This window comes from Streptomyces sp. SP18CS02, assembly GCF_036322365.1.
Taxonomy (GTDB): Bacteria; Actinomycetota; Actinomycetes; order Streptomycetales; family Streptomycetaceae; genus Streptomyces.
The window spans coordinates 224452-282122 of record NZ_JAQYXC010000276.1 but is presented as its reverse complement, the minus strand read 5'-3'; the positions used below and the strand labels follow the sequence as shown (position 1 = coordinate 282122).

Here is a 57671-nt window from a genome sequence, read left to right as displayed (position 1 = left end):
CACCGCGACGCTGGAGTCGGACCGTGACCCCGTCTCGGACCTCGATGTCATCGAGGAGGAGCTGAAGCAGTACGGCGGCCTCGACGACCGCCCGCGCATCGTCGTCCTCAACAAGATCGACATCCCGGACGGCAAGGACCTCGCGGACATGATCCGCGCGGATCTGGAGAAGCGCGGCTACCGCGTCTTCGAGGTGTCCGCCGTGGCCCACATGGGTCTGAAGGAGCTGTCCTTCGCGCTGGCCGAGATCGTCGCCCAGGCGCGCGCGGCCAAGCCGAAGGAGGAGGCGACCCGTATCGTCATCCGCCCGAAGGCGGTCGACGACGCGGGCTTCACGGTCACCCTGGAGGAAGAGGAAGGCATCTACCGGGTGCGCGGCGAGAAGCCGGAGCGCTGGGTGCGTCAGACGGACTTCAGCAACGACGAGGCCGTCGGCTACCTGGCGGACCGCCTCAACCGCCTCGGTGTCGAGGACGCGCTGATGAAGGCCGGAGCCCGCGCGGGCGACGGTGTGGCCATCGGCCCCGAGGAAGACGCGGTCGTCTTCGACTGGGAGCCCACCATGATGGCGGGTGCCGAGATGCTGGGCCGCCGTGGCGAGGACCACCGTATGGAGGCCCCCCGTCCGGCCGCGCAGCGTCGCCGGGACCGCGAGGCGGAGCGCGACGAGGCGCAGCAGGAGTTCGACGACTTCAACCCGTTCTAGGTCGTGCCCGAACTCCCGTTCCGGAACGGGGGTCGCGGACCCGGGCCCGTTCCGGGGCGGACCACTGAGGTGGACCCGCCCCGGGGCGGGCCCGCGGCCGTCACCTCCCGGGCGGCCCGCCCCTGGACGCGGGCCCCGTCGGCATGATCGCCGCGCCGGACCCGTGGTACCGGGTCCGGCGCGGTCGTCGTTCCCCGGCCCGCCGCGCACGGCACCCGCGGACCCGGCGCCCCGTGGATCCGGAGGTGTGCCGGGGCCGGGACTGGTGACCCGGTACGGGAGACAGTGACCCGGTACGGGAGGCGGTGGCCGAGGCGGTCTTGACAAAAGTGCGATCGACCGGAATTGCAGCCGCCCGGCGCACAACCAAAGGGGTCGAACAGCCGTCTTGTTACCAGGGGTCGAGCAGGAGCGCCCCCGGCACACTGAACGGAGCGTTGATGAAGATCTCCTTCCTCATCCACACGATTTACGGCATCGGCGGCACCATCCGCACCACGCTCAACCTCGCGGAAGAGCTCGTCGGCCGGCATGAGGTGGAGATCGTCTCCGTGTTCCGGCACCGGGACATCCCGCTGTTCGACATCGACCCGCGCATCACGGTCGTCCCCCTCATCGACACCCGCCCCACCTCGCCGGCCAACGAGAAGGAGCACCCGCTCCAGCTCCAGGCCGCCGAGTTCTTCCCCCGGCACGAGGCGCGCTACAAGGAGTACAGCAAGCTCACCGACGAGCGCGTCCAGGCGCTCTACGCCGGCTCCGACGCCGATGTCGTCATCGGCACCCGGCCCGGACTCTCCGCGTACGCCGCGCAGTTCGCGCCGTCCGGGGCCGTGCGCATCGGCCAGGAGCACATGACGCACAACCACCACAAGGCCGCCCTGCGCAAGGAGATGTACGAGCACCTCGACGCGCTCGACGCCTATGTGACGGTCTCCGAGGGCGACGCCAAGGTGTACCGGGAGAAGATGCCGCTGCCCGCGACCCGGGTGCTGGCCATCCCCAACAGCGTTCCGGAGCCGCCGGTCACGCCCTCCGACGCCACCGGCAGGACGGTCGTCGCGGCCGGCCGGCTGGCCGCCGAGAAGCAGTACCACGTGCTCATCGACGCCTTCGCCAAGGTCGTCGCGGCCCGCCCCGAGTGGGACCTGCGCATCTACGGATGGGGCCCCGAGAAGGACAAGCTCCGGGCCCGCATCGACCGGCTCGGCCTCTACAACAGCGTCCGGCTGATGGGCCCGCACTCGCCGATCGAGCCCGAGTGGGCCAAGGGCGCCATCGCCGCGTCGACCTCCCGCCACGAATCGTTCGGCATGACGCTCGTCGAGGCGATGCGCTGCGGACTGCCGGTGGTCTCCACCGACTGCGACTACGGGCCGCGCGAGATACTCAAGGACGGCGAGGACGGCATCCTCGTCCCCGTCGGTGACGTCGACGCGGTGGCCGGCGCCCTGCTCAGGCTCATCGACGACGAGGAGCTGCGCCGCACCATGGGCGCCGCCGCCGTCCGCAACGCCCGCCGCTTCGACCCGGGCCAGGTGGCCAAGCAGTACGAGGAGCTGATCGGCGAGCTGCGCACGGCAGCCGCCCAGCGCGCCGAGGCCGGGGCGTTCGCCCCGGTCGCCGACTGCGTGGCCGAGGCCGACGGCGCGGTGACCGTCACGCTGGTCTCCCCGCAGGCCGCCGCCGTCACCCACGAGGGAATCCAGCTGGTCTGCGTGCGCGCCGACGTGCGGACCGACGAGCACCGCTTCCCGTTCGGTACGGACGGCCGGGCCGTCATCCCGGCGGACGTCCGCTTCGCCGAGGGCGTCTGGGAGTGCTCGGTCCAACTGCCCGGATCCGGGCGCCGGGTGCGGATCGCGGCCCGCTCGATCGACCAGCGCGGCGCGATGCGCGCCCGGGACCGGGTCGAGCGGACGGGCGCCGAGGACGGCGTACGCACTCTCGTCCCGTATCCGGGCAAGCCGAAGAAGCAGCTCCAGCTGCGCTCCTGGGTGCGGCCGGTGCACGCGGAGGCGGGTGAGGTGCGGGTCGCCGACCGGAGGATCACCGTGAGCGGTGAACTGATGGGCCCCGCGCGGTTCTCGGGCGATCCGGTGCTGGTCCTGCGCCGCAGGGGGCGGGAGTCCGTCGAGTTCACGTACCCCGGCAGCCGCCTGGGCGAGCGCGGCTTCCGCTTCACCTTCCCGGCGACCGCGCCGGCCGCCCGGCAGACCGTCGCCGACCAGTGGTGGGACCTGCTGGTGCGCTACGCCCCCGACGCCGAGCCGGCCCGCATCGGCCGGGTGCTCGACGACGTCGTGGAGAAGGGGCCGGTCTTCGCGTACCCGGAGACCCGGCTGCGCAAGAAGCGGCCGTACGCCCTGCTGCGCCTCCTGGCGCGCAGACTGCGCGGCCGCCCCCAGCAGTTCGTCCGCGTCCGCATCGCCTACACCAACACCAACGACCTCCTGGTCAACGTCGTCGATGTGCCGGTCAAGTAACGCGCGGGGGGCCCTCATGACCACTCTGTCACGGCACCGCACGGGCCGTGTGTCGTCCGTCACCGGGCGCCCTGCCGGACAGGGCGACAACTGCCCTGGCCACAGGGTGAACACTTGGTGTCGGGACGGTGTGGGGCACCCTATGTCCGCCTTGCGAGACGGTCACGGAGAGTGCGACCATCAGCCCGTCCCCCAGTCGTCGCAAGGTAGGTCGTTCTGTGTCTGTGCCGCATGAAGCCAAGACCCGCACCACTGCAGTCGTGCTCGCCGGCGGTACCGGTCAGCGCGTGGGTCTCGCGATCCCGAAGCAGCTGCTGAAGATCGCGGGCAAGGCGGTCATCGAGCACACGCTGACCATCTTCGAGCAGGCGGACTGCGTCGACGACGTGATCGTGCTGATGGCGCCGGGTTTCGTGCCCGACGTCGAGAAGATCATCACCAAGGCCGGACTGACCAAGGTCACCCAGGTCATCGAGGGCGGTGCGACGCGCAACGAGACCACCGAGCGCGCCATCCGGGCCCTCGGCGAGGGGCTCGGGGAGGGGGAGGACCGCAACGTCCTCTTCCATGACGCTGTGCGGCCCCTTCTGTCACAGCGCGTGATCAAGGACTGCATCGACGCCCTCGACCGCTACCAGGCCGTCGACGTCGCCATCCCCTCCGCGGACACGATCATCGTGACCCGCACGCACGGGGAGGACGGCGAGTTCATCACCGACGTGCCGGACCGCTCCCGGCTGCGGCGCGGCCAGACGCCGCAGGCGTTCAAGCTCTCCACGATCCGCAAGGCGTACGAGATCGCGGCCGGCGACCCCAACTTCCAGGCCACCGACGACTGTTCGGTGGTCCTGCGGTACCTGCCGGACGTGCCGATCCACGTCGTCGCGGGCGACGAGTACAACATGAAGGTGACGCAGCCGGTCGACGTGTTCATCGCCGACAAGCTCTTCCAGCTGGCCTCCACCGCCGCCCCGCGCCAGGCCGACGAGGCCGCCTACCGCGAGCTGCTGTCCGGCAGGACCCTCGTCGTCTTCGGCGGTTCGTACGGCATCGGAGCCGACATCGCCCGGCTCGCCGAGCGCTACGGCGCCAAGGTGTACGCCCTGGGCCGCTCCACCACCGGTACGCACGTGGAGAACCCCGAGCACATCGACGACGCCCTCTCCACGGCGTACGCGGAGAGCGGCCGGGTCGACTACGTCATCAACACGGCCGGCGTGCTGCGCATCGGCAAGCTCGCCGAAACGGACAATGCGACTATTCAGGAAGCATTGAACGTCAATTATCTCGCACCCGTGCAGATCGCTCGGGCATCGTACAAATACCTGGTGGAGACCAAGGGGCAGCTGCTGCTCTACACCTCCTCCAGTTATACCCGGGGGCGTGCCGAGTACAGCCTTTACTCGTCCACCAAGGCCGCCATGGTCAACCTCACCCAGGCCCTCGCCGACGAATGGGCCGGCGACGGGATCCGGGTGAATTGCGTCAATCCCGAGCGCACCGCGACGCCGATGCGCACCAAGGCGTTCGGTCAGGAGCCGTCCGGATCGCTGCTGTCCTCCGAGGCCGTGGCCCGGACCTCGCTGGACGTGCTGCTCTCCGAACTGACCGGCCATGTCATCGACGTACGGCAGCAGGATCCCACCCGGGAGGCGAGTGAGGCGTCCGGCTTCGAGCAGGCGCTGGCCTCGGTCCTGAACCGCCAGGAAGATGTGTAATACTCGCAAGATGCGTAATGTTCGCTAGATGTGTTATTCGGGCCTTTGTGTCGCTTTGTGGCGATTACAGAGGCCCGAGTTCGTGAAGCCGCACCCTTCACGAGACTTCCCCTGATGTGAATAAACCGGCACCCCCCTCTGGAGCAGGTTCTTCGTGATTTCGACCGCCATTCGCCTGGCACGCGTGGGCAGTGGGTCAGAGCTGGCCGCGGCAGTCCTGATGGGACTGGGCTACCCGTGTGTCATGCTCGCCGCGCTGATCCCGAACCTCTGGTTCTTCGCGGCCGCCGGTGCCGTGACCTATGTCGCCGACTGGTATCTGCACCAGAGGAACAGTTACCTGATCAACCGGCTCAGCAAGGTCCGCGCCGGTCTGCCGATCCGCTTCCTGCTGCGCCAGCTGCTGCTGATCCTGCTGCTCGCCCGCGAGAACCTGGCCGAGCAGCCGCTCTTCTACGCGGCGGTCGCCTGCTTCCTGGTCTTCTACGGCCTCCAGGCCCCGCAGGGGGCCCTGGCCACCCTCATCCGGCTGCGCCGGACCATGCCGGTCGTCACCCGCAACATCGACCTGCACGCCGTACGGATCCCGGACGCCCCGCCGAAGGCGCTGCTGAACCGATCCGCCGAGAAGATGCTCCACCTCGACATCCCCGCCATGGCGGGCGTGATCGTCGCGGCCGGCACCGGACGTACCGTCTTCGCGTACGCGGGTGTGGCCGCGACCATCGTCCTCGGCCTGCTCTACACCGCCGTCCTCGTGCCCTACCTGCGCCGCAAGCGCCGCGTGCCCGCCGCGCCCGCCGTCCTCAAGGCCGTGGGCGCCTGGCTGCGCGAGTACCAGCCGACCGTGGCGCTGTACTTCTCGGGCTCCGACGACTCCGCGTACCAGGTCAACATGTGGCTGGAGACGATGGAGCAGGTCGAGGGGCGCCCGCTGATCATCATGCGGGAGCGCACCCTGGTCGACCGGCTCAACCCGACCTCGGTACCGATCCTCTGCGTGCCGGGCGGCCAGCACCTGATGGCCATGGACCTGTCCACGATCCGCGTCACGCTGTACGCCGCCAACGTCGGCAAGAACATCCACATGCTGCGCGAACCGACCATGAAGCACGTCTTCATCGGGCACGGTGACAGCGACAAGCTCGCCAGCGTCAACCCGTTCTCCAAGGTCTACGACGAGGTGTGGACCGCCGGGCAGGCCGGCCGCGACCGCTACGCGCTCGCCGACGTCGGCGTCCGTGACGACGACATCGTCGAGGTGGGCCGCCCGCAGCTCGCCCCCATCACCGCGTGGTCCGGGACGCCGAAGAACGCGATCCCCACGATCCTCTACGCCCCCACCTGGGAGGGCTGGGACGGCAACCCGGGCAACACCTCGCTCCTGCTGGCCGGCGAGAACATCGTGAAGCGGCTGCTGAACGCCCCCCAGCCGGTCCGGGTCATCTACAAGCCGCACCCCTTCACCGGGCTCGTCAACAAGAAGGCCAAGGCCGTCGACGAGCGTATCCAGAAGCTGGTCACCACCGCCGCCGCCCAGCGTGCCACCGATCCCCGCTGGGCCGGGGAAGCGGCCGCCGCGCAGGCCGGCCAGACGGCCGCCCGCGCCGAACTGTCGCGCATCGAGGCGCGGCTCGCCGCCCTCACCAGCCCCGGCCGCAAGGGCGGGGACGAGGCCGAGGAGTCGCGCGTCTCGCTGGCCGACCCGGAGCGGCTCGCCGAGATCAAGCGGCTGCGGTCCGAGTGGAACGACGCCTACTGGGGCTCCTTCGGCTGGTGGGAGCACAAGGTCGTCACCGGCGCCGAGCCGAAGCTGTACGACTGCTTCAACGAGGCCGACGGCATGGTCTCCGACATCTCCAGCGTCGTCTCGGACTTCATCGCGAGCGGCAAGCCGTACGCGGTGACCGACTCCGCGGAGCTGGGCGTCGAGGAGTTCAAGCGGCAGAACACCGCCGTCCGGGCCGCTGTCATCCTCTCCAACAGCGCCGCCGAGCTCGACGAACTGCTGGCCGCCGTGGCCGACCCGGCCGCCGACCTGCTCGCACCGGAACGGCGGGTCCTGAAGCGATACCTGCTCGGCCCCGACGAGCCCACCTCCATCGAGCAGTTCAACGCGGCCGTGCGGGCCCTGGCCGGCAAGGCGGAGGCGCGCAACAGCGGCGTCGCGCAGCGGCTGGCCGGACAGCGGATCGGCGAGCTGGACCGGGAGGCCGAGTCCCCCGGCGCCGAGCCGGCCGCCGCGCCCGACACGGTGGAGGAGAAGGGCGCCGAGGCGACGGCGGCGCGCTGAGCCCCCGGTGGCCGGCTCCCCGGCCACCCCCTCCACGCCGAACCCGGTGGCCGGCCCCCTCACTACCGTCCACGGCCCGTAGGTCCCTCGTCCGAGGCGCACTTACGGGCCGTTGTGCGTGCCGCCACAGCACGGACACACGGCCCGGGCACCATGGCGGACGACTTCCGTCCGCTTACTGCCGCAGTGGGTGCCGATGATGGTGATGGCCGACAGCACCCCCGATGTCACTGTGATCATCGGGGCCTATGAAGCAATGCCGTACCTGAAGGAGTGCCTCGCGTCGGTCGAGGCCCAGACGCTGGGCCGGGGCCGCGTCGAGATCGTCGCCGTCGACGACGGCTCGACCGACGGCACGGGGGAGTACCTGGAGCGGTTCGCGGCCGCCTCCACGGTCCCGACGCGGGTGGTGCGCCAGGCCAACTCGGGCGGTCCGAGCGGCCCGCGCAACCTCGGCCTCTCCCTGGCCCGCGGACGCTTCGTCTTCTTCCTCGACGCCGACGACCATCTCGGTGAGGAGGCGCTGGAACGACTGGTCGCCATGGCCGACCGGGCCGGTACGGATGTCGTGCTGGGCAAGACCGTGGGCGTCAACCGCAACGCCGCGAAGTCGATGTGGAAGCAGACCGTCGAACGCGCCGACATCTACCGCTCCAACGTCAAGTACACGCTCAGCGCGCAGAAGCTGTTCCGGCGGGAGCTCCTGGTCCGCCACGGCATGCGGTTCGACGAGTCGCTGCGGACCGGTGAGGACGCGCTGTTCACGATGGAGGCCTACCTGCGCGGCGGCGGCGTCTCGGTGGTCGCCGACCACGTCTGCTACTACCTGGTGGGCCGCGCGGACGGCAAGCACTTGACCAGGAGCGGGAGCTGGACGCTGCGCTTCGACTCGGCGAAGGCGCTGATGGAGCTGATCGCGGCGCACGTGCCGCCGGGCGAGCGGCGCGACCTGCTGATGATCAGGCCGTTCACCATCACGCTGGGACCCCAGTTCGGGCCTGTCCTGCTGCGGCAGTCCGAGGAGGTCCTGCGCCGGAAGATGGAGCTGGCCGCGCCCCTGATGGCGGCCTACTGGACACCGGGCGTGGCCCGCCGGCTCACGACCGAGGACCGGCTGCGGCTCACCTGCGTGGCGTCGGGCAGACGGGCCGAGCTGCTGGACGTGGTGGCGTTCCTGGAGGAGGGCACGCCACCCGGGCGCGTGCGCCGCCGGGGCCGTGAATACCTGGCGTATCCGCACTTCCGCGGTGCGGCGGGCATCCCGGACGCCGCGTACGAGGTGCGCGGGGCGCCGGGCGCCCTGGCGAGGGCACGCCGCCGGTTGCGGCGGCTGGCGGGGCGGACGGTACGCGCGCTGCGGGCACCGTGTCCGACGGCGGGCGGCACGTGAGGAGGTGAGGGCGGTGAGGTCGGCGAGGGCGGTGCGGGGGTGCTGCGGCGGTGCGGCCCGGGGAAGGGCCGCAGCGACGGGGCTACGGCCTGGCGAGGACGTCGCTCCGCCGGCGTCGCGGACACCACCGACGCCCGCTGACGTCGTTCGTGCCGGGGCCAGCCGGGGAGGCGCCCCTCCCTGGGCCCTCGCGAGGGCCCAGGGGCCTCGGCGGCCGAGGCACGCACGGACGACGCGGCCACCGGCACCCCTGTGCTCCCGGGGCGTCCCGTCCCGGTGCTCCTGGTGCTCCCGGTGCTCCCGGCGCCCCCGGGAGCACGGGGCGGGAGCCCCCGGTGCGCCGTCCGGAACGCCGGGCGGCGCACCGGGCAGAGTGTCCAGCGCGCTGTCCAACGGCTGGAATACGCGAGCGTCGATCGGTGCCCCTGGCATAGATTCGCCCACGTGACAGTGGCAAGGCAGTACGTAACCGAAGCTCGCAGGATCGTCGTCAAGGTCGGATCCTCGTCCCTGACCACCGCCTCCGGCGGACTCGACGCCGACCGCGTCGACGCGCTCGTCGACGTACTGGCCAAGGTCCGCAGCGGCGGCGAGAAGGAGATCGTCCTGGTGTCCTCCGGCGCCATCGCCGCCGGACTCGCCCCGCTCGGGCTCACCCGCCGCCCCAAGGACCTGGCCCGCCAGCAGGCCGCCGCCAGCGTCGGCCAGGGGCTGCTCGTCGCCCGTTACACCGCCTCCTTCGCGCGCTACGGCGTACGCGTCGGCCAGGTACTCCTCACCACCGCCGACACCAGTCGCCGCGCCCACTACCGCAACGCCTACCGCACCCTCGACCAGCTGCTCGCCATGGGCGCCCTGCCGGTCGTCAACGAGAACGACACGGTCGCCACCGACGAGATCAGGTTCGGCGACAACGACCGCCTCGCCGCGCTCGTCGCCCACCTCGTCCGGGCCGACCTGCTGGTGTTGCTCTCCGACGTGGACGGTCTGTACGACGGGAACCCCAGCAGGCCCGGGACCTCCCGCATCGCCGAGGTGCGCGGATCGGCCGACCTGGAGGGCGTGGAGATCGGGTCCGCGGGCAAGGCGGGCGTCGGTACCGGCGGCATGGTCACCAAGGTCGAGGCGGCGGGGATCGCCGCCGCCGCCGGCATCCCGGTCGTCCTGACCTCGGCCAGTCGGGTCGCGGACGCCCTCGCGGGCCGCGACACCGGCACGTACTTCCGCCGCACCGGCCGGCGCTCCGCCGACCGGCTGCTGTGGCTCGCCCATGCCTCCACCCCGAAGGGTGCGCTGGTCCTGGACGACGGTGCCGTACGAGCCGTCGTCGAGGGCAGGAAGTCCCTGCTCCCCGCCGGGATCGCGGCGCTGGAAGGCGAGTTCAGCGCCGGCGAGCCGGTCGAGCTGCGCGACACCGCGGGCCGCGCCGTCGCGCGGGGCCTGGTCAACTTCGACTCGAAGGAGATCCCCCAGCTGCTGGGACGTTCCACCCGAGAGCTGGCGAAGGAACTGGGTCCGGCATACGAGAGAGAAGTCGTACACAGGGACGATCTGGTCGTGGTCCAGCGTCAGAACGGCTGAAACTCCAGCCTTCCGTCAGACACCTTCACCAAAACAGCCCCATGTCCCGCCCGGGACTGGTCAACTTTGTCTCGGGGACACGTCGGGGTGAAAGCACGACAAGCAGCAACAGGAGGCCGCCGGTGAGACGAGCCCGCCCAGGGGCACAGCCTCGAGGGACGACCGAACGCGCCCTGACGAGCGTCGAGGCCGGGGCCGACTTCGACGACACCGCGTTCGACGACGGAGGAGACAACGGTCAGGCGGGCCGGGAGAAGGACCGGCACATTCCGGACCGCCCGGTCTCGAAGCTCTGGCACATCACGCTCAGCGTCTCGGGCGCGGAGGCACCGCTGAAGGAGGTCAGACGAGCGCTGGAGCAGCTCGCCCACGACCACCCCTTCCTGCTCACCAGCAGATACGCGAACGATCACGCCGAGATCCGGTACTGGGAAGAGGCCCGCGACCTGCACGACGCCGCAGCGGTGGCGCTCCGGCTGTGGGGCGAGCACCGGCAGAGCGCCAAGCTCCCGCCGTGGGAGATCGTCGGCCTGGAGGTCATCGACCGGGAGACGTACCACCAGCGGATCGCCGAGGGGTACGGGCCGCCCCCGGCGGCGCCGGTCGGTGTGCATCCGTACTGATCCGCGCGCATCCGGACCGGCCCGCGCGCATCCGGACCGACGGGTGCCGGCCGGCCGCGACCGACGGGTGTGCCTGCCGCGACCGGTGAAGGGGCGCATGCGGGGTCCGGGGGGCGCCGTGGTGAGCTGGCTGTCTCGCAGTGCGGGATATGTGGGGGATTCAGCCGGCCGGCGCATTACGCTGCGGGCATGACCTCGCACTCCGCCGTCCCGTCCGTCACGCCGTACGACGACATGTCTCCCGTCACCCAGGCGGCCTACCGGGCCCGCGCGGCCGCCGCCGACATCGCGCCACTCCCGCGCGCGGCGAAGGACGACGCGCTGCTGGCGATCGCGGACGCGCTGGAGGTCCGGACGAACGAGATCGTCACGGCCAACGCGGAGGACGTCGCCCGTGCCCGGGAGGCCGGCACCAGCGAGTCGATCATCGACCGGCTGACGCTCACGCCCGAACGGGTGCGGGCCATCGCCGCGGACGTCCGGGACGTGGCCGCGCTCCCCGACCCCGTCGGCGAGGTGGTACGCGGCTCGACCCTCCCCAACGGCATCGACCTGCGCCAGGTCCGTGTCCCGCTCGGCGTGGTCGGCATCATCTACGAGGCACGCCCCAACGTGACGGTCGACGCCGCCGCGCTGTGCCTGAAGTCCGGGAACGCGGTGCTCCTGCGCGGTTCCTCCTCCGCCTACTCGTCGAACAGCGCCCTGGTGAGGGTCCTGCGGGACGCGGTGGGCGGCGCGGGGCTGCCCGCCGACAGCGTGCAGCTGGTGCCGGGCGAGTCCCGTGACTCGGTACGCGAGCTCATGCGCGCCCGCGGTCTCGTCGACGTCCTCATCCCGCGCGGCGGTGCCTCCCTCATCCGTACCGTCGTGGAGGAGTCCACCGTCCCGGTCATCGAGACCGGCACCGGGAACTGCCACGTGTACGTCGATGCCCAGGCCGACCTCGACATGGCCGTCGAGATCCTGATCAACTCCAAGGCGCAGCGGCCGAGCGTCTGCAACGCGGCGGAGACCCTTCTCGTCCACCAGGACATCGCGCCCGCCTTCCTGCCCCGTGCCCTGGAGGCGCTCGCCGAGGCGGGCGTCACCGTCCACGGCGACGAGCGGGTCCTGGCCTGTGCCGGGGACACCAAGGCCACCGTGGTGCCGGCGACCACGGAGGACTGGGAGACCGAGTACCTCTCGTACGACATCGCCGCGGCGGTCGTCGACTCCCTGGACGCCGCTGTCGGGCACATCAGGCTCTGGACCTCGGGCCACACGGAGGCCATCGTCACCACCTCCCAGGCGGCCGCCCGCCGGTTCACCCAGCTGGTGGACTCCACCACCGTCGCGGTGAACGCCTCGACGCGTTTCACGGACGGCGGCCAGTTCGGCTTCGGCGCAGAGATCGGCATCTCGACGCAGAAGCTGCACGCCCGCGGACCGATGGGCCTGCCGGAGCTGACGTCGACGAAGTACATCGTCACCGGCGACGGCCACATCCGATAGGCCCGGACCGGCCGGGCGGGCCACTCCCCGCCCGGCCGCCCGCCGGCTCGGCACCGGACCCGGCCACTCGTCCGGGCGTACCGGGCCCGGGGTGTGCGGCCCGCGGTGGCCGGCCAGCCGGTGCCACGGGAATCCGCCGTCGGACGGTGGCGGCGAAGGCCTCCGGCGGTCCGACGGGGCCGGCCGCCGGACCGGTGCAGTTCTCGCTCTCCCTGCCCAAAACCACCTACCGGGTCTACTCTGATTGCGTGCCGGACGACGTGGGGGGCAAGCCGTTCCCGGACGGTTGGGAGCCCGACGACGACCGCGGAGGAGCGGACGAGGACTTCGCCTCCGTGGTGTTCGACGAGGACTTCGTACGGGCCGCCGAGGTCCATGAACCGACCGCGGTGGAAAGGCTGTTGGCCGCCGCCCAGGCGCGGGCCGACGCCGAGGCCGCCCGGGCCGGGCCTCGCGGGGCCCCGGCCGACGACGAGCTGTACGACGACGGGTACGGGCCCGGTGGACACGGCCGTGAGCGCCGGTACGGCGAGGACGACCCTGCCGTCCACGGCGACAGCCCGTACGGCCCCCACGGCGGCTCCCTGTGGCCCTACCGTCCCGCCGGCCGCTGGCACCGTCCCGTGGCATGGCTCCTGGCCCTGGTGATGGGCGTCGGCATGGTCGCCCTCGCCTTCGCGGCCGTCTACCGGGGCTCCTCCGGGAACCGTCAGGACCAGGTGCCGCCCCCGGCCACCACCGGTATCGACAAGCCCACCGCCACCAGCCCCTCGGCCTCCGCCCAGTACTCCGCCCCTGCGGTGCCGGCGGTGCCGCGCACCCCCTGACACCGCACCCCCGGCCCGCACGCCCCGACGAGCCCGGACCGCGGTGAAGCCGCATCGCGGTCCGGCGTTTACCCCGGCTCCCTGCGACCTACCCTGAAGGTATGGCAGGGCGTGGCGACCCGCCTGAGGGGACCCCCGAGGGGCTCCCCGGCGGTGGTGAGGACGAGTACCGATCCGTCGTCTTCGACGAGGCGTTCGTCCGGGCTGCCCGCCTCCAGGAGTTCTCCGCCACCGAGCGCATGGGGGAGCACGCCCTCGCCGTGCGCAGCCGCCGTCCCGCGAGATCACGCAGAGGACCGCGCAACGGGGCGCTCCTGCTGGCGCTCATGATCGCGATGGCCTTCGCCGCCGCGGTCGTCCTGGGTATCCGCAACCCCTACCGGGCGCCGCCCGGCCAGCGTGCCGAACCACTTCGCAGCACCGTCGTCCCGCTGGCGCCGCGCGACGTCGTGCCGGGCGGAGCGCCCGAGGACCTGTACGAGCACAGTCCCGCCGCCCGGTTCCGCTCCGGAGCCGCGGGCATCACCCTTCCGGCCGCACGGAGCACCGCGCATTTCACGGAGGGCCAGGTGATGACCGCGCTGAGCGTCGTCAAGGACTACCTGGTGCGGTCCTCGCTGGACCCGGACGTGCTGACCGGGAGAGAGGTGCGGTCGGTGCGGCTGCTGCTGGATCCGGACCAGCAGTCACAGTTCGACCGGAGCGTCGCCGCACCCGTGGACGACGGACGGCACGCGGCGACCGGCTGGCTGGTGCGCTTCGACACCGCCCGGGTGGTGCCGGCGGACAGCCCCGTGCGGGTAAGGGGCACGATCCGCGTCGCCGAGGACGATCCCGATGTCCTGGACGTGACCTCCGACCACACCTTCGTCTACGCGCTGCGCCCCGCGGGGAAGGCCGCCACCGACGGCGAGGAGACGGGCGCCTCGCTCTTCACCGTCCGCCGGCAGCTGCACTTCCGCTTCGACCGCGACGACCTGAGGATGGGCCGGGCGGAGGTGCTGAGCAGCCAGGTGCAGGCGGGTCCCCAGTCCTGCTCGGCCGACCCGTCGGGCTCCCTGCGGCCGCTGCTGGCCGGGCAGCGGGCCACGACGACCGGCCCGGCCGTCACCGACCCGTACGCGGAGAAATGGGTTCCCGCATCGGTCTGCGGCATCCTGTCACCGAACGCCCGGCCCTCGCCCTGAGCCCGGCCCGCCGGCCCCGACCGCGGTGTCGCGGGCCCACTCCGTCCCGTACGGCCCCCGGCCTGAGACCGGGCCCGCCGGCCCGGGCCCCGGCACGGCCCCGGACCCCGCCGGCCCCGACCGCGGTGTCGGGGGCCCACTCCGTCCCGTACGGCCCCCGGCCTGAGACCGGGCCCGCCGGCCCGGGCCCCGGCACGGCCCCGGAGTCCCAGTTCCGGGACTTGTCCGGAGCCGTGCCCTGCCCGCCACGCGGCCGGGACCGTGCCCGCCGCCGCGGGCAGGCGCCTTCGACGTGGACGCGGGTCCGGACTCAGCCGGTGCTCTCCGCGGAGCCCTGGCCCTCGCCTCCCGCCCTGCCGGATCCGCCGCTGAACTTGTCGCGCAGCTTCCCGCCCAGGTCGCCGGCGCCTCCGGCTATGTCCCCGACCAGCTTCATCAACGGATCCTTGCTGGTGCGCACGGTGTCGGCGTAGTGCGCCGCCGACTCGCGGAACGAGTCGGTGACCGAGGTGTCCTTGTCCTGCGAGCGGCGCGGGTAGTGACCGTCCATGATCCGCTGGTGGTCGCGGCTCTCGGCCCACTTCTTCAGCTCGGCGGCGCGCACGGTGGTGAACGGGTGCGAGCGCGGGAGCACGTTGAGGATCTTCAGCACGGAGTCACGCAGGTCGCCCCCCGCCTCGTACTCCTCGGCCTGCTCAAGGAACGCGTCCACGTTCATCTCGTGCAGGTGGTTGCCACCGGCGATCTTCATCAGGCCGCGCATGGACGCCTGGAGGTCCTGGCCGACGAGCAGTCCCGCGCGGTCGGCGGACAGCTCCGACTTGCGGAACCACTCCCGCAGCGCGGTCACGATGGCCATGATCGCGACATTGCCGAGCGGGATCCAGGCGACCTTCAGCGCCAGGCTGGTGAGGAAGAGCAGAACCGTGCGGTAGACGGCGTGACCCGAGAGGGCGTGGCCCACCTCGTGGCCGACCACCGCCCGCATCTCCTCCTCGTCCAGGAGCTCCACCAGTCCGGTGGTGACCACGATGATCGGCTCGTCCAGGCCGATGCACATGGCGTTGGGCTTCGGGTCCTGCGTGACGTACATCGAAGGGACCTTCTCCAGGTCCAGGATGTAGCAGGCGTCGCGCAGCATGGTGTGGAGGTGGGCGAACTGGGCGTCGCTCACCCGCACGGAGTCGGAGAGGAAGAGAAGACGCAGACTGCGCTCGGGCAGCAGTCCGCTCAGTGCCTTGAAGACGGTGTCGAAGCCGCTGAGCCTGCGCAGAGCGACCAGCGCGGAACGGTCCGCGGGATGTTCGTACGCCTGTGAGGAGATGCCGGGGAACCGCTTGCGCTGTCGGCTCGGCACGTTCTCATGGCTGTTTTCGGTCATGGATGCCCCCTGTTCGAACGAGATTCTCCTCGTCCCCCTGACGAACCCCAGAGTAGGTGCTGGGGCTACCGTGGGGCGGGGGCCTGTGGACAACCGAGGAGTAGTACACCGTCATGCCCGTCACCGCCACGCTGCTCGCCGCCGCATCCGAACAGCAAGGACCCGGCAACACGCTCCGGATCGTGCTCCTCGTCTCGATCGTCGGAGCCGCCCTGCTCGCCTGGTTCCTGCTGCGCGGATACCGCAACTCCGATGACAACGACTGAGTCGGCGTGAGCGTGCCCGGGGCGCCCGCATACGATGTGGGCGAAGTCTCCGCTCCGACTCCCATGGATTGGTCCTGCCGAAGATGAGCCTCCACAGCACCGCCGCCAACCTTGTCACGCTCGCCGAGGGTTCCGAGCACGGTGGCAACCACAGCAGCCTCAGCCCGTATGTCACCGGCGTCGGCGCCTTCATCGCGCTGCTCCTGCTGCTGTGGATCACCACCCGCTTCAACCGCGACCGCTGAGCCGACGACCGCCGGGACCGGCCGCTCCGCCGTGCCAGTAGGCTCTGCACGCATGGGAGACCAGGAAGTGCCTACCAGTCCCGGCAAACGCCGACTCGGCGTGATGGGTGGGACATTCGACCCGATCCACCACGGACACCTGGTGGCCGCCAGCGAGGTGGCCGCCCTCTTCCACCTGGACGAGGTGGTGTTCGTACCGACCGGGCAGCCGTGGCAGAAGACCCACAAGGCGGTCTCCCCCGCCGAGGACCGGTACCTGATGACGGTCATCGCCACGGCCTCCAACCCGCAGTTCTCGGTCAGCCGGATCGACATCGACCGCGACGGGCCGACGTACACCATCGACACGCTGCGGGAGCTGAGCTCCCTCAACAGCGACACCGACCTCTTCTTCATCACCGGGGCCGACGCGCTCTCCCAGATCATGCCGGGCTGGCGCAACGCCGAGGAGCTCTTCTCGCTCGCACACTTCATCGGGGTCACCCGCCCCGGCCATGAACTGTCGGACGACGGACTGCCCGAGGGAGGGGTCTCCCTGGTGGAGGTGCCCGCCCTGGCCATCTCGTCGTCGGACTGCCGTGCGCGGGTCGCGCAGGGCGACCCCGTCTGGTATCTGGTGCCGGACGGTGTGGTGCGCTACATCGACAAGCGCCAGTTGTACCGCGGCGAATGAGCCACGGAGAGGGGCACCGGTGAACGACCAGCAGAACCCGTACGACCCGTACTACACGCCGCAGCCGCAGATCATCGGCTACGACGAGTACGGGCAACCGGTGTACTCACAGGCTCAGCAGTCCCAGCAGCACCAGCAGTACGACCCGTACGCCGCGCCGCAGGCGCAGCAACAGGGGTACGGCTACGACCCCTACGGCCAGCAGCAGGCCCAGCAGCACCAGCAGCCCCAGCAGTACGACCCGTACGCACAGCAGTCCCAGGCCCAGGGGTACGCCCCCGGCCAGGAGCAGACCGGGGCCGGGGACCCGGCACAGGGCTACGGCTACGACGCCTACACCGGGTACGACACCTCGCAGCAGTGGGCGCCCGCACCGCAGCACCACCAGGAACCGGAGCCCCGGCAGGCCCCGCCCGTCACGCGGGTCGCGCCCGCCGTGCCCGGGCAGCGCCGTCCCGCGCCCGATGCGCCGTCAGGCGCCCCTTCGGAGGCATCGCCCGAGAAGGCGGACGACCAGGAGTACCGCACCGAGCAGTTCTCCTTCATCGAGGAGCCCGACGAGGACTCCGAAGACGTCATCGACTGGCTGAAGTTCACCGAGAGCCGCTCCGAGCGGCGCGAGGAGGCCAAGCGCCGCGGCCGGGCCCGCGTGGTCGCCCTGACCGTCGTGCTGGCCCTGGCACTCGTCGGTGGCGTCGGCTACCTGTGGAGCGCCGGGCTGCTGCCCGGACTGTCCGACGGGGAGACCCGGCAGGGCGCGGTCGCGAGCGGCCCGCAGAAGCGGGATGTGATCGTCCTGCACCTGCACAACACCAAGAACAAGGACACCTCCACCGCGCTCCTGGTGAACAACGCCACCACCAAGCAGGGCACCACCGTCCTGCTGCCCGGTTCCCTCTCCGTCGCCAACGACGACGGCACCACCACCACGCTCGCCAAGTCCGTCGACGACGACGGCTCCACGGGGACGCGGGAAGCCATCGGCACCCTGCTCGGCACCAGGATCAGCGGCACCTGGCGGCTCGACACCCCCTACCTGGAGAACCTCGTCGAGCTGGTGGGCGGCATCGACCTCACCACCGACACCGAGGTGCCCGGCGCCAAGAAGGGCGAAGCGCCCCTGGTCCAGAAGGGCGAGAACCAGACACTGAACGGGCGCATGGCCGTCGCGTACGCCACCTACCGCGGGTCCGGTGAGGCCGATGCCAAGCAGCTCCAGCGGTTCGGCCAGGTCATGAACGGCGTGCTCCGCAAGATCTCCGACGACCCGGGGGCGGCCACCGTGACGGTCGAGACGCTCGCGCAGATCCTCGACCCGTCGCTGCCCGAGAAGGACCTGGGTGCCTCGCTCGCGAACCTCGCCGGGCACGCCAAGCTCGGCGACTACAAGACGGCCCTCCTGCCCGTGCGGGAGGACGGCACGCTGAGCGACGAGGCGGCGAGCAGCGTGGTCAAGGACGTCCTGGGCGGCTCGGTCAGTCCGCCGGAGCAGGGCGCGGCGGTGCGTGTGGGGGTCAAGAACGCCTCCGGCGACGAGGACGCCGGCGGCGCCGCGCGGATCGTCCTGATCAACGGCGGCTACTCGTTCATCGACGGCGGCAAGGCGGAATCCGAACCGTCCTCGCAGGTCATCTACGGTGACGAGGGTCAGAAGGGGAAGGCCGAGGAGGTCGCGAAGACCCTGGGCCTGCCGGCCGGCTCGGTCGAGAAGGGCACCGTCCCGGCGAACGCCGATGTCGCGGTCGTCCTGGGGCAGGACTACAAGGCCAAGTAATGGTTTGCCGGGCTGTCGGCGGTACGTGAGACCCTTGGGGTGTTCTGGACCGCCGACGAAAGCTTGCATGTGACCGCCACCGACCGCTCCATCGAGCTCGTGACCGCTGCCGCCCAGGCAGCCGCCGACCGGCTCGCGCACGACATCATCGCGTACGACGTCAGCGACGTGCTGTCGATCACCGACGCCTTCCTGCTCGCCTCCGCGCCCAACGACCGCCAGGTCAAGTCGATCGTCGACGAGATCGAGGAGCGGCTGAACAAGGACCTGGGGGCCAAGCCGGTACGCCGCGAGGGCGACCGGGACGCCCGCTGGATCCTGCTGGACTACGTCGACATCGTCGTCCACGTCCAGCACAGCGAGGAGCGGGTCTTCTACGCCCTGGAGCGGCTGTGGAAGGACTGCCCCGAGCTGCCCCTGCCCGAGGACGCCCTGAAGACCCGCGGCAAGGCCGAGGAGCACGCCAGGCTGACCGGCGCCGACGAGTCGGCCGGCTCGGACGGTGAGCTGAGCTGAGCGGCACCGCGGGCGGCACGGGCCGCCGGATCGTTCTCTGGCGTCACGGCCAGACCTCGTGGAACCTGGAGCGCCGTTTCCAGGGGTCCACGGACATCGACCTGACCGAGACCGGCGTCGCCCAGGCGCGCCGGGCCGCCCGGCTGCTGGCCGCTCTGAAGCCGGACGCGATCATCGCGTCCGACCTCAAGCGGGCAGCGGCCACCGCCGCGGAGCTGGCCGCCATCACCGGCCACGCGGTCAGCCACGACTCCGCGCTCCGCGAGACCTACGCGGGCGCCTGGCAGGGACTGACCCACGAGGAGATCGTCGGGCGGTACGGCGACCAGTACGCCGCGTGGAAGCGCGGCGAGCCGGTGCGCCGCGGCGGTGGCGAGCTGGAGACCGAGGTCGCCGACCGGGCCGCCCCCGTGGTGCTGGCACACGCCGACAAGCTGCCGGACGGCGGCACCCTCGTCGTCGTCAGCCACGGCGGCACCATCCGCACCACCATCGGACGGCTGCTGGGCCTGGAGGCCCACCACTGGGAGGGGCTGGGCGGCCTCACCAACTGCTGCTGGTCGGTCCTGGGCGAGGGCGCGCGGGGCTGGCGCCTGCTGGAGCACAACGCCGGCACCCTGCCCGAGCCGGTCCTCGGCGACGACGCCTGAACCGGATTTCACTTTCTGGCAGGTCGCAGGCTAAAGTTCTTCTTGTTCGCAGCGCGGAGCGCAAAGAACACGAGGGGCTATAGCTCAGTTGGTAGAGCGCCTGCATGGCATGCAGGAGGTCAGGAGTTCAATTCTCCTTAGCTCCACAATCACCGGATCCCGTCCCCATCAGGGGGCGGGATTTCGCGTTGTCCGCCCTTGTCCTCCGCCCGCCCTCCCTCCCGGGCGCTCCCGACCCCCGGCCCGGCGGTGTCCGGGTCCGGGGGCCGCCCTGCCCGGCCGTCCGCGCGCCCGTGTCCGTACTCCTCAGCCCCCCGTCACGCCCCGGCTCTCCGGTCCGTCCGAGGCGCGCAGCTTCTCCAGCGCCAGCCGGCTCTCCTCGTCGCTCGGGGTGTAGACCACGATCCGGCACTCCGGCATTCCGTTGATCGACAGGGACACCGACGTCATCCGGACCTCGCCCACGGCGTCATGCCGGAAGGCCTTCACATGGGGGCCGGGCGGCAGGACGTCCCCGCTCTCCCACAGGGCGGCGAAGTGCGGACTGCGCTCCCGGAGCCGGGCTATGAACGATTCCCACGACGGCTCGCCGACATGGCGTCCGTACGCCCCGCGCAGCTGCGCGACCATCCGGGGCAGCTCGGTCTCCTTGTCGACCAGTGGACAGGCCGGGTCGGGAAGGGTGAAGAGGGTCCACAGCGCGTTGCGCATCGGGAGCTCCGCGCGGCCGGGGCGCTCGAACAGCAGGCGGTACGGGCGGTTGGCGGCGAGGATGTCGTACCGGGTGTTGTAGACCACGGCCGGGCGGGGGTCCAGGGCGTCGATGATGCCCTGGACCTCCGGGCTGACGGCGTCGACGTCCGCCGCCCGGGCGGGGGCGTACGGCACCTCGGCCAGATGGTAGAGATGCTCCCGCTCGGACCGGTCGAGCCGGAGGGTGCGCGCCACGGCGTCCAGGACCTGCGCGGAGGCGTTGATCGGACGGCCCTGCTCCAGCCAGGTGTACCAGGTGATGCCGACCCCGGAGAGCTGGGCGACCTCTTCGCGCCGCAGCCCGGGCGTACGGCGGCGCAGGCCCGGCGCCATGCCGACATCGGCCGGGGTCACACGGGCCCGCCGGCTCCGCAGGAAGGCGGCCAGCTCCGGTCGTCGACGCCGCTGTGCCCGGGGCACCGGTGCGACGTCCCGTACCGGCGACCCGCCCCCGGCCGGTGCCGGTACGGAGCCCGGCGCCGGTGACGCGCTCCGGGCCGACCGGGCAGGTCGGGCAGGTCGCATGGATCCGCTCGGCTGTGTCGCCTCTGTCGGTGCTGCCATCGTCGTCACACCCCCATGGTCGACGGCCCCGCCCGCCGTTGACAGGTACTGCCAGTACCAGCATCGGCGGGCTCTCGTTACCCGTACCCGGTCGTCGGCAGGCTCGATGCCATGACGACGACCACGACAAGTCCCGCACCCAGTAAAGACCCCGGCACCGGCAAGCGGTCCCCGCTGCTCCTCGGCGTGGTGCTGGCCGCCCAGTTCATGGCCTTGCTCGACACCTTCATCGTCAATGTCGCCGCCCCGACGATCCGCAGCGAACTCGACGCCTCCGGCTCCGCGTTGCAGCTGGTGATCGCCGGGTACACGATCGCCTACGCGGTCCTGCTGATCACCGGGGCCCGTCTCGGCGACCTCCTCGGGCACCGGCGGATGTACCTCGCCGGCCTCCTGGTCTTCACCGTCTCCTCGCTCGGCTGCGGCCTGGCCACCGGCACCGGCCCGCTGATCGCCTTCCGGCTGGCGCAGGGAGCCGGAGCGGCACTGCTGATTCCGCAGGTCCTCAGCCTCATCCAGCGCAATTTCGCCGGCGACGCCCGGGCGCGGGCCCTTGGCGCGTACTCCGCGGTGCTCGCCACCGGAGCCGCGGCCGGCCAGGTGGCCGGCGGCGTACTCGTCAGCGCCGACCTGTTCGGCGCGAGCTGGCGCCCGGTCTTCCTGGTGAACGTGCCCATCGGGCTCGTCCTGCTGGTGGTGGGCGCGAGAGTGCTCCCGCGCGACCGTCGCGGCACCACGCAGCGCGGCCGGGGACCCGACCTGCCGGGACTGGTGCTGCTGGCCGCCGCGGTCTCGCTCCTCACCCTGCCGCTGGTCCTGGGCCAGGAGCAGGACTGGCCCCTGTGGACCTGGTTCTCCCTGGCCGCGGCGGTGGTGTTCTTCGCGGGCTTCCGCTCGTACGAGTCGCGGCTCGCCCGTCGCGGCGGAGCACCGCTCGTCGCGCCCCATGTCCTCGGCATCCCCGGCATGGGCCGGGCGGTGGCGCGGATCGCTCTCGTCATGGCGGTCAACGCGGGCTTCCTGTTCGTCATGACCCTGCACGTCCAGGGCGGCCTCGGGTACTCCGCGCTGCGCGCCGGGCTGTCGTTCGCCCCGGTCGCCGTGGTCTTCGGCGTCGTGGGCCTCACCTGGCGGCGCTGGCCGGGGCAGAACCTCCTCGTGACGGGCGGGTTCCTGCTGAGCGCCCTCTCGGCCGTCGCGGTCGGCGGCCTGCTGCGCGACGGCGGTGACCTCGGCCCGTGGGCGTACCTGTCCTTCGCCGTGTTCGGGGCGGGCCTCGCGCTCGGATTCAGCCCCGCGCTGACCGGCGCCCTGGCCACGGTGCGCAAGGAGGACGCCGCCGATGCCAGTGGCCTGCTGGCGACCGTCAGCCAACTCGGTCAGCTGATCGGCGTCGCGACCTTCGGCACACTCTTCCTGAGCCGTCCGATCGCGCTGGGGGCGCGGGCATCCGGTGACGCGCTGTGGGTATGCGCCCTCACGCTGGCTGCCGCATCGGTCCTGGGCGCGTCGGTGGGGCTGCTGCGCCGACGGCGCTGACCGCGCTGCCCGGCCCATGGCAGAATCGGACAGCCGGAGGGGGACGACGGCCCGGACGGGAGGGAACGCGCGATGGCCGCTAGCAGCACCGAGGAGGCCACCGCCCGGCTCGCGGCGGAGCGGATGCGCACCGGCCTCGACTGCCCCTCGTGCGGTTCGTCCCATGTCGCCCAAGTGCTGGGAGACAACGGCGGAGTGTCCTACGTGTGCACTTCCTGCGGCCACAGCTGGAGCTGATCGATGGGTGCACACAGGCGGAAATGCGACTGGTGCGGCAGCGGTACGCCGATCGTCCGCGATATGGATCCGGTCAACCCCGAGTACCAGTACTGGTGCGAGGAATGCGCGCGGGCGCTGATCATAAAGGGCGACCCCATCGAGACGTACCGCGAACTCGAAGGGGAGCCCATCTACGGGCGCCTGCTCGACGAACACTGCACCCTCAAGCGGTTCTACTCGTTCGCCACCGCGTGACGCGTCCGCCACTGCCGTACCGCCGGGACGGCGAATACCGCCAACAGGACCAGTCCCGCGAGCGTGTAGAGCCCTGACAGCAGCATCTGCCCGGCGTTCTGGTGGAGTTCGAGGCGGACCGGTGCGGGGGCGTGCGGCACCCACCACAGCGAGAACGAGGCGAAGACGAGTCCCGCCGCCACCGTCCAGACGGGCCGCGCCCGGGTCGCCAGCAGGATCAGTACGGGTACGCACCACACCCAGTGGTGCGACCACGAGATCGGGCTCACCAGCAGAGCCGTCGTGGCGCACACCACCACCGCCACCGGCCGGTCACCGCGCAGCGCGGCGAGCACCGCCACGGCGAGTCCCGCCGCCCCGACCAGGCCGGCCACGAGCAGCCACCAGATCCCCGGGTCGGTGGTGTGCAGCATCCGGGCCAGCACCCCGCTCAGCGACTGGTTGGCCGTCTCCTCCTTGCGGCCCACCCGACTGGTCTGGAAGATCATCTCAGTCCAGAAGCGGCGCGAGTCGTACGGCAGTACCACGGCGGAGGCCACGGTCACGCCGATGAACACCCCGGTGGCCGTCGCCGCCTGGCGCAGCCACGGGTTCCAGCCCAGCTCACGCGCGCGTGCCACCCCCACGACCAGCAGCAGGACGACGAAGAGTCCGGGCGTCAGCTTCACCGCGGTGGCCAGACCGATGCCCACCCCCGCCCACCGGTTGCCGTCCCGACGTGTCAGATCCCACAGAACCGCCACCGCGATGAGCAGGTTGATCTGCCCGTACCGCAGGGTCGTCCACACCGGCTCGCACCAGACGAGGAGCGCGGCCGCGTAGAGCGCCGCCGCCGGCCGGTCGCGGCCCACCAGGCGCAACGAGAGATGCACCAGCGCGAGCAGGAGGAGCAGATTTCCCGCCGTCGCGAGGGTGCGCATCTCCGGAACACCGAGCAGCGTCAGTGGCGTGAACAGCAGCGCGGCGAAGGGCGGGTACGTCGTGGGCAGGTTGGCGGATGTGGCGCGCATCGCGTACAGGTCGCCACCGGCCAGCACGGTCTCGCCCTCGGCCCGGTAGACGGAGAGGTCCAGCATCGTGACATGGGCGGCGCGCTGCGCCACCCAGAACGCCACAAAGGACAGCAAACAGGCCGCCATGGCGGCGAGGGGCAGACTGCGGAGGCGGGTCTGCACGTTCATGGTCACGGTCACGAGGGGCGACGCTACCGGCCAGAGCCTTGCGGACCGTAAACGATTTGGTGAATCACCGGGGGGACCGTGTAATGTTCTCTGTGTCGCCGCGAGGGAAACCCGAGAGGGAAACCGGACGGGGCGGCACACCGCAAGGGGCTATAGCTCAGTTGGTAGAGCGCCTGCATGGCATGCAGGAGGTCAGGAGTTCAATTCTCCTTAGCTCCACAGAATGCGGAAAGCGGGCCATCCGATCGGATGGCCCGCTTTCCCGTTTCCGGTCAACTCCGGCCGCTGCCCAGGGCCTTGCGGTTGGCGCTCGGCAGGGCGGGGCGCTCCTGGGGAGCCCGCTCCAGGCGCAGGGCCAGTTCGGGGCAGCGGCGGATGGCCAGCTGCGCGCGGTCCCTCAAGTGCGTGGGCACGGAAGCGTCCGCCAGAACGGGGTAACCGTCCCGGCCCATCCGGATCAGCTCGGGCACGATGTCGGCGCACAGCCCGTGGCCCTTGCAGAGCGTCCAGTCCACGGCCAGCTTCTCGCCGGTCGGGATCGATTCCTCGGCGTCCTGGTACCCGGGGGCGGGCAACGGCAGCACCCCGGTCGTAGGACGGCCGCAGCCGCCGTGCAGGACGTGTGCCGCCAGATCGTCGGTGAACGCGGACAGCGTCGAATTGAAGAAGCGGACGGATCCGTCCGGGTGCTTGCACACACCTCGGCCCTTGACGGCCTGGGTGACCTCCCGCAGCGCCTCCAGCGCGGCCGGCCCCCCGCCGTTCAGCACGTCGGACAGACCGCCCGCGGCGGCGGGCAGGCCCAGCCTGCAGGGACCGCACTGCCCGGCCGTCTCGGCGGCCAGCCAGTTCGCCACCCGCTGGGCCTCGCCCAGCGGGCAGGTCTCCGGGCCGATCGGCAGGATGGCCCCCGCCCCCAGGGCGCCACCGACGGCCTTCAGGGACGCCTGCGAGATGACGGCGTTGTCCACGGCCACCGAGTCGATCCACTCGCCGTGGTACCCGCCGGTCAGCACGCCCTGCGGCTGTGACGGGGCCCCGGCCAGCTGGAGGACGTAGCGCAGGGGGACGCCCGTCGGCACCTCCACCACCATGGGCCGGGCGACCGCCCCGGAGATCGTCAGCATCACCGTGCCGGGCTCGCTGTCCAGGCCGCTGTTGGCGTAGCGGCGGGCACCGACACGGGCGGCGACGGCGAGCTGTGCGTACGTCTCGGCGTTCGAGAGCAGCGTCGGCGCGCCGCCCACTCCGGACTCCGCGGCCCGCTCGCGCTTGCCCGGGGGGATCGAGGGGCCACCGTTCGCCGCGCGGATCACCGATGACGCCTCACCGGAGACCATGCGCTCGGGTGTGCGGACCACACGCGCGCGCAGTTGCTGTCCGCGCCGGTCCGACAGGCCCCGCTCGGCGAGGGCGGCCCGGATGGAGATCTCCGTGGAGTTGCGGGTCACGGCCACGATCAGGGTGCGGGCGCCGAGTGCCTCGGCGGCCAGCAGGGCGCCGTCCAGGATGAGGTGCGGCGCACGGTTGAGCAGGACGGTGTCCTTGCGGCAGGGGGGCTCGCCCTCGCTGCCGTTGACGACGACCACCGGCCGCACCCCGCGCCGGATGGCCGCGTTGGCGACCGCGCGCAGCTTCCTGCCGAAGGGGAAGCCGGCGCCGCCCCGGCCCCGCAGCGATATGTCGTCGGCGAGCTTGGCCAGCCGCTCGCCGCCCATGGGTTCGAGCGGCCCGTGCACCTTGAGGTGCATGGGCAGGTCCAGCCGCTCGACGAGGTCGAACCCCTGGGTGAGCTGGGGGAGGCCGACGACACGTACTTCGGGGACGTCGGGGAGCGGGGCGTTCACGGGCGGTCTCCTGCGGGTGCGGTCCAGGGCTCGCCGGCCGGTGGGTAGGCGAAGGTGCCTGCGGGCGGCTCGGCGGCGGGATCGGCGGGGTTGTAGGCGGGATCGGTGGGGCTGTAGCCGTCGCGACCGAAGGCGTCGGACCCGTACGAGGAGGGCGCGGGGGACTGGGCGGGCGGCGGCGGTGAGGGAGTGGGCCAGTATCCGGGCCTCGTCGTCGGCTCGTCCTGGATGACGGGCAGCTCCTCCGTCATGGGCACGCGCTCGGCGAACGGTATGTCACCGGGCGGGTTGCCGGTGGTGCCCCGGGAGACGGCACGATACCCGGCCGAGATGCCCGCGCCCGCCGTCGCGGCCGGGCCGGCGGGCTCGTACCGGGCCGGATCGGGTGGCTCGTACGAGACCGGAGCGGCCGGTTCGAACGAGGGCTCGTCCGCCGGTTCGTAGAACGGGGAGGGCGCGGACAGCGTACGGGGCTGGTCGCGCGGCAGGCCGGGCGGAAGGTCCGGGAATTCACGCGGGGCGGCAGCGGCACCGGGCTCACGACGGAGCTCCTGGTCGAAGGGGCGCGGGGCGGGCTCGCGCCGGAGCTCCTCGAAGGGAAGCCGGCCGGGTGCGTCCGCCGCGCCGGGGAGCGGCGAGACCGACATGTCCCGCCGGGAGCGCGCGGGCTCCGGGACCTCGGCGCCCGGGCCGATCAGCGTCAGCACGCGGTCGGCGAGGCGGCGCTGGACCGGGCGCGGCAGCATCCGTGCGGCCAGGACCGCGGCGACCCCGGTGAGCGAGAGGCAGTACATGGTGGTCACCCACGTCGCCGCGGGACGTCCGGCGTAGAGCCCGTGCACCAGCGCCGAGCACCAGGCCGGGTAGGCCAGCATGTGCAGCGCCCGCCAGCGGCCGGCGATGCTGCCGCGGCCGGCCAGGGAGCTGCGCAGTACGCCGGTGGAGGCAGCGACCACCATCAGCAAGCCCGCCAGTGCTCCGAAGCCGATCAGACCGGACGTACCGGTGACGCCGAGACCGAACGGGATCAGCGCGCCGATCAGCTCCACATGCCCGAGCGACACCTTGACGGTCGCGTGCAGGAGGAGGAAGCCGAGGGAGGAGACGGCGGTCGTCCGGTGGATGGCCTGGGCGAGCAGGCGGTGGCGGGCGGAGAGCAGCAAGCGGTCGGTGGCTATCAGCCCCCAGGCGACGGAAGCGGTGAGCGACACGAGGGACAGGACGCCGGAGGCGAAGTCGAGGGCGGCCCGGAAACTGTCGCTTCCGAATACCGCGAGCAGGGGTATGAGCAACAGAGCGGCCACGAACAGCCCGCCCTGGGCCGGCCGGCTCATGGCGGCCCCCAGCGCGGGCGATGAGCGGATCTTGCGATGAGGGTTCATGGGGGGCGACTCCAGTGGTGCGGAAAAGAGGTCCCGTTGCCGCATGCTAAGTCGAGGCATACCAACCGGTACGAGGTTTGAGCGTTTCCTACTCGGAACCGTCCACAACTGACTTTGGGGTTGCCCCGGATAAGGGTGATACGCGGAGTAACCCTTGGGCCTGAGCCTGTCATCGGAGGCTCGCCCGCTGTGACGGAGTCGCCTCCCGGTTCGGCGGGACGAGGGGCCGGCCCCGGGGTGCCTCGTTGCCGGAGGGCCGGATCCCGGGGCCGCGGACGGTCCGGCCGGTGGTACGGCGATGCGGCCCGCGCGGGCCCTGCGGTACCCTGACGCCATGCGTGCCGTACGCCTTCTGCTTAGCGAGCCGCGCTGATCAGTCCCGACGGATGGAAGATCCGGTCGGATTCGGCGCGGCGTCCCCTCCTGTGCGAGGGGATTTTTCATTTCGCCACACCCGGCAGCCGGCGGCTGGCAGAGACGATCGATGGAGCTTCAAGGATCATGAGCGAGACGAATTCCGCTGCCGAGGCAGCGGCCCCGCATCGTTACACGGCGGCCATGGCGGCCGACATCGAGGCACGCTGGCAGGACTTCTGGGACGCCGAGGGCACCTACGAGGCGCCCAACCCGAGCGGGGACCTGGCCGGTGACCCGGCCGTCGTCGCCCGGCCCAAGAAGTTCATCATGGACATGTTCCCGTACCCGTCCGGCGCCGGCCTGCACGTCGGCCACCCCCTCGGGTACATCGCCACCGACGTCTTCGCCCGCCACCAGCGCATGACCGGGCACAACGTGCTGCACACGCTGGGCTTCGACGCCTTCGGCCTGCCGGCGGAGCAGTACGCCGTGCAGACCGGCACGCACCCGCGCGTGTCGACCGAGGCGAACATCGCCAACATGAAGACGCAGCTGCGCCGCCTGGGCCTGGGCCACGACAAGCGCCGGTCGTTCGCCACGATCGACCCGGACTACTACAAGTGGACCCAGTGGATCTTCCTGCAGATCTTCAACTCCTGGTACGACGAGGAGGCCGGCAGGGCCCGCCCGATCGCCGACCTGGTCGCGCAGTTCGAGAGCGGCGAGCGGACCGTTCCCGGCTCCACGCGCGCGTGGAGCGAGCTGACCGCCAACGAGCGCGCCGACCTGCTGGGCGAGTACCGGCTGGCGTACGCCTCCGACGCGCCGGTCAACTGGTGCCCGGGGCTGGGCACCGTACTGGCCAATGAAGAGGTGACGGCCGACGGCCGCTCCGAGCGCGGCAACTTCCCGGTCTTCAAGGCGAAGCTGCGCCAGTGGAACATGCGCATCACCGCCTACGCGGACCGTCTGCTGGACGACCTGGACGCGCTGGACTGGCCCGACGCCATCAAGCTGCAGCAGCGCAACTGGATCGGCCGCTCCGAGGGCGCCCGCGTCGACTTCGCGGTCGGCGACGAGGCGATCACGGTCTTCACCACCCGCCAGGACACCCTGTTCGGCGCGACCTACATGGTGCTGGCGCCCGAGCACGAGCTGGTCGAGAAGATCGTTCCGGCGGCGTGGCCCGCGGGCACCCACGAGGTGTGGACGGGCGGGCACGCCACGCCGTCCGAGGCGGTCGACGCGTACCGCAAGCAGGCCGCCTCCAAGTCCGACGTCGAGCGGCAGGCCGAGGCCAAGGACAAGACCGGTGTCTTCACCGGCGCGTACGCCGTGAACCCGGTCAGCGGCGACCAGGTGCCGGTCTTCATCGCGGACTACGTGCTGATGGGTTACGGCACCGGCGCGATCATGGCCGTCCCGGCACACGACAGCCGTGACTTCGCCTTCGCGCGCGCCTTCGAACTGCCGATGCGCTGCGTCGTCGAGCCCTCGGACGAGCGCGGTACGGACCCCTCCACCTGGGAAGACGCCTTCGCCTCGTACGACGCGAAGCTGGTCAACTCGGCCAACGACGAGATCTCGCTGGACGGCCTGGGCGTCGTCGACGGCAAGGCCAAGATCACCGAATGGCTGCAGGCACGGGGCATCGGCGAGGGCACCGTCAACTTCCGGCTGCGCGACTGGCTGTTCAGCCGCCAGCGGTACTGGGGCGAGCCCTTCCCGATCGTCTACGACGAGGACGGCGTCGCGCACCCGCTGCCCGAGTCCATGCTGCCGCTGGAGCTGCCGGAGGTCGACGACTACTCGCCGCGCACCTTCGACCCGGACGACGCCGACACCCAGCCCGAGACCCCGCTCTCGCGCAACGAGGACTGGGTCAACGTGACCCTGGACCTGGGCGACGGACCCAAGCGGTACCGGCGCGAGACCAACACCATGCCGAACTGGGCCGGTTCGTGCTGGTACGAGCTGCGCTACCTGGACCCGCACAACGGCGAGAAGCTGGTCGACCCGGCGATCGAGCAGTACTGGATGGGGCCGCGCGAGGGGCAGCCGACCGGCGGCGTCGACCTGTACGTGGGCGGTGCCGAGCATGCCGTCCTGCACCTGCTGTACGCGCGCTTCTGGTCCAAGGTGCTCTTCGACCTGGGACACGTCTCGTCCGCCGAGCCGTTCCACAAGCTGTACAACCAGGGCATGATCCAGGCGTTCGTCTACCGCGACTCCCGCGGCATCGCGGTGCCCGCCGCCGAGGTCGAGGAGCGCGACGGCGGCTTCTGGTACCAGGGCGAGAAGGTCAGCCGCGTCCTGGGCAAGATGGGCAAGTCCCTGAAGAACGCCGTCACCCCGGACGAGATCTGCGCCGAGTACGGTGCCGACACCCTGCGCCTGTACGAGATGGCCATGGGCCCCCTGGACGTCTCCCGGCCGTGGGACACACGCGCGGTGGTCGGCCAGTACCGGCTGCTGCAGCGGCTGTGGCGCAACATCGTCGACGAGTCGACGGGTGAGGTCACCGTCGTCGACTCCGAGCCCGACGAGGACACCCTGCGCGCACTGCACAAGGCGATCGACGGCGTCTCGCAGGACATGGCCGCCATGCGCTTCAACACCGCGATTGCCAAGGTCACCGAGGTGAACAACCACCTGACCAAGACCGGCGCCCCGGTGTCGCGGCAGGTCGCCGAGAAGCTGGTCCTGCTGGTCGCGCCGCTGGCTCCGCACATCGCCGAGGAGCTGTGGCGCAAGCTGGGGCACACCACCTCCGTGGTGCACCAGGACTTCCCGGTGGCCGACCCGGCGTACGTGGTCGACGAGACCGTGACCTGCGTGGTGCAGATCAAGGGCAAGGTCAAGGCGCGCCTGGAGGTCTCGCCGTCCATCACGGACGCCGAGCTGGAGGCGCTGGCCCTGGCCGACCCGGCGGTCGTCGCCGCGCTCGGCGGCGCGGGCATCCGCAAGGTGATCGCGCGGGCGCCGAAGCTGGTGAACATCGTCCCGGCGTAACACCTGGGTGTTCTCCCCTAAGGGCAGGTTGGGGGTTCCGATGGAACCCTCGGCCTGCCCGTTCCGTTTACGGTGGAGGGACCGACGCCGATTCCGAACGGCATTGGCACCGACATCGAGGGGACTTCATGGAAGCCGCCGTCCTGATCCTGGCGCTGCTCTTCGTCGCCTTCGTGGCGCTGGGCGTCTACGTGAGCGTGAAGGTGATCGGGGCCGCCAAGCGCGGGGTCGACCGTACGATCACGCAGGCGCGGCGGACGGTGGAGGACACCACCCTGCGCGCCAAGAGCTTCGGGCCGGGGGGTGTGGCGTCGGAGCTGGCGCAGCTGCGGCTGTCGCTGCGCACCTCGATGCGGGCAACCCAGGACGCCTTGCAGGCCGGTGCGGCGGAGGACGCCTCGCTCAGGGAATCGCTCGACCTGTTCGGCCGTTTGAGCGCCCACGGGCAGGAGCTCGACGAGGAACTGCGGCGTCTGGAGCGGGAACCCGACCGGGCGAAGGTCGCCGGCCGGCTCGGGGAGCTGCGGGAGCGTACGGAGAGGATCACGCACTCGGCGGATTCGCTGCGCTGGGCCGCCCGGGACCGGGCCCAGAAGTTCGCCCAGGACGATCTGGACGCGCTGAGCGCGCAGATCGACATGGAGGCGGGAGCGCTGCGGCACTGGTCCGTCCGCGAGCAGGACGGCCTCTCGTGGCAGGACGCGACGCCGCAGCAGGCCGCGGGCGCGGGCGCGGGTACGGGTACGGGTACGGCCGAGGGTCCCGGTGCCGCCGGCGGTGCGGGGGAGGGCGCGACCGAAACGCCGGCGATCACGGCGCGCGATCCCCGGCAGCAGAACGTCTACTCCTGGCAGAAGTCGCCCCGTCCCGAAACCACGAACTGACCCGGATCGATCGCTGGGCGGGGGCGGGCTGCCCTCCGGCGCCGCCTGCGGGTAACCTCCCGGTCATGTCCCGCCATGTCGCGATCGTCACCGATTCAACGGCCTACCTGCCGCCGCAGACGATGGCTCGGCACGGCATCACCGCGGTGCCGCTGACCGTCGTGCTGGGCGACCGGGCCCTTGAGGAGGGCACCGAGATCTCGGCCCGCTCACTCGCCCAAGCCCTGCAGAAGCGCCGTTCGGTGACCACCTCCAGGCCCGGCCCCGAAACCTTCGCGGCGGCCTACCGCGCGGCGGCCGACGCCGGTGCGAGCGGGATCGTCTCGCTGCATTTGTCGGCCGAGTTCTCCGGGACGTACGACGCGGCCGTGGTGGCCGCGAAGGAAGCGCCGGTGCCGGTGCGGGTGGTCGACACCGGGATGGTCGCGATGGCCCTGGGCTTCTGCGCGGTGGCGGCGGCCGAGGTGGCGCAGGCCGACGGTTCGCTGGACGAGGCCGTTGCGGCGGCGGAGAAGCGGGCCGCCGGGACCTTCGCGTACTTCTACGTCGACACGCTGGACTACCTGCGCCGGGGCGGCCGCATCGGCGCGGCGCAGGCCCTGCTGGGCTCGGCGCTCGCGGTGAAGCCGCTGCTGGAACTGGAGGGCGGCCGGATCGAGCTGTGCGAGAAGGTGCGCACGGCGTCGAAGGCGATCGCCAGGCTGGAGGAGCTCGCCGCCGAGCGGGCGGGTGCCGGCCGGGTCGACATCGCCGTGCACCACCTGTCGGCGCCCGAGCGGGCCGCCGCGCTCGCGGACCGGCTGCGCGACCGGGTCCCCGGCCTCGCCGACCTGCATGTCAGCGAGGTCGGAGCGGTGATCGGGGCGCACACCGGGCCGGGCCTGCTGGGGGTCGTGGTCTCACCGCGATGAGCCGCGGTGTCACCCGCCGGGGTGATGGGGTTTTCCACAACTGGGTGGTTTTCCACGGGTTCTGAGGCTGCTCGGCGGGTTAGGGCGCGGATGTCTACCGTGCTGTGGCATGACTACTCGAACACGTTCCGTGACGATCGTGAGCTCGCCGGGGCCGTCGCTGTCGTCGCTGCTGGTGGCGTCGCCGCTATGGGCGGGGTCCTCACCGCCGGTGGGGGCGGTGCGGTCCTGGGGGCCGGGGCCGTCGCTGCCGACGGGGACACCGCCGGCTGCCGGGCCGTCGTTGCCGGTCGAATCGCCGTCGGCGGTCGGGTCTCCACCGCCGGTGAGGCCGGAGAGGGCGGCGCTCTCGGCCCGGCCGGCGAGGTCGTCCGCGACCAGTGGACCGGGGCGGGCCCGGGGTTCCGACGGGCGCGCCGCTCGCCCTGCCGGCGGCCGCTCGCGCGGTCGCGTCCGGCGCCGGCGGTACGGGGAAGCGACTGCCGGGACAGGGGCGACCACGGTGCCGTCGAGGGGCCGTGCCGACGCGTTGTTCCCAGGGCGCGGGCACGGGTGGCACCCGTCGCACGGGTCTCCGTCGGGGTCGGGGGCGGGGTCGGGGGCGGGGTCGGGGTTGGGGCCGGGGCGGCCTCCGCACGCGGATCGCCTTCCCCTGGGAGTTCCCCGGGGAGCAGCCGCCGGGGGAGATCCTTCCGGAGCCGGGCGGGCCGCTCCTGCGGGAGAGGGTGCCGGCCTTCCGCCACCGCCTCCTCCGGGCGCCGGAACCTCCTCGCTGTCCGTCCCTTCCCCGCGGGAGGCGCCCTCCGCGCCCTCGGGGGTCGGGCCCTTCGCGTCCTCCGCGTCCTCCGAGGAGTCCGCGGTGGTGTCGGTGCCCGGAGGGGCCCTCGGGCGGGCCGAGCGCGGGCGGCTCGCGCTGACGGAGCGGTTGCCGATCTGGGCGCAGTCGCGGTGCGGCCTCGAACCCCGGACGCTGGCCGCGTTGGCCGTCGTCCTGATCGTGGCCGCCGTGTTCGCCGGACGGTACTTCTGGGCGGGCGTACCCGAAGCCGTCCGGCCGCCCGATCTGGTGCGGGAAGCGGCACCGGCGTCCTCCGCCGCCCCCGGTGCTCCCGCGCCCGCGCGAGGAGCCGGAGCGGCCGGTCCGTCGGCGGGGCCGCCCGTCGTGGTCGACGTGAGCGGCAAGGTGCGCAGGCCGGGGGTGCTCCGGTTGCCCGCCGGGTCCCGGGTCGCCGACGCCCTGCGCGCGGCGGGCGGTGCCCGGCCGGGCGCGGACCTCACCGCACTCAACCGGGCCCGGGTGCTGATGGACGGGGAGCAGGTGGTGGTGGGCCTGCCGGCCCCGGCGGGGACGGCAGGCGCGGGACCAACGGGGGCGGGCGCGACCGCGGGACCGGTCAGCCTCAGCACGGCCACCGTGGAGCAGCTCGACACGCTGCCCGGCGTCGGGCCCGTCCTCGCGCGGCACATCGTCGACCACCGCGTCCGGCACGGGGGGTTCCGTTCCGTCGACGAGCTCCGTCAGGTCAACGGCATCGGTGACCGCCGGTTCGCGGACCTCCGGCCCCTGGTACGGCCATGAGCCGCGCGGCGGTCCACGCCGCCTCCGGTCATCGGTTGGGCGCCGCCGACCCGCGCCAGGACGGCCCCGCCGACCTGCGCCTGGTCGGGCCCGCTCTGGCCGCCTGGGGAGCGGCGGCGCTCGCGCTGGGCGCACCGGCGCCGTGGACGGCGGCAGCGGTGGCCCTGGGTGCGCTGACGGCCGCCGTGCTGCTGAGAGCGGCCATGGGGAGCGGCGCCCCGCGCGTTCTCCGCCGCCCGCGTGATCGGGATCATAGGGGTGGCGACCGACGGGGTGTCGGGGACGGCGACCACCTGCCGTCGTCCGCTCGCCCGAGGCTGATCACCCGGCGCGGCAATCTGACGGCGGCCGCCGCGGTGGTGCTGTGCGCCGCGGCCGGTGCGGCCTCGGCGGGGTTCCACGGGGCGGATCTGCGGCGGGGACCGCTGCCGGGGCTGGCGCGGGAGTACGCGAGAGTCACCGTCGAACTGACCGTCACCTCCGATCCGAGGCCGGTCAGGCCCCGTGTGCTCGGCAACCGCGTGGCCCCCGGCTTCCTCGTCGTGAACGCCGATGTCACGCGCGTGACGACCGCGGACCGAGCGGTCACCCGGGTCCGCACGCCGGTCCTGGTGATCGTGCCGGCGGGCGAGGCGTGGCAGCGGCTCCTGCCTTCCACCCGGCTGAGGCTCGACGGGAGGCTGGCCCCGCCGCAGCGCACGGGGGATCCGTTCGCCGCCGTGCTGCGCGCGGGAGCGGGACCGCCGCGGCTCACGGGGCCCCCGACGGCCCTCCAGCGCCTTGCCGGAGGGCTGCGCGCGGGGCTGCGGGCCGCCACCGACGGCCTCGCGCCGGATGCCCGAGCGCTGCTGCCCGGTCTGGTCGTGGGGGACACCTCGCGCATTCCGTCCGACCTGCACGACGCCTTCGAAGCGACCGATCTGTCGCACCTCCTCGCCGTGTCCGGAAGCAACCTCACCATCGTCCTGCTGCTCCTCATCGGCTCGCCCGGTACCGCGTCGAAGGCCGAACGGGGCGGGCTCGCGCCGCGGCTGGGCATCCCGTTGCGCGCGACCGCGCTGGTCGGCGGGGCGCTCACGCTCGCCTTCGTCCTGGTCTGCAGACCCGACCCGAGCGTTCTGCGGGCCGCCGCCTGCGGGCTGATCACCCTGCTCGCCATCGGCACCGGGCGGCGCAGGTCGCTGATTCCCGCGCTGGCGGGCGCCGTGCTGCTGCTGGTGCTGTACGACCCGTGGCTGGCCCGCAGTTACGGTTTCCTGCTCTCGGTGCTGGCCACCGGAGCCCTGCTCACGATCGCCCCGCGCTGGGGCGTGGCGCTGCGGCGACGAGGAGTGCCGTCGCGGCTCGCCGAGGCCCTGGCGGCGACGGCGGCCGCCCAGGCCGTCTGCGCCCCTGTGGTGGCGGTCTTCGCCGCCAGGGTCAGCCTGGTGGCCGTCCCCTGCAATCTGGTCGCCGAGCTGGCCGTGGCCCCGGCCACCGTGCTGGGGTTCACGGCACTCGCCACCGCCCCGGTCGCCCTGCCCGTGGCCCGGCTGCTGGCCGAGTGCGCGGGCTGGCCGGCCGGGTGGATCGCGTCCGTCGCACGTGCCGGGGCCGCGCTTCCGGGGGCGGAGACGGTCTGGCCGGGCGGCTGGCTGGGCGGGGCGCTGCTCGCCGCCGCGACCGTGCTGGTCGTGCTGCTGATCCGGCGGCTCCCGGGCCGCCCGTGGGCGGCCGCCGTCTGTGCCGTGCTCCTGCTGCTCGCGGTGGTGCGCCCGGCGCCGCTCACCAGGCTCGTCACCGGTTGGCCGCCCCCGGGCTGGGTGTTCGCGATGTGCGACGTGGGCCAGGGCGATGCGACGGTGCTCGCGGCGGGGGAGGGCACGGCGGTGGTGGTGGACGCGGGGCCCGATCCGGAACCGGTGGACCGGTGCCTGAGAGACCTGGGCGTCCGCCGGGTACCGCTCGTGGTGCTCACGCACTTCCACGCCGACCACGTCGCCGGGCTGCCGGGAGTACTGCGCGGCCGCGCGGTCGGGGCGATCCAGACCACGGGCCTTCAGGATCCGCCGGACCAGGCCGCGTTCGTGCGCAGGACCGCCGCGGAGTCGGGGGTACCGGTCATCGGAGCGGGAGCGGGCGAGCGACGCCGCGTCGGGCCGCTCGACTGGCGGGTGCTGTGGCCCGACGAGTCAACGGGCCGGGCGCTTGGGCCCGTGGAGCCGAACGACGCCAGCGTCACGCTGCTCGTCCGCACCGGTGGCGTGAGTCTGCTGCTCCTCGGCGACCTGGAGCCACCGGCCCAGCAGGGCCTCGTACACCGGCACCCCGGCCTGCCTCCGGTGGACGTCCTCAAGGTCGCCCATCACGGCTCCGGCCACCAGGACACGGGTCTGATGAACAGGGTCAGGCCCCGGCTCGCCCTGGTGTCGGCCGGCCGGGACAACCCGTACGGCCACCCCTCGCCGCGCACGGTGGACGCCCTGCGGGCCGCGGGAGCGGTGGTCCTGCGCACCGACACGGACGGTGCCATCGCGGTGACCGGCGCGGGGAGGGAACTGCGGGCCGTCGCGAGGGGCCCGTGACCCGCCGCGGCGGACGGACCGGCCGACGCGGAGGAGGTGACACGCGCGGACCCGTCACGGTCGGCCGTGGGTGCCCGCAGCGGCCGGCCGCGGGCCCTGGGACGGATGACTGTCGGAGCGTGTGAAGAATGGTCCCGTGAACGATGTGAGACACGTGCTGGTGCTGCCCGACCGGGACGCGGCGGAGGAGCTCGCCGAATCGCTCGGCGACCGCTTCGGCGTCACCGAGGAGCCCCAGCTGGTACGGGACGCCCTGGCCGGTGAGGACGACGCCGAGGACGCGCAGTGGCTCGTGGTCGTCGAGGACCCGGAGGGCCGGCTGACCGCCGCCGACCTGGACGCCTTCGCCGCCGAGTGGGACGGCTGGCGGGAGGAGCCGTAAGGCCGGGCTGCGCCGGAAGCGGGGTGTCGGTGGCCCGTGCGATCCTGGTTCGCGATGGCCACCAGAAAGAACGCGACCGACGATCTGCTCGCCCCTGTCACGCTCGCCGTGGGTCAGGAGGATCTCCTTCTCGACCGTGCGGTGCAGCAGGTGGTGGCGGCCGCCCGCGCCGCCGACGCCGACACGGACGTCCGGGACCTGACCTCCGACCAGTTGCAGCCGGGTACCCTCGCCGAGCTGACGAGCCCCTCGCTCTTCGCCGAGCGCAAGGTCCTGATCGTGCGGAACGCCCACGACCTCTCCGCGGACACGATCAAGGACGTCAAGGCGTTCCTGGGCGCGCCCATCGAGGAGATCAGCCTGGTCCTGCTCCACGCCGGCGGCGCCAAGGGCAAGGGACTGCTCGACGCGGCCCGCAAGGCCGGGGCGCGGGAGGTCGCCTGTCCGAAGACGACGAAGCCGGCGGAGCGGCTGACCTTCGTGCGCGGTGAGTTCCGCGCGCTGGGCAGGTCGGCGACGCCGGAGGCGTGCCAGGCGCTCGTCGACGCGATCGGCAGCGATCTGCGGGAGCTGGCGTCCGCGGTGTCGCAGCTCACCGCCGACGTGGAGGGCACGATCGACGAGGCGGTCGTGGGGCGGTACTACACGGGCCGCGCCGAAGCCTCCAGCTTCAATGTCGCCGACCGGGCGGTGGAGGGACGCGCCGCCGAGGCCCTCGAAGCGCTGCGCTGGTCGCTGTCGACGGGGGTCGCACCCGTGCTGATCACCAGTGCGCTGGCCCAGGGCGTCCGGGCGATCGGCAAGCTCTCCTCCGCGCGGGGCGGCCGCCCCGCCGATCTCGCCCGCGAGCTCGGCATGCCGCCCTGGAAGATCGACCGTGTGCGGCAGCAGATGCGCGGCTGGACCCCGAACGGTGTGTCCGTGGCCCTCCGCGCGATCGCGGAGGCGGACGCGGGAGTCAAGGGTGGCGGCGACGACCCCGAGTACGCGCTGGAGAAGGCGGTCGTCGCGATCGCCCGAGCGGCCCGCTCCGGCCGCTGACCGTCCCCGCCCGAGCGGCCCGGCAGAGCCCGGGCGACCGGTCGCCCGGGCCGGCCGTGGCGCTTCTGGACACGCGTGCTCCCCGGGCACCTGACGGTCCGGCTCGCGACCCGGGCCCACCCCGGCTCGCGACCCGGGCCCGTCCCGGCTCGTACCCCCGTCGCCCGGCCGTCCGGCTTCGCCCCCGGGCCGTACCAGCCGGGCCCGTACCCCCAGCCCTCGGGCACACATGGGCCCCCGGCTCCCCAGCCCCCAGCCCCCAGCCTTCGGGCTCACCCCGGGCCCAGCCCCCAGCCCCTCAGGAACACACCGGGGGCCCGGGCCCCCCGCAGCACCGCCCCTCGGGCGCGCGGCGTGGTACGCCGAAGGCCCCGGTTCCCGTCCTGGGGAAGGACGGGAACCGGGGCCTTCGGGTGAAGACTTTGGTCTCGCACCCGCGTGGCGAACGCAGGCCGCGTGCGAGTCCGGGGTGCCGGTCAGGAGCGGAAGAGAGGGCCCGCTGAATCCGTTCCGGCGATCAAATCAAGAGCGTGCTCAGCCCTGGAGGGCAGCGACCTTGGTCGCCAGCGCCGACTTCTTGTTGGCGGCGGCGTTCTTGTGGATGACACCCTTCGAGACAGCCTTGTCGAGCTTGCGGGACGCCTCGCGAGCGGCCACGGTGGCCTTCTCGATGTCACCCGCGGCAGCAGCCTCACGGGCCTTGCGGATCGCGGTCTTGAGCGACGACTTGACGGCCTTGTTGCGCAGGCGCGCCTTCTCGTTCGTCTTGTTCCGCTTGATCTGGGACTTGATGTTCGCCACGAAAGAGCCTTTTCAGGTTCGTAAGGAATTACTTCGGCTGCGCCCCGTCGCTGAGAGGGCCACGAGACACAGCTGACCAGATTACCAGTCGCCCCACCAGTGGCCCAAACCGAGCGCCGGTCCCCGTCCGTGGGACCATGGAACCTACGTATCGATCCGACGTCGACCCGAGCAGAGACGCCCGGCGCCTCAAGAATCAGGACCCTGCGTGCCCGCGACCCCTAGCCACGTGCCCGAGCCGAGCCGTACCGACCCGGCGCTGATCCGCAATTTCTGCATCATCGCGCACATCGACCACGGCAAGTCGACCCTTGCCGACCGGATGCTCCAGCTGACCGGTGTGGTCGAGCAGCGGCAGATGCGCGCCCAGTACCTCGACCGCATGGACATCGAGCGCGAGCGCGGCATCACGATCAAGTCCCAGGCGGTCCGTCTGCCCTGGGCCCCCACCGAGGGCGAGGGCGCGGGCAGGACCCACATCCTCAACATGATCGACACCCCTGGGCACGTCGACTTCACCTATGAGGTGTCGCGGTCCCTGGCCGCCTGCGAGGGCACCGTCCTGCTGGTCGACGCCGCACAGGGCATCGAGGCGCAGACCCTCGCCAACCTCTACCTGGCGATGGAGAACGACCTCACCATCGTCCCGGTGCTCAACAAGATCGACCTCCCGGCCGCCCAGCCGGAGAAGTTCTCCGAGGAGCTCGCCAACCTCATCGGCTGCCAGCCGGAGGACGTGCTCAAGGTGTCCGCCAAGACCGGTGTCGGCGTGGACGCGCTGCTCGACCGGGTGGTCAGGGACGTCCCGGCCCCGGTCGGCGTCAAGGATGCGCCCGCCCGCGCGATGATCTTCGACTCCGTCTACGACTCGTACCGCGGAGTGGTGACGTACGTCCGGGTGGTCGACGGTCAGCTCAACAAGCGTGAGCGCATCCGGATGATGTCCACCGGCGCCACCCACGAGCTGCTGGAGATCGGCGTCTCGTCCCCGGAGATGACCCCGTCCGACGGCCTCGGCGTCGGTGAGGTGGGGTACCTCATCACCGGTGTGAAGGACGTCCGCCAGTCCAAGGTCGGTGACACGATCACCTCCCTGACCAAGGGCGCCACCGAGGCGCTGGGCGGTTACAAGGACCCCAAGCCGATGGTGTTCTCGGGCCTCTACCCGCTGGACGGCTCGGAGTACCCGGACCTTCGCGAGGCCCTCGACAAGCTGCAGCTCAACGACGCCGCGCTGGTGTACGAGCCGGAGACCTCGGCCGCCCTGGGCTTCGGCTTCCGCGTCGGCTTCCTCGGCCTGCTCCACCTGGACGTCATCCGGGAGCGGCTGGAGCGCGAGTTCGGCCTCGACCTGATCGCCACCGCCCCCAACGTGGTCTACCGCGTCACCATGGAGGACGGCAGCGAGCACACGGTCACCAACCCCAGCGAGTTCCCCGAGGGCAAGATCGACTCGGTGTACGAGCCGGTGGTGCGCGCCACGATCCTGGCCCCGAGCGAGTTCATCGGCGCGATCATGGAGCTCTGCCAGACCCGCCGGGGCACCCTGCTCGGCATGGACTACCTCTCCGAGGACCGGGTCGAGATCCGCTACACCCTGCCCCTCGCGGAGATCGTCTTCGACTTCTTCGACCAGCTGAAGTCCAAGACGCGCGGTTACGCCTCCCTGGACTACGAGCCCACCGGTGAGCAGGCGTCCAGCCTGGTCAAGGTCGACATCCTGCTGCACGGCGACAAGGTCGACGCCTTCTCCGCCGTCACGCACAAGGACGCGGCGTACGCGTACGGCGTGCGGCTCGTCGCCAAGCTGCGCGAGCTCATCCCCCGCCAGGCCTTCGAGGTACCGATCCAGGCCGCGATCGGCTCCCGGGTCATCGCCCGCGAGACGATCCGCGCCATCCGCAAGGACGTCCTCGCCAAGTGCTACGGCGGTGACATCTCCCGTAAGCGGAAGCTGCTGGAGAAGCAGAAGGAGGGCAAGAAGCGGATGAAGATGGTCGGCTCCGTGGAGGTCCCGCAGGAGGCCTTCATCGCGGTGCTGTCCAGCGACGACTCCGCCGGGGGCAAGTCCAAGAAGTAACCCGCGCCCCATCGCACCGCCCCGCGGCACGCGAGCCGCGGCGGAACGCCCGCACCGCGCGCCCGAAGCGTCCGGGGGGCGCCCGGAAGACGACCGAGAGGTGTCCGCCGGGCGTCCGGGACGCGGGGAGGTCACCGTGCACACGAAAGCGCCCGTTCGGCTCACCGACGGGCGCTTTCGCGTCACCACCGGGAGTGTGGAACGGCGGGCCCGGGCAGCGCAGTCGTTATGAACCGGGTATCAAGCGCCGGGCCGCAGCCCCTTACGCGGCGGACGTCCGCGCTCTAACCTGATCCCGCCCGATGGTTACTCGCCAGTTAAACAACCCGCAGTCGTGCAGCCTTGCCGCAGGCCGGAGGACGTCGTGAGCGACACAAACACCCTGATCGAGAGCCGACCGCCCTCCGTGGCGAACCTCTTCCTTGAGCGCGTGGCGAAGACCCCCGACGCGGAGGCGTACCGCTACCCGGTGCCCTCCGCCTCGCACCAGGGCCGCGACGACTGGAAGTCGCTGAGCTGGGACCAGGCGGCCGAGCGGGTGTACGCCATCGCCGCCGGTCTGATCGACCTGGGCGTCCGGCCCGAGGAGCGGGTCGCGCTCGCCTCCTCCACCCGCGTCGAGTGGATCCTCGCCGACCTCGGGGTGATGTGCGCGGGCGCCGCCACCACGACCGTCTACCCGCAGACCAACGCCGAGGAGTCGGCGTACATCCTCGCCGACTCCGAGAGCCGCGTACTGATCGCCGAGGACGCCGCGCAGCTCGCCAAGGCCCGCGAGCGGCGCGCCGACCTCCCGGGCCTCGCCCATGTGGTGGTGGTCGACCCCGCCGGGGCCGAGCCCGCCGAGGGCGACCCGGAAGGCTGGGTCCTCTCGCTCGCCGACCTGGAGGCGCGCGGCCGCACCTATCTGGAGAAGCATCCGCAGGCCGTCAAGGAGCGGGTCTCCGCGATCACCTCCGACCAGCTGGCCACCCTCATCTACACCTCCGGCACCACCGGGCGCCCCAAGGGCGTACGGCTGCCGCACGACAACTGGTCGTACATGGCCAAGGCCATCTCCGCCACCGGTCTGGTGACCAAGGACGACGTGCAGTACCTGTGGCTGCCGCTCGCCCACGTCTTCGGCAAGGTGCTGACCTCCGGCCAGATCGAGGTCGGTCACGTCACCGCGGTGGACGGACGGGTCGACAAGATCATCGACAACCTCCCGGTCGTCCAGCCGACCTACATGGCCGCCGTTCCCCGGATCTTCGAGAAGGTCTACAACGGTGTCGCGGCCAAGGCCCGGGCGGGCGGCGGCGCCAAGTACAAGATCTTCCAGTGGGCCGCGGGCGTCGCCCGGGAGTACGCCAAGGTCACCCAGGACAACTTCCGCCGCACCGGCCAGGCCACGGCACCCTTCGGGCTCACCGCCAAGCACAAGGTCGCCGACGCGCTCGTCTACTCCAAGCTCCGTGACGCCTTCGGCGGGCGGCTGCGCGCCGCCGTCTCCGGCTCGGCGGCGCTGGCCCCCGACATCGGCTACTTCTTCTCCGGCGCGGGCATCCACATCCTGGAGGGGTACGGACTGACCGAGTCCAGCGCCGCGAGCTTCGTCAACCCGGGCGAGGCGTACCGCACGGGCACGGTGGGCAAGCCGCTGCCCGGCACCGAGGTGCGGATCGCGGACGACGGCGAGATCCTGCTGCGCGGCCCCGGCATCATGGAGGGCTACCACGGGCTGCCGGAGAAGACCGCCGAGGTCCTGGAGGCGGACGGCTGGTTCCACACCGGGGACATCGGCGAGCTGTCCGTCGACGGCTACCTGCGGATCACCGACCGCAAGAAGGACCTGATCAAGACCTCCGGCGGCAAGTACATCGCGCCGGCCGAGGTCGAGGGCCAGTTCAAGGCCGTATGCCCGTTCGTCTCCAACATCCTGGTGCACGGCGCCGACCGGAACTTCTGCACGGCGCTGATCGCGCTCGACGAGCCGACGATCCTCGGCTGGGCGAAGGAGAACGGTCTCGAAGGCAGGTCGTACGCCGAGGTGGTGGCGACGCCGCAGGCACAGAAGCTGGTGCAGGGCTATGTGGACCGGCTCAACGAGGGCCTGCAGCGCTGGCAGACCATCAAGAAGTTCCGGCTGCTGCCGCGCGACCTCGACATCGAGCACGGTGAGCTGACGCCGAGCCTCAAGCTGAAGCGGCCGGTCGTCGAGCGGACGTACAAGGCGCTGATCGACGACATGTACGCCGGGTCCAAGGAAGCCTGAGCCGCGCGGCGAGTCGGTCGCGGGCCGGGCCCGGGGAGGCCTGAGCCGCCCGGTGGACCGAACGCGGGGGCGGGCGGCATGGCGCGCCCGCCCCCTATCAGTGGCCATTGTCCGCCCACTTCGATGACTCCACGCTTATGGGCGAGCTCGATCTGTCACCCTGTCCGTGTCCAGAACAGGAGTTGACCAGGAGCCGACGAGGAGCCGGACGTGGGGTCCTTTCCGACCCAGCGGGACACCGCTGACCTGTCACCTCATCATCTGCCGCGCCGCCTGGCGCCCCACCCGCCCGCACCGGGCCGGGGGCCGGGGCGTGGCGGCCAGGGCCCGGGCGGCGGCCAGACCGTCGCGCGCACCAGCCTGCCGGGCAACCCGCTCGCCCCGGCCGCCGGCCGCAGGTTCGTACGGGCCGCGCTCTCCGAGTGGACGGGCCTCGCGCTGCCCGCGGCCGCGGCCATCACCGACCGGGTCGCCGACGACGCCGTACTGGTCGTCGACGAACTCGTCACCAACGCCGTCGTCCACGCGGGCACCACCGTGGAGCTCCTCTTCCGGCTGGAGGAGCCCGCCGACGACCAGCCCGCCGCCCTGGTCCTGGAGGTGTCCGACCACCACCCCGCCCGTACCGTGCAGGACGGCCCGGGCCAGGAGGAGTCGGCAGTCGCCGAGTACGGCCGCGGGATCCAGCTCGTCGCGGCCCTCGCCGAGTGCTGGGGCATCACCTACCGCCCCGGCCTCAAGACCGTCTGGGCCCGGCTGCCGCTCGACGGATGGGACAGCTGTCCGGTGCCCGGCGGCGAGCCCGCGATCCAGCGTGGCCTGCGCGCCGCCGAGATCCTCGCCCCCACGCCCCGCCGGGCCCTGCGCGACGACGACGAGTGGGTCAGCCGCGGCGGCGCGGCCAGTCGCGTGTCCCCGAAGCGGTCACCGCCCTCATCGAGGACCTCGTGCGGCGCGTGGCCCTCGCGGTGGGCGCGGCCCGCCGCTACACCCGCCAGGCCACCATCAGCCGGGTCCTCCAGCGCGGCCTCCTGCCCAGCAAGGTCGCCCAGGTCCCGGGCGTCGAGAGCTGCGTGGTGTACGAGCCCAGCGACGAGGGGCTCGCCGGGGGTGACTTCTACGACGTCTTCCCGTCGGGACCCCTCCGGGCGGGACCCGGTGCCCAGCGCTACGGCTTCATGCTCGGCGACGTCCAGGGCAGCGGCCCGGAGGCCGCCGTCGTCACCGGGCTGGCCCGCCCCTGGCTGCGGCTGCTCGCCCGCGAGGGCCACCAGGTCGGAGAGGTCCTCGACCGGCTCAACCGGCTGCTGCTCGACGACGCGACGGACGCCGCCGAGGCCGCGGCCATGATGGTCGCGGCGGTCGGCGGCGAGGACGGCCTCGGGCACGACACACCGGGCCCGGCGCAGTCACGGTTCCTGTCCCTGCTCTACGGCGAGCTGGTCCCGCTGGCGCCGGCGGACGGCGGCGGCGCGTCCTGCACCCTGGCCTGCGCGGGGCACCCCCTGCCCCTGCTGCTGCGTCCCGACGGTTCGGTGACCCCGGTGGCGGAACCCCAGGTCCTTCTCGGAGTCGTCGACGACGTGGCCTACGAGAGCCGCACCTTCCGGCTGGCGCCCGGCGACACCCTCCTGTGCGTCACCGACGGGGTGACCGAGCGCCGCTCGCGCGGGGGACGCATGTTCGACGACGAGGACGGCCTGGCGCGGGCCCTCGCGCGGTGCGCCGGACTGACCGCCCAGGCCGTGGCCGAACGCATCAAGCGGGAGGTCCACGCCTTCGGCGACTCCCCGGTACGGGACGACCTGGCCCTCCTGGTCCTCCAGGCCCGCCGCTGAGCCCGGTGGCCCGGGCGCCGGCCCCGGGCCACGGGACCTGGCCCGCGCCCGTCCCGGCCGGGCTCACCGGGCCGACGCGGGGCACCGCCCCCGTGACGGACAATGGGCGGTATGCCTTCCGTACTGCCCGATGGTGAGCCCATGCCCGAGGACGGCGCGCTGCCCGCGTCCGCGCTGCTCGGGGCCGGTGAGCGGCCGCTCGGGTTCTATCTGCACGTCCCGTACTGCGCCACCCGCTGCGGCTACTGCGACTTCAACACCTACACCGCCACCGAGCTGCGCGGCTCGGGCGGTGTCCTGGCCTCGCGCGACAACTACGCCGACACCCTGAACGACGAGGTCCGCCTCGCCCGCAAGGTGCTCGGCGACGACCCGCGGCCGGTACGGACGGTCTTCGTCGGCGGAGGCACCCCGACGCTGCTCGCCGCCGCCGATCTGGTGCGCATGCTGGACGCGGTACGGCAGGAGTTCGGGCTCGCGGACGACGCGGAGATCACCACCGAGGCGAACCCGGAGTCGGTGGACGCGGACTACCTGGCGGAGCTGCGCGCCGGAGGCTTCAACCGGATCTCCTTCGGCATGCAGAGCGCGCGGCAGCACGTGCTGAAGGTGCTGGACCGCACACACACCCCGGGACGGCCCGAGGCGTGCGTCGCGGAGGCCCGGAAGGCCGGCTTCGAGCACGTCAACCTGGACCTGATCTACGGCACGCCCGGCGAGAGCGACGACGACTGGCGCGCCTCCCTGGAAGCGGCGATCGGCGCGGGCCCCGACCACGTCTCGGCCTACGCCCTGATCGTCGAGGAGGGCACCCAGCTGGCCCGCCGCATCCGGCGCGGCGAGGTGCCGATGACCGACGACGACGTCCACGCCGACCGCTATCTGATCGCCGACGAGATGATGGCGCAGGCCGGTTTCGACTGGTACGAGGTCTCCAACTGGGCCACCACCGAGGCCGGAAGGTGCCTGCACAACGAGCTGTACTGGCGCGGGGCCGACTGGTGGGGCGCGGGCCCCGGAGCGCACAGCCACGTCGGCGGCGTGCGCTGGTGGAACGTCAAGCACCCCGGTGCCTACGCGGCCGCCCTCGCCGGCGGCCGGTCCCCGGGGGCCGGCCGCGAGGTGCTGGCCGCCGAGGACCGTCGGGTGGAGCGGGTGCTGCTGGAACTGCGGCTGCGGGAGGGGTGTCCGCTGGAGCTGCTGAAGCCCGCCGGGCTCGCCGCCGCCGAGCGCGCCGTACAGGACGGCCTGTTGGAGCCCGGGCCGTACGCCCGGGGCCGCGCCGTGCTCACCCTGCGCGGCAGGCTGCTGGCGGACGCGGTGGTGCGGGACCTGGTGGACTGACCCGCCTGTGGCCCGGTCGGGGTCCGGGCGCCGCCCCTCAGGCCCCCTCGGGGGCCGTCACGAAGTCGATCAGCTCCTCCACCCGGCCCAGCAGCGACGGCTCCAGGTCCTTGTACGAGCGGACCTTCGACAGGATGTGCTGCCACGCCGCGCCCGTGTTGTCCGGCCAGCCGAGGGCGCGGCACACGCCCCTCTTCCAGTCCTGCCCGCGCGGAACAGCCGGCCACTCCCGGATCCCCACGGAGGAGGGCTTCACCGCCTCCCAGACGTCGATGTACGGGTGGCCGACGACCAGGGTGTGCGCGTCCGTCACCGAAGCCGCGATGCGGGATTCCTTGGAGCCCGGCACCAGATGGTCCACCAGGACGCCCAGCCGGGCATCGGGGCCGGGCCCGAACTCGCGCACGATCGAGGGAAGGTCGTCGACGCCCTCCAGGTACTCCACGACCACGCCCTCGATGCGCAGGTCGTCCCCCCACACCCGTTCCACCAGCTCGGCGTCGTGGCGGCCCTCCACGTAGATCCGTCCCGCCCTCGCGACCCTGGCCCGGGCCCCCGGGACCGCGAGGGAGCCGGAGGCGGTCCGGGAGGGCCGTACGGGCGCCGGCGCCGCGGCGGCCGGGCGGACCAGGGTGACCGGGCGGCCCTCCAGCAGGAAGCCGCGGGGCGTCATCGGGAAGACCCGGTGCTTGCCGAACCGGTCCTCCAGGGTCACCGTCGGTCCCTCGGCGGTCTTCTCCGTACGGATCACCGCACCGCAGAAACCCGTACCGACCTCCTCGACCACCAGGTCCGGCTCGGCGGCCACTTCGGGCACGGGCGCGGAACGCTTCCAGGGCGGGGTCAGATCCGGGTTGTAGCTGCGCATGCGCCAGACGCTACGACACGCCGAAACGCCGGGCCAGCTCATCGCGTTGAGCGCGTACGAAAGCGGCGTCGACGACCGCCCCGTGGCCCGGCACGTACACCGCGTCCTCGCCGCCCAGCTCCAGCAGCCGGTCCAGCGCGGCGGGCCAGCGGGAGGGGATCGCGTCCGGCCCGGCCTGCGGGTCGCCCGACTCCTCCACGAGGTCGCCGCAGAAGACCACCTCGGGCGAGCCCTCCGTCCCCGGCACCAGCAGCACCAGGTCATGACCGCTGTGCCCCGGCCCCACATTGGCCAGCAGCACCTGGCGTCCGCCCAGCTCCAGCGTCCACTCGCCGCACACCAGGTGGTGCGGCGGGACCAGCACGTCGGTCGCCTCGACGGCGTCCGCCTCGGCGACGCCGTGGGACACCGCCGAGTGCCGCAGCCCGTCGCGCTCGCGGACCATCACGGTGTCGACGCCCACCGCGCCGTACACCTCCGCCCCGGCGAAGGCCGCCGTGCCCAGTACATGATCGAAGTGGGGGTGGCTGAGTGCGATATGCGTCACTCGCCGGCCGCCGAGCAGCCCCTGCGCCTGGGTGCGCAGCTCAGCGCCCTCCCGGAGGGTGGAGCCCGTGTCGAAGAGCAGTGCCGCGTCCTCACCGACCACAAGAGCGGTGGTCGCGTCCCATACCGGAAGGCGGCGCCGGCCCACACCCGTGGCGAGCCGCTCCCATCCGAAGTCTTCCCAACTGACGTCCATACGGCGACGCTATCGGCATCGACCAGCGTAGTCGCGCGGTAGCGTGGCCGGCCGCCCTTGCTAGGGGTGTACCTCCGCGCCGTACACTGGCCGGGTGATTGCTGGCACTCGGACAAGGTGAGTGCCAACAGCACGGCAGGGAACACAGCAGGAACACGGCAGGAACCAGAGCTGGAGGTGTGCGCGATGCTCAGCGAACGCAGACTCGAGGTGCTGCGCGCCATCGTCCAGGACTATGTGGGCACCGAGGAGCCCGTCGGCTCCAAGGCGCTCACCGAGCGGCACAAGCTCGGGGTCTCGCCCGCCACCGTGCGCAACGACATGGCGGTGCTGGAGGAGGAGGGGTTCATCGCCCAGCCCCACACCAGCGCGGGCCGCATCCCCACCGACAAGGGCTACCGGCTCTTCGTCGACAAGCTCGCCGGGGTCAAGCCCCTGTCGACCCCCGAGCGGCGCGCCATCCAGAACTTCCTGGACAGCGCGGTGGACCTCGACGACGTCGTGGCCCGCACGGTCCGGCTGCTGGCGCAGCTGACCCGGCAGGTCGCGGTCGTCCAGTACCCGTCGCTGACCCGTTCGACCGTGCGGCACGTCGAGCTGCTGTCGCTGGCCCCGGCCCGGCTGATGCTCGTCCTGATCACCGACACGGGCCGGGTGGAGCAGCGTATGGTCGACTGCCCCGCCCCGTTCGGCGAGACATCGCTGGCCGACCTGCGGGCCCGGCTCAACAGCCGGGTCGTGGGGCGACGGTTCACCGATGTGCCGCAGTTGGTGCAGGACCTTCCCGAGTCCTTCGAGATGGAGGACCGCGGGACCGTCTCCACGGTGCTGGCCACACTGCTGGAGACCCTGGTGGAGGAGACCGAGGAGCGGCTGATGATCGGCGGTACCGCCAATCTCACGCGCTTCGGTCATGACTTCCCGCTGACGATCCGGCCTGTGCTGGAGGCGCTGGAGGAGCAGGTCGTGCTCCTCAAGCTGCTCGGCGAGGCGACGGACTCGGCCATGACCGTACGTATCGGGCACGAGAACGCCCACGAGGGGCTCAGCTCCACGTCCGTCGTCGCGGTCGGCTACGGTTCGGGCGACGAGGCAGTCGCCAAACTCGGCGTGGTCGGACCGACCCGCATGGACTACCCCGGAACGATGGGAGCGGTACGCGCAGTGGCACGTTACGTCGGACAGATCCTGGCGGAGTCGTAAGTGGCCACGGACTACTACGCCGTACTCGGCGTGCGCCGCGACGCTTCCCAGGACGAGATCAAGAAGGCATTCCGGCGGCTCGCACGCGAGCTGCACCCGGATGTCAACCCCGATCCGAAGACGCAGGAGCGCTTCAAGGAGATCAACGCCGCCTACGAGGTGTTGTCGGACCCGCAGAAGAAGCAGGTCTACGACCTCGGCGGTGACCCGCTCTCCGCCTCCGGCGGCGGCGCGGGCGCGGGCGGCTTCGGGGCGGGTGGCTTCGGCAACTTCTCCGACATCATGGACGCCTTCTTCGGTACGGCGTCCCAGCGCGGGCCGCGGTCGCGGACCCGGCGCGGCCAGGACGCGATGATCCGCCTGGAGATCGAGCTCAACGAGGCGGCCTTCGGTACGACGAAGGACATCCAGGTCGACACGGCGGTCGTCTGTACGACCTGCTCCGGCGAGGGCGCGGCTCCGGGCACCTCCGCCCAGACCTGTGACATGTGCCGCGGCCGTGGCGAGGTGTCGCAGGTGACCCGGTCCTTCCTGGGCCAGGTCATGACCTCCCGGCCGTGCCCCCAGTGCCAGGGCTTCGGGACCGTGGTACCGACGCCGTGCCCGGAGTGCGCCGGTGACGGCCGCGTCCGCTCGCGCCGGACCCTCACGGTCAAGATCCCGGCCGGTGTCGACAACGGGACCCGCATCCAGCTCGCGGGCGAGGGCGAGGTCGGCCCCGGCGGCGGCCCCGCCGGAGACCTGTACGTCGAGATCCACGAGCTGCCGCACTCGGTCTTCCAGCGCCGTGGCGACGATCTGCACTGCACGGTGACGATCCCCATGACGGCGGGCGCGCTCGGCACGAAGGTGCCGCTGGAGACGCTGGACGGCATCGAGGAGGTCGACATCCGGCCGGGCACGCAGTCCGGCCAGTCCATCCCGCTGCACGGGCGCGGTGTCACGCACCTGCGCGGTGGCGGCCGCGGTGACCTGATCGTCCACGTGGAGGTCACCACGCCGTCGAAGATGGACGCGGAGCAGGAGCGACTGCTGCGGGAGCTGGCGAAGCTGCGCGGCGAGGAGCGGCCCACGGGGCAGTTCCAGCCGGGCCAGCAGGGGCTGTTCTCCCGGCTGAAGGACGCGTTCAACGGCCGGTAAGGCCGCCGGTGCGGTGGTGCGGGGCGGGGGAGCCATCCTCCGCCCCGCACCGCTGTCCGGGACCGGCGCCGGAGACAGCGCGACCCGCTGTCCTCCTCCCGGCCGACGGGCGGGACGGGCGGGCCGGGCGATTCGGGGGGCCGGGCCGGGGCGTGACACCATGCCTGCATGTCCTCCGCACTGACCGATCTCTGCCGTCACCCGATCGTGCAGGCCCCCATGGCGGGCGGCGCCTCCTGCCCCCAGCTCGTCGCCGCCGTGTCCGATGCCGGGGGCCTCGGCTTCCTGGCCGCCGGGTACAAGACGGCCGACGGCATGTACCAGGAGGTCCAACAGGTCCGCGGGCTGACCGCACAGCCCTTCGGGGTCAACCTCTTCATGCCGCAGCCGGGGCACGCCGACGCCGCCGCCGTCGACGTGTACCGCCACCAGCTCGCCGGAGAGGCCACCTGGTACGAGACACCGCTGGGCGACCCCGATGCCGGGCGGGACGACGGGTACGACGCCAAGCTGGCCATCCTGCTGGACGACCCCGTCCCCGTCGTGTCGTTCACCTTCGGGTGCCCGAGCCGCGAGACCCTCGACGCGTTCGCCCGCGCCGGGACGTTCACCGTGGTGACGGTCACCTCGGTCGAGGAGGCCCAGGCGGCGCAGCTGGCGGGCGCGGACGCCGTGTGCGTCCAGGGCATCGAGGCGGGCGGGCACCAGGGCACCCACCGGGACGACCCCGCCGCGGACGGCTCCGGGGCCGGGCTGTTGTCGTTGATCCCCCGGGTCCGCGAGTCCGTGCGGCTGCCGATCGTCGCCGCGGGCGGCCTGATGCGCGGCTCCCAGATCGCGGCCGTCCTCGCCGCGGGTGCCGAGGCCGCGCAGCTCGGCACGGCGTTCCTGGTCTGCCCCGAGTCGGGCGCGAACGTCCTGCACAAGCAGGCCATGACCAACCCGCTGTTCACCCGCACCGAGCTGACCCGCGCGTTCTCCGGGCGGCCCGCTCGGGGCCTGGTCAACCGCTTCATGCGCGAGCACGGCCCGTACGCCCCCGCCGCCTACCCCGAGGTGCACCACCTCACGAGCGGTCTGCGCAAGGCCGCCGCCAAGGCGGGGGACCCGCAGGGCATGGCGCTGTGGGCCGGTCAGGGCCACCGGATGGCGCGCGACCTGCCCGCCGGACAGCTGGTCGAGGTGCTCAACGCCGAACTGACCTCGGCCGTGGCCGCGTTGGCGCTGCGGGGTGCCGCGTGACCGCCCCCGTCTTCGTCGTCGACCACGTCACGGCCGGCACGGTCACGCTGGACGGCCCGGAAGGACGGCACGCCGTCTCGGTGCGCCGGCTGCGCGTGGGCGAGGAGATCGTCCTCACCGACGGCGCCGGGACCGGTGCGTACGGCACCGTCGCGGCCGTCGAGGGCAAGGACCGCCTCGACGTGTCCGTCACCGAGGTACGGACGGAACCCGCGCCCGCGCCCCGTATCACCGTGGTCCAGGCCCTCCCCAAGGGCGACCGCGGCGAACTGGCCGTCGAGACCATGACCGAGACCGGCGTCGACGCCGTCGTGCCGTGGGCGGCCTCCCGCTGCATCACCCAGTGGAAGGGCGACCGGGGGCTCAAGGCGCTCGCGAAGTGGCGTGCCACCGCGCGCGAGGCCGGGAAGCAGTCACGCAGGCTCCGCTTCCCCGAGGTCGCGGACGCGGCGTCGACCAAGCAGGTCGCCGCGCTGCTCGCCGCGGCGGACTTCGCGGCCGTGCTGCACGAGGAGGGCGCCGAGCCGCTGGCCACCGCCGCGCTTCCCGCGGCGGGCGAGATCGTGCTGGTCGTCGGTCCCGAGGGCGGTGTCTCGCCGCAGGAGCTGGCGGCGTTCGCGGAGGCGGGCGCGAAGCCCTTCAGGCTGGGACGCAGCGTGCTGCGCACGTCGACGGCCGGGACGGCCGCCACGGCGCTGCTGCTGGGCCGCTCGGGCCGCTGGTCCTGAACCCGCGGCGGGGCCGGGACGGCCGCCCCCAACAGGGGCCCACCGGCCCGATTGTCCTACCCGCTCCGTAGGGTGGCGGCATGTCCGACGAGTCTCCTCTCATCCGCAGCCTGCGCGCCGCCGTCGCCGCCGCACCCGGCGACGTACCCCTGCGGCTGCACCTCGCCGAACTGCTGCTCGCGGCAGGGCGGAACGACGACGCCGTGACCGAGGCGGCCGTGGCCCTCCAGCACGCCCCGGGTGACGCGGACGCCCGCGCCCTGATGGGCCGCGCCATGGGCATGCCGCCCGCCGCCCCGCCGCACGCCCCGCCGCACGCCCCGCACACGCCCCAGGCCCCCGCCGCCCCGCCGCCCGTGGAGAGCGGCGGTGGCACCGGCTTCGACTGGGCGGCCGCCGAGCAGGAGGTCGGCGACATCGTGCGGCCCCGGTTCGTCGAGGGCACGGAGGCGCCCCTCACGGCCGACAGCCACGGCGACGACCGGGGCGACGCCGACACCTGGGACGTCGAGACGCCCGGCGGCATACGGCTCGCCGACGTCGGCGGCATGCAGGAGGTCAAGGACCGCCTGGAGGCCGCCTTCCTGGCGCCCATGCGCAACCCCGAGCTGCGCAAGCTGTACGGCAAGAGCCTGCGCGGCGGACTGCTGCTCTACGGGCCGCCCGGCTGCGGCAAGACGTTCATCGCCCGGGCCGTGGCCGGGGAGCTCGGAGCCGGCTTCCTGTCGATCTCCCTCAGCGACATCCTCGACATGTACATCGGCGCCTCCGAGAAGAACGTCCACGACATCTTCGAGACCGCCCGCCGCCAGGCCCCCTGCGTCGTCTTCCTCGACGAGCTCGACGCGCTCGGCGCCAAGCGCAGCCGCACCCACCACAGCGGACTGCGCAACGTCGTCAACCAGCTCCTCACCGAGCTGGACGGCATCGCGGGCGCCGCCAACGACGGCGTCTTCGTGCTGGCCGCCACCAACGTCCCCTGGGACGTGGACATCGCGCTGCGCCGGCCCGGCCGCCTCGACCGCACCCTCCTCGTCCTGCCGCCCGACGCGGCCGCCCGGGACGCGATCCTCCGCTACCACCTGCGCGAGCGCCCGATCGAATCCGTCGACCTGGGCAAACTCGTCAAGGCCACGGAGGACTTCTCCGGCGCCGACCTCGCCCACGTCTGCGAGAGCGCCGCCGAGTCCGCCCTCCTCGACTCCGCCCGGACCGGCAGGATCCGCATGATCGGCATGGCGGACCTGCTGGGCGCCGCCCGGCAGATCAGGCCCTCCACCGAGCCCTGGTTCGCCACGGCCCGCAATGTGGCGACGTTCGCCAACGACGGGGGGATGTACGACGACCTCCTCGCGTACCTGAAGAAGAAGCGCAGACTGTGACCACCCCTCCGCCGCACCCCCTCACCCTCGAACGCGCCGAGGCGCTCTACGACCTGGAGCGGTACGAGCAGGCCGCCGCCCTCGTCTCGGCCCATCTGGCCGGGCACCCGGACGACGGCCCGGCGCTCGCCCTGCTCGCCCGCTGCCGACGCCACCTCGGGGACCACGGGGAGGCGCTGCGTCTCGCCGACGAGGCACTGCGCGCCGACCCGGAGCTCCCCTCGGCCTGGTTCCTCCGTGCCGACCTGCTGAGCAACGGGCGCAATCACGGTGACGCCGAGGCCGCCGCGCGGCGCGGCCTCGCCCTGATCCCGCACCACTGGAGCGGGTACCACGTCCTCGCCTCGATCCTGGACCGGTCGGGGAACCCGGCGCGGCGCCCCGAGGCGTACTCCCTCGCCCGCCACGCGGTCCAGCTGGGGCCCGAGGAGGACGCGACGCACTTCCTGGTGGGCCTCCTGGCCTACCGGATGGGCGACCACCGCACGGCGGAACAGGCGTACGAGAACGCCCTGCGGCTCAACCCCGAGAGCAGCGAGGCGCACAACAACCTCTCCCTGCTGCATCTGAGGCGACGCTGGTACCGGCGCGGCGCGTGGACCCGGGCCGCCGAGGGGTTCGTCGACTCGGCGGCGCTCGACCTGGAGGACCGCGAGGCCCGCTTCAACCTGGAGACCATGGCCTGGGGCACGGCCGCGGGCGCCCGCTGGGTGGCCCTCGCCGGCTTCTTCGCCGCGGCCGTCGGCTCGGCGCAGCTGCGCGGCGGCTCCTCCGGCACCCCGGCGGTGGTCGCCGAACTCGTGGGCGCGGGCGTGCTGCTCGCGCTGTGGACGGGCTGGCTGCTGTGGATGCGGCGCCGGGTGCCCCCCAGACTGCGCCGGCCGTTGCTGCTGATCTCCAGGCGGTGTCCGCCGGTGCTGTGGATGGCGGGCGCGGTCGGGCTGCTCGGACTGCACTCGGTGCTCACCCTGGCGCTGCCCGGCGCGGGCGCCGGGTTCGTGGCCGCGCTGGGCACCCCGCTGTTCTGGGCCGTGGTCGTCACCTACTGGGTCAGCAGGTCGGCGCTCGGACGGCGCGCGCCCGGCCGATAGGGTACGTCCGTAGCCGACAAGCAGAGAAGGGACCGGAACATGGCCGGAGAGCCGCAGAGCGACTGCCTGTTCTGCAAGATCGTGGCGGGGGAGGTCCCGGCCACGATCGTCCGTGAGTCGGAGACGACCGTCGCCTTCCGCGACATCAATCCGCAGGCGCCCACCCACGTCCTGGTCATCCCCAAGGCGCACCACGCGGACGCCGCGGCGCTCGCCGCCGCCGAGCCGGGCATCGCGGCCGACGTGCTGCGCGAGGCGGGCGAGATCGCCGCGCAGGAGAACGTCCGGGGCAGCGGATACCGCGTCGTCTTCAACACCGGGTCCGGCGCGGGCCAGACCGTCTTCCACGCGCACGCGCACGTCCTCGGGGGCCGCGGCCTCGAATGGCCCCCCGGATAGTCCCGTGTCCGTACGCGAGCTCGTCGTGCTGGGCACCGCCAGCCAGGTGCCCACGCGCCACCGCAACCACAACGGCTACCTGCTGCGCTGGGACGGCGGGGGCATCCTCTTCGACCCGGGCGAGGGCACGCAGCGCCAGATGCTCCGTGCGGGCGTCGCGGCGCACGACCTCGACCGGATCTGCGTGACGCACTTCCACGGCGACCACGCGCTCGGCCTGGCCGGGGTGATCCAGCGGATCAACCTGGACCAGGTCCCGCACCCGGTCACCGCGCACTTCCCGGCCAGCGGGCAGCGCTTCTTCGACCGGCTGCGGTACGCGACGGCCTACCGCGAGTCGGTCGAGCTCGTCGAGGTGCCGGTCGCCGCCGACGGCGTGATCGCCCGCACGCCCGCGTACACGCTGGAGGCCCGCCGGCTGTCGCACCCCGTCGAGTCGTTCGGCTACCGGCTGACCGAGCCCGACGGGCGTCGCATGCTGCCCGAGAAGCTGGCCGCGTACGGCATCGAGGGGCCCGACGTGGGCCGTATCCAGCGCGAGGGGACGCTCGGAACGGTCGGCATCGAGGACGTCAGCGAGGTACGGCGGGGACAGCGCTTCGCCTTCGTCATGGACACCCGGCTCTGCGAGGGGGTCGACGCCCTCGCAGAGGACTGCGACATGCTCGTCATCGAGTCCACGTTCCTCGACGAGGACGTCCGGCTCGCCGAGGACCACGGCCATCTGACGGCGGGTCAGGCCGCGGCGGCGGCGCGCCGGGCGGGCGTGCGGCACCTCGTGCTCACACACTTCTCGCAGCGCTACAGCGACCCGGACCTGTTCGAACAGCAGGCCCGCGCGGCGGGTTTCGACGGCGAGCTCACCATCGCCCAGGACCTGATCCGCGTCCCCCTCCCCAAACGCTAGAGAGCCACCCATGCACCTCCCCGAGAGCCTCCCCAAGGCCGAACTCCACCTCCACATCGAAGGCACCCTCGAACCCGAGCTCGCCTTCGCCCTCGCCGCGCGCAACGGCGTCGAACTGCCCTACGCGGACACCGAGGAGCTGCGCCGGGCGTACCTCTTCAGCGACCTCCAGTCCTTCCTCGACCTGTACTACGGGCTGATGGCCGTGCTGCACACGGAGGACGACTTCGAGGAGCTCGCCGACGCGTATCTGGCGCGGGCCGCCTCGCAGGGCGTGCGGCACGCCGAGATCTTCTTCGACCCGCAGGCGCACACCGCGCGCGGCGTCGGGATCGGCACCGTGATCGAGGGTCTGTCCCGCGCGCTGGACCGCGCCGAGGAGCGGCACGGCGTCTCCACCCGGCTGATCATGTGCTTCCTGCGCGACGAGTCGGCCGAGTCGGCGATGGCGACGCTCGACGCCGCGAAGCCGTATCTGCACCGGATCGCGGCGGTCGGCCTGGACTCGGCGGAGGTCGGCCACCCGCCGTCGAAGTTCCGCGAGGTGTACGCGGCGGCCGAGGCGCTCGGCCTGCGCAAGGTCGCGCACGCGGGCGAGGAAGGCCCGCCCGAGTACATCCGCGAGGCCCTGGACGTCCTCGGCGTCGAACGGATCGACCACGGGCTGCGCTCGATGGAGGACCCGGAGCTGGTGGAGCGGCTGGTGCGCGAGCAGGTGCCGCTGACGCTGTGCCCGCTGTCGAACGTGCGGCTGCGCGCCATCGACGTCCTGGAGGACCACCCGCTGAAGCGGATGATGGACGCCGGGCTGCTGGTCACCGTCAACTCCGACGACCCGGCCTACTTCGGCGGGTACGTCGGCGACACCTTCCACGCGGTGCGCGAGGCGCTGGGCCTGGACCCGGAGCGGATGCGGGAGCTGGCGGCCAACTCCTTCCGGGCGTCGTTCCTCGACGACGACGAGGAGCGGCGGGCCCGGTACCTCGCCGAGGTCGAGGCGTACGACTTCGGCTGACCGGCCCCTGCCGGCCCGCCGGCCGCCGGGCCCGCGCCCCGTCCGGTCCGGCCGGCCCGGTCAGGCCGGACCGGAGCGCGGTGCCGGCGGGCGGCGGCCGGGGGAGGGGCGGCGCTTCTGGCCACCGACAGCCAGAAGCGCCGTGCGGGGTACCGGCCGCCGTCCGCCCGCGTGTTCACCCTGTTCCTCTTTCGGGTCGCCGGGCAACCGGCGTCGTTCGTGCGTCGTATCGTCGTCCGCATGGTGTCGGGAACGGTGGCGCTGACCACGGGAGCACTCGCGCTGCGGCTCGGAGTCGCCCCCACCACGCTGCGCACGTGGGAACGGCGGTACGGGATCGGCCCCGGCCACCGCGAGCCG

At 72.4% G+C, this 57671-nt stretch carries 47 protein-coding genes, 2 tRNA genes and 1 pseudogene (2 of these 50 only partly in view); 42 read left to right on the top strand and 8 right to left on the bottom strand.

What is annotated here, in order from left to right; all coding sequences use genetic code 11:
• From obgE to PUR26_RS13570, 10 genes are all read left to right on the top strand, one after another.
• Positions 1-706: the end of a GTPase ObgE gene (obgE, locus tag PUR26_RS13615; protein WP_329872460.1), read on the top strand. The gene continues 734 nt to the left of window position 1, outside the view; only the last 706 of its 1440 coding nucleotides appear in the window; the start codon falls outside the window, past its left edge; the stop codon is at positions 704-706.
• Positions 707-1146: 440 nt separating this feature from the next.
• Complete coding sequence (locus tag PUR26_RS13610; RefSeq protein WP_329872458.1) at positions 1147-3192, top strand: glycosyltransferase family 4 protein; 2046 nt, start codon at positions 1147-1149, stop codon at positions 3190-3192.
• A gap of 218 nt (positions 3193-3410) precedes the next feature.
• On the top strand, positions 3411-4910 hold the full coding sequence (locus tag PUR26_RS13605; protein WP_329872456.1) for a bifunctional cytidylyltransferase/SDR family oxidoreductase: 1500 nt from the start codon (positions 3411-3413) through the stop codon (positions 4908-4910).
• Positions 4911-5064: 154 nt separating this feature from the next.
• Positions 5065-7203, top strand: a complete 2139-nt coding sequence (locus tag PUR26_RS13600; protein ID WP_329872455.1) for a hypothetical protein — start codon at positions 5065-5067, stop codon at positions 7201-7203.
• A gap of 205 nt (positions 7204-7408) precedes the next feature.
• Positions 7409-8593 carry a glycosyltransferase family 2 protein gene (locus PUR26_RS13595; RefSeq protein WP_329872453.1) on the top strand — a complete coding sequence of 395 codons (1185 nt, stop codon included), beginning with the start codon at positions 7409-7411 and terminating at the stop codon, positions 8591-8593.
• Between the two features lie 444 nt (positions 8594-9037).
• Entirely contained in the window at positions 9038-10174 is a 1137-nt protein-coding gene (gene proB, locus PUR26_RS13590) for a glutamate 5-kinase (protein WP_329872451.1), read from the top strand.
• A gap of 122 nt (positions 10175-10296) precedes the next feature.
• Entirely contained in the window at positions 10297-10797 is a 501-nt protein-coding gene (locus tag PUR26_RS13585; RefSeq protein WP_329872449.1) for a hypothetical protein, read from the top strand.
• Between the two features lie 189 nt (positions 10798-10986).
• Positions 10987-12288, top strand: coding sequence for a glutamate-5-semialdehyde dehydrogenase (locus PUR26_RS13580; protein ID WP_329872447.1), 1302 nt, complete (start codon positions 10987-10989; stop codon positions 12286-12288).
• Between the two features lie 248 nt (positions 12289-12536).
• Complete coding sequence (locus tag PUR26_RS13575) at positions 12537-13115, top strand: SCO2584 family spore wall biosynthesis protein (protein ID WP_329872445.1); 579 nt, start codon at positions 12537-12539, stop codon at positions 13113-13115.
• Positions 13116-13216: 101 nt separating this feature from the next.
• Positions 13217-14302 (top strand): SCO2583 family membrane protein, encoded by a 1086-nt coding sequence (locus tag PUR26_RS13570; protein ID WP_329872443.1) that lies wholly within the window; start codon positions 13217-13219, stop codon positions 14300-14302.
• Positions 14303-14612: 310 nt separating this feature from the next.
• On the opposite strand, the gene PUR26_RS13565 is transcribed toward PUR26_RS13570, so the two are convergent.
• A complete protein-coding gene (locus PUR26_RS13565; RefSeq protein ID WP_329872442.1) occupies positions 14613-15683 on the bottom strand; it encodes a M48 family metallopeptidase in 1071 nt (356 codons plus the stop codon).
• Between the two features lie 113 nt (positions 15684-15796).
• On the opposite strand from PUR26_RS13565, the gene PUR26_RS13560 reads away from it, so the two are divergent.
• The 7 genes from PUR26_RS13560 to PUR26_RS13530 all read left to right on the top strand — a co-directional run bounded on the left by PUR26_RS13560 (position 15797) and on the right by PUR26_RS13530 (position 19953).
• Positions 15797-15949 carry a hypothetical protein gene (locus PUR26_RS13560; RefSeq protein WP_329872440.1) on the top strand — a complete coding sequence of 51 codons (153 nt, stop codon included), beginning with the start codon at positions 15797-15799 and terminating at the stop codon, positions 15947-15949.
• Between the two features lie 83 nt (positions 15950-16032).
• Positions 16033-16194 carry a hypothetical protein gene (locus tag PUR26_RS13555; RefSeq protein WP_329872438.1) on the top strand — a complete coding sequence of 54 codons (162 nt, stop codon included), beginning with the start codon at positions 16033-16035 and terminating at the stop codon, positions 16192-16194.
• Between the two features lie 52 nt (positions 16195-16246).
• The gene (gene nadD / locus PUR26_RS13550; RefSeq protein ID WP_329872436.1) at positions 16247-16867 is read left to right on the top strand and encodes a nicotinate-nucleotide adenylyltransferase; all 621 of its coding nucleotides are present in this window, start codon (positions 16247-16249) and stop codon (positions 16865-16867) included.
• A gap of 19 nt (positions 16868-16886) precedes the next feature.
• Positions 16887-18641, top strand: coding sequence for an LCP family protein (locus PUR26_RS13545; RefSeq protein ID WP_329872434.1), 1755 nt, complete (start codon positions 16887-16889; stop codon positions 18639-18641).
• 69 nt (positions 18642-18710) lie between these two features.
• Positions 18711-19157 carry a ribosome silencing factor gene (gene rsfS, locus PUR26_RS13540; protein ID WP_329872432.1) on the top strand — a complete coding sequence of 149 codons (447 nt, stop codon included), beginning with the start codon at positions 18711-18713 and terminating at the stop codon, positions 19155-19157.
• Positions 19154-19807 carry a histidine phosphatase family protein gene (locus PUR26_RS13535; protein WP_329872483.1) on the top strand — a complete coding sequence of 218 codons (654 nt, stop codon included), beginning with the start codon at positions 19154-19156 and terminating at the stop codon, positions 19805-19807. Before rsfS ends, PUR26_RS13535 begins: the two co-directional genes overlap by 4 nt.
• Before the next feature lie 73 nt (positions 19808-19880).
• Positions 19881-19953 (top strand) — tRNA-Ala (locus tag PUR26_RS13530).
• Between the two features lie 160 nt (positions 19954-20113).
• On the opposite strand, the gene PUR26_RS13525 is transcribed toward PUR26_RS13530, so the two are convergent.
• Positions 20114-20980, bottom strand: coding sequence for a helix-turn-helix transcriptional regulator (locus PUR26_RS13525; RefSeq protein WP_329872430.1), 867 nt, complete (start codon positions 20978-20980; stop codon positions 20114-20116).
• 255 nt (positions 20981-21235) lie between these two features.
• On the opposite strand from PUR26_RS13525, the gene PUR26_RS13520 reads away from it, so the two are divergent.
• From PUR26_RS13520 to PUR26_RS13510, 3 genes are all read left to right on the top strand, one after another.
• A complete protein-coding gene (locus PUR26_RS13520; protein WP_329872429.1) occupies positions 21236-22663 on the top strand; it encodes an MFS transporter in 1428 nt (475 codons plus the stop codon).
• 72 nt (positions 22664-22735) lie between these two features.
• Entirely contained in the window at positions 22736-22900 is a 165-nt protein-coding gene (locus PUR26_RS13515; protein ID WP_329872427.1) for a hypothetical protein, read from the top strand.
• A 3-nt stretch (positions 22901-22903) separates the two neighbouring features.
• Positions 22904-23137, top strand: a complete 234-nt coding sequence (locus tag PUR26_RS13510) for a hypothetical protein (protein ID WP_026277450.1) — start codon at positions 22904-22906, stop codon at positions 23135-23137.
• Here PUR26_RS13510 and PUR26_RS13505 read toward each other — a convergent pair.
• Complete coding sequence (locus PUR26_RS13505) at positions 23116-24330, bottom strand: glycosyltransferase 87 family protein (protein ID WP_329872421.1); 1215 nt, start codon at positions 24328-24330, stop codon at positions 23116-23118. The genes PUR26_RS13510 and PUR26_RS13505 overlap by 22 nt on opposite strands.
• Before the next feature lie 134 nt (positions 24331-24464).
• Between PUR26_RS13505 and PUR26_RS13500 the strand changes: the two genes are divergently transcribed.
• Positions 24465-24537 (top strand) — tRNA-Ala (locus tag PUR26_RS13500).
• Positions 24538-24590: 53 nt separating this feature from the next.
• On the opposite strand, the gene PUR26_RS13495 is transcribed toward PUR26_RS13500, so the two are convergent.
• Together PUR26_RS13495 and PUR26_RS13490 are read right to left on the bottom strand one after the other, a co-directional pair.
• The gene (locus tag PUR26_RS13495) at positions 24591-26165 is read right to left on the bottom strand and encodes an NADH-ubiquinone oxidoreductase-F iron-sulfur binding region domain-containing protein (protein ID WP_329872420.1); all 1575 of its coding nucleotides are present in this window, start codon (positions 26163-26165) and stop codon (positions 24591-24593) included.
• Complete coding sequence (locus PUR26_RS13490) at positions 26162-27547, bottom strand: hypothetical protein (RefSeq protein ID WP_329872418.1); 1386 nt, start codon at positions 27545-27547, stop codon at positions 26162-26164. The genes PUR26_RS13495 and PUR26_RS13490 overlap by 4 nt, the downstream gene beginning before the upstream one ends.
• Positions 27548-28048: 501 nt before the next feature.
• Between PUR26_RS13490 and leuS the strand changes: the two genes are divergently transcribed.
• From leuS to holA, 7 genes are all read left to right on the top strand, one after another.
• On the top strand, positions 28049-30916 hold the full coding sequence (gene leuS / locus PUR26_RS13485; RefSeq protein WP_329872416.1) for a leucine--tRNA ligase: 2868 nt from the start codon (positions 28049-28051) through the stop codon (positions 30914-30916).
• A gap of 128 nt (positions 30917-31044) precedes the next feature.
• Positions 31045-31800: a hypothetical protein gene (locus PUR26_RS13480; RefSeq protein WP_329872414.1), complete on the top strand. Its 756-nt coding sequence runs from the start codon at positions 31045-31047 to the stop codon at positions 31798-31800.
• Positions 31801-31865: 65 nt separating this feature from the next.
• On the top strand, positions 31866-32711 hold the full coding sequence (locus tag PUR26_RS13475; protein ID WP_329872412.1) for a DegV family protein: 846 nt from the start codon (positions 31866-31868) through the stop codon (positions 32709-32711).
• Positions 32712-33570: 859 nt separating this feature from the next.
• The gene (locus PUR26_RS34685) at positions 33571-34290 is read left to right on the top strand and encodes a helix-hairpin-helix domain-containing protein (RefSeq protein WP_443077065.1); all 720 of its coding nucleotides are present in this window, start codon (positions 33571-33573) and stop codon (positions 34288-34290) included.
• On the top strand, positions 34287-36854 hold the full coding sequence (locus PUR26_RS13465) for a ComEC/Rec2 family competence protein (RefSeq protein ID WP_329872411.1): 2568 nt from the start codon (positions 34287-34289) through the stop codon (positions 36852-36854). The genes PUR26_RS34685 and PUR26_RS13465 overlap by 4 nt, the downstream gene beginning before the upstream one ends.
• 136 nt (positions 36855-36990) lie before the next feature.
• Positions 36991-37236, top strand: a complete 246-nt coding sequence (locus PUR26_RS13460) for a hypothetical protein (RefSeq protein WP_329872409.1) — start codon at positions 36991-36993, stop codon at positions 37234-37236.
• 54 nt (positions 37237-37290) lie between these two features.
• A complete protein-coding gene (gene holA / locus PUR26_RS13455) occupies positions 37291-38277 on the top strand; it encodes a DNA polymerase III subunit delta (RefSeq protein WP_329872407.1) in 987 nt (328 codons plus the stop codon).
• Positions 38278-38811: 534 nt separating this feature from the next.
• On the opposite strand, the gene rpsT is transcribed toward holA, so the two are convergent.
• Positions 38812-39078, bottom strand: a complete 267-nt coding sequence (rpsT, locus tag PUR26_RS13450) for a 30S ribosomal protein S20 (RefSeq protein ID WP_329872405.1) — start codon at positions 39076-39078, stop codon at positions 38812-38814.
• Positions 39079-39286: 208 nt separating this feature from the next.
• Here rpsT and lepA point away from each other — a divergent pair, with 208 nt between their 5' ends.
• From lepA to hemW, 4 genes and pseudogenes are all read left to right on the top strand, one after another.
• The gene (gene lepA, locus PUR26_RS13445; RefSeq protein ID WP_329872403.1) at positions 39287-41158 is read left to right on the top strand and encodes a translation elongation factor 4; all 1872 of its coding nucleotides are present in this window, start codon (positions 39287-39289) and stop codon (positions 41156-41158) included.
• A 364-nt stretch (positions 41159-41522) separates the two neighbouring features.
• Complete coding sequence (locus PUR26_RS13440; RefSeq protein ID WP_329872402.1) at positions 41523-43412, top strand: AMP-dependent synthetase/ligase; 1890 nt, start codon at positions 41523-41525, stop codon at positions 43410-43412.
• Positions 43413-43673: 261 nt separating this feature from the next.
• Positions 43674-45250: pseudogene (locus PUR26_RS13435) on the top strand (PP2C family protein-serine/threonine phosphatase).
• A gap of 111 nt (positions 45251-45361) precedes the next feature.
• A complete protein-coding gene (hemW, locus tag PUR26_RS13430; protein WP_329872401.1) occupies positions 45362-46594 on the top strand; it encodes a radical SAM family heme chaperone HemW in 1233 nt (410 codons plus the stop codon).
• A 37-nt stretch (positions 46595-46631) separates the two neighbouring features.
• Here hemW and PUR26_RS13425 read toward each other — a convergent pair whose 3' ends face one another.
• Together PUR26_RS13425 and PUR26_RS13420 are read right to left on the bottom strand one after the other, a co-directional pair.
• On the bottom strand, positions 46632-47462 hold the full coding sequence (locus tag PUR26_RS13425; protein ID WP_329872399.1) for a DUF3097 domain-containing protein: 831 nt from the start codon (positions 47460-47462) through the stop codon (positions 46632-46634).
• Positions 47463-47472: 10 nt separating this feature from the next.
• Positions 47473-48204 (bottom strand): MBL fold metallo-hydrolase, encoded by a 732-nt coding sequence (locus PUR26_RS13420; protein ID WP_329872397.1) that lies wholly within the window; start codon positions 48202-48204, stop codon positions 47473-47475.
• Positions 48205-48390: 186 nt separating this feature from the next.
• On the opposite strand from PUR26_RS13420, the gene hrcA reads away from it, so the two are divergent.
• From hrcA to PUR26_RS13370, 10 genes are all read left to right on the top strand, one after another.
• Positions 48391-49407 carry a heat-inducible transcriptional repressor HrcA gene (gene hrcA, locus PUR26_RS13415; RefSeq protein WP_329872396.1) on the top strand — a complete coding sequence of 339 codons (1017 nt, stop codon included), beginning with the start codon at positions 48391-48393 and terminating at the stop codon, positions 49405-49407.
• Positions 49408-50547, top strand: coding sequence for a molecular chaperone DnaJ (gene dnaJ, locus PUR26_RS13410; RefSeq protein ID WP_329872394.1), 1140 nt, complete (start codon positions 49408-49410; stop codon positions 50545-50547).
• A 168-nt stretch (positions 50548-50715) separates the two neighbouring features.
• Positions 50716-51789: a nitronate monooxygenase gene (locus PUR26_RS13405; RefSeq protein WP_329872393.1), complete on the top strand. Its 1074-nt coding sequence runs from the start codon at positions 50716-50718 to the stop codon at positions 51787-51789.
• Positions 51786-52517, top strand: coding sequence for a 16S rRNA (uracil(1498)-N(3))-methyltransferase (locus tag PUR26_RS13400; protein ID WP_329872391.1), 732 nt, complete (start codon positions 51786-51788; stop codon positions 52515-52517). The genes PUR26_RS13405 and PUR26_RS13400 overlap by 4 nt, the downstream gene beginning before the upstream one ends.
• Positions 52518-52597: 80 nt before the next feature.
• Entirely contained in the window at positions 52598-53899 is a 1302-nt protein-coding gene (locus tag PUR26_RS13395; RefSeq protein WP_329872389.1) for an ATP-binding protein, read from the top strand.
• Positions 53896-54990 carry a tetratricopeptide repeat protein gene (locus PUR26_RS13390; protein ID WP_329872387.1) on the top strand — a complete coding sequence of 365 codons (1095 nt, stop codon included), beginning with the start codon at positions 53896-53898 and terminating at the stop codon, positions 54988-54990. The genes PUR26_RS13395 and PUR26_RS13390 overlap by 4 nt, the downstream gene beginning before the upstream one ends.
• 39 nt (positions 54991-55029) lie before the next feature.
• Positions 55030-55389 carry a histidine triad nucleotide-binding protein gene (locus PUR26_RS13385; RefSeq protein WP_329872386.1) on the top strand — a complete coding sequence of 120 codons (360 nt, stop codon included), beginning with the start codon at positions 55030-55032 and terminating at the stop codon, positions 55387-55389.
• Between the two features lie 4 nt (positions 55390-55393).
• The gene (locus PUR26_RS13380; RefSeq protein ID WP_329872383.1) at positions 55394-56296 is read left to right on the top strand and encodes a ribonuclease Z; all 903 of its coding nucleotides are present in this window, start codon (positions 55394-55396) and stop codon (positions 56294-56296) included.
• 10 nt (positions 56297-56306) lie between these two features.
• A complete protein-coding gene (locus PUR26_RS13375; RefSeq protein WP_329872382.1) occupies positions 56307-57311 on the top strand; it encodes an adenosine deaminase in 1005 nt (334 codons plus the stop codon).
• A gap of 240 nt (positions 57312-57551) precedes the next feature.
• Positions 57552-57671 carry the 5' end (the start) of a MerR family transcriptional regulator gene (locus PUR26_RS13370; protein WP_329872380.1) on the top strand. The gene runs 897 nt beyond the window's last position, so 120 of the gene's 1017 nt are visible here — the first part of the coding sequence; the start codon lies at positions 57552-57554; the stop codon falls past the right edge of the window.

Excerpts from the sequence above, each read along its gene's own strand:
- PUR26_RS13580 (WP_329872447.1), top strand. The coding sequence starts at position 10,987 with ATGACCTCGCACTCCGCCGTCCCGTCCGTCACGCCGTACGACGACATG.
- holA (WP_329872407.1), top strand. The coding sequence starts at position 37,291 with ATGGCCACCAGAAAGAACGCGACCGACGATCTGCTCGCCCCTGTCACG.
- PUR26_RS13420 (WP_329872397.1), bottom strand. The coding sequence starts at position 48,204 with ATGGACGTCAGTTGGGAAGACTTCGGATGGGAGCGGCTCGCCACGGGT.
- PUR26_RS13515 (WP_329872427.1), top strand. The coding sequence starts at position 22,736 with ATGGCCGCTAGCAGCACCGAGGAGGCCACCGCCCGGCTCGCGGCGGAG.
- PUR26_RS13475 (WP_329872412.1), top strand. The coding sequence starts at position 31,866 with ATGTCCCGCCATGTCGCGATCGTCACCGATTCAACGGCCTACCTGCCG.
- PUR26_RS13520 (WP_329872429.1), top strand. The coding sequence starts at position 21,236 with ATGACGACGACCACGACAAGTCCCGCACCCAGTAAAGACCCCGGCACC.
- PUR26_RS13565 (WP_329872442.1), bottom strand. The coding sequence starts at position 15,683 with ATGACCGAAAACAGCCATGAGAACGTGCCGAGCCGACAGCGCAAGCGG.
- PUR26_RS13395 (WP_329872389.1), top strand. The coding sequence starts at position 52,598 with ATGTCCGACGAGTCTCCTCTCATCCGCAGCCTGCGCGCCGCCGTCGCC.
- PUR26_RS13610 (WP_329872458.1), top strand. The coding sequence starts at position 1,147 with ATGAAGATCTCCTTCCTCATCCACACGATTTACGGCATCGGCGGCACC.
- PUR26_RS13405 (WP_329872393.1), top strand. The coding sequence starts at position 50,716 with ATGTCCTCCGCACTGACCGATCTCTGCCGTCACCCGATCGTGCAGGCC.
- hrcA (WP_329872396.1), top strand. The coding sequence starts at position 48,391 with ATGCTCAGCGAACGCAGACTCGAGGTGCTGCGCGCCATCGTCCAGGAC.
- hemW (WP_329872401.1), top strand. The coding sequence starts at position 45,362 with ATGCCTTCCGTACTGCCCGATGGTGAGCCCATGCCCGAGGACGGCGCG.
- PUR26_RS13560 (WP_329872440.1), top strand. The coding sequence starts at position 15,797 with ATGCCCGTCACCGCCACGCTGCTCGCCGCCGCATCCGAACAGCAAGGA.
- PUR26_RS13480 (WP_329872414.1), top strand. The coding sequence starts at position 31,045 with ATGGAAGCCGCCGTCCTGATCCTGGCGCTGCTCTTCGTCGCCTTCGTG.
- PUR26_RS13375 (WP_329872382.1), top strand. The coding sequence starts at position 56,307 with ATGCACCTCCCCGAGAGCCTCCCCAAGGCCGAACTCCACCTCCACATC.
- PUR26_RS13595 (WP_329872453.1), top strand. The coding sequence starts at position 7,409 with ATGGCCGACAGCACCCCCGATGTCACTGTGATCATCGGGGCCTATGAA.
- PUR26_RS13510 (WP_026277450.1), top strand. The coding sequence starts at position 22,904 with ATGGGTGCACACAGGCGGAAATGCGACTGGTGCGGCAGCGGTACGCCG.
- PUR26_RS13490 (WP_329872418.1), bottom strand. The coding sequence starts at position 27,547 with ATGAACCCTCATCGCAAGATCCGCTCATCGCCCGCGCTGGGGGCCGCC.
- PUR26_RS13465 (WP_329872411.1), top strand. The coding sequence starts at position 34,287 with ATGAGCCGCGCGGCGGTCCACGCCGCCTCCGGTCATCGGTTGGGCGCC.
- nadD (WP_329872436.1), top strand. The coding sequence starts at position 16,247 with ATGGGAGACCAGGAAGTGCCTACCAGTCCCGGCAAACGCCGACTCGGC.
- PUR26_RS13425 (WP_329872399.1), bottom strand. The coding sequence starts at position 47,462 with ATGCGCAGCTACAACCCGGATCTGACCCCGCCCTGGAAGCGTTCCGCG.
- leuS (WP_329872416.1), top strand. The coding sequence starts at position 28,049 with ATGAGCGAGACGAATTCCGCTGCCGAGGCAGCGGCCCCGCATCGTTAC.
- PUR26_RS13570 (WP_329872443.1), top strand. The coding sequence starts at position 13,217 with ATGGCAGGGCGTGGCGACCCGCCTGAGGGGACCCCCGAGGGGCTCCCC.
- PUR26_RS13555 (WP_329872438.1), top strand. The coding sequence starts at position 16,033 with ATGAGCCTCCACAGCACCGCCGCCAACCTTGTCACGCTCGCCGAGGGT.
- PUR26_RS13385 (WP_329872386.1), top strand. The coding sequence starts at position 55,030 with ATGGCCGGAGAGCCGCAGAGCGACTGCCTGTTCTGCAAGATCGTGGCG.